Origin of the sequence: Cellulomonas hominis, assembly GCF_901521055.1 — a bacterium.
Taxonomy (GTDB): domain Bacteria; phylum Actinomycetota; class Actinomycetes; order Actinomycetales; family Cellulomonadaceae; genus Cellulomonas; species Cellulomonas endometrii.
Genome location: NZ_CABEGA010000002.1, coordinates 1 through 57,671, shown reverse-complemented (window position 1 = coordinate 57,671; position 57,671 = coordinate 1). Strand labels below are relative to the sequence as shown.

Here is a 57,671-nt window from a genome sequence, read left to right as displayed (position 1 = left end):
GCGCTCGGCCCCCTGGTGGTGTCCCGCACCGACCCCTTCGGCGTCGCGCGGGTGCAGGCGACGCTGGGCGACCGCGAGACCGTCACCGTCTGGCCGACCGTGGTGGACCTGTCGGTGCCCCGCGAGCTGCTGGTCGCCGAGCCCGAGCGGTCGGTGGTCGGCGCCCGGTCCCCCGCGTCCGACGACGCCGCGCTGCGCGACTACCGGATGGGCGACGACCTGCGCCGGGTGCACTGGCCCAGCAGCGCGCGGCGCGGCGAGCTCGTCGTGCGCTCCGACGAGCGCGCCGGCATGCGGCCCGTCACCGTGCTGCTGGACCAGCCGGTGCCCGGCGACGCGCTGGAGTGGAGCATCTCGCTCGCCGCCTCGGTCGCGGTCGCGCTGCACGCCGCGGGCCACCCGACGCACCTGCTCACCGGCGCCGCCATGGACGACCCGCGCGCGGTGCGCATGGAGGCCCCCGGCCGCGCGCAGCTCCTGGAGGCGACCGTGGACCTGGGCGGCCGGCCCGACGCCGCCACCGCCGAACGGGCGCTGCTCGCGGAGATCCGGGGGCTCGACGACGCCGACGGGGGTTCCGGCCTCGTCGTCGCGGTCCTCGGCGCGCAGGGTCCCGCCGGGCGCGCCGCCCTGGCCGGCGTCAGCCAGACCCGCCCGGCCTGGGCCGTCGTCCGCGGGGGCGAGCAGGACGAGCACGCCGTCGCGACGGCCCGCTCCCTGCGCCGGGCCGGCTGGCGCGTGGTCCAGGCCGTCCCGGGCGAGGACCTCGCCGAGACCTGGTGGCGGCTGACCGGGAGCACGCGATGACCGGGGGCCGCCGATGACCGCCGGGACGGCGCTGCGCAGCGGCTGGCGGTCCCCGGCCGCCACCGCCCTGGTCGCCCTCGCCACCTGCACGGCGCTGGGCGCGCTCTCCGGCCTGCTCGCCGGCGGCTCCTGGTCGTGGCACGCGGCCCTCGCCGTCGCCGGGACGGCTGCCGTCGTCGGCGGCGTCCGCAGCCTCACCCGGTCGACGTGGCTGCCGTCCCTCGCGGGGCTCGTGGCCGGCGCGTACGGGCTGCTCGCCTGGTACGCGACGCCACCCGGGTCGAACCCGCTGCTCCCCGGCCCCGGCACCGTCGAGCGCGCCGGCCAGCTCTTCGGCCAGGCCACGCAGCTCATCGAGACGTCCGTGGTGCCCATGCCGGTGTGGCCGCCGGTCGAGCTCGTCCTCGTCGGCGCGGCGCTGCTCGTGTTCCTCGCGGCCGACCTGCTCGCCGTGGGCTGCGGCATGCCGGCGCTCGCCGGGCTCGCGTACCTCGCGGTGTGGACCCCCGCGGTCGTGCTCGGGTTCCCCGGCAGCACGTGGGCGCTGGCGGCGACCGGCTTCCTGTACCTGCTGCTGCTCGCGCTCGCGCAGGTGCCCGTGAGCCGGGAGCGCGGCACACGCCGGGCGGCGGTCGTGGTCACCGCGGCCGCCGGGCTGGTCGTGGTCACCCTGGCGGCCGGCCCGGTCGTCGCGGCGGTGCCCGCGTGGTCGTGGCTGGAGCTCCCGGACGTCGGCACGGGCGCCGTCGGCCCCGTCCGGCTGGCCGACGACCTGGACCTGCGGGACAGCCTGCGGGAGCAGTCGTCGCAGGTGGTCCTCCGGTACACCGTCGACGGCGTGGGCTCCGACGACGACGACGAGACCGACGCGCCCACCGCGACGGCGTCGCTCGTCGGCCCCCTGCGGTCGTTCACGCTCCGCGACTTCGACGGACGCACCTGGCAGCGCGACCCCGAGGCGCAGCTCGCCGAGTGGGACCCGGAGGGGCTGCTGTCCTCCGACCCGGAGCTGGTCGGCGCCGCACCCGACGCCGGGCGCGGCACCCTCGCCGACGTGCGGGTCGAGGTCGGGGCCCTGCGGGAGCAGCGGCTGCCCGTCAGCACCTTCCCGCGCACGGTCGACATCGACGGGGCCTGGAGCTACGACCTTGCCCGCGACGAGGTCGTCGGCCGGGGCCGCACCGAGGTCGGCACCACGTACGAGATGCTCGTCGAGGTGCCGGACCTGAGCCCCGAGCTGCTCCGCGGTTCGACCGGCGACCTGCCCGACGACGTCGACGGGTACCTCGACGTGCCCGGGACCGAGCACGAGGAGGACCTGCGCGCCCTGGCCGCCGAGGTCACCGCCGGCGCCGACACCGCCTACGACCAGGCGCTCGCGCTGCAGACGTACTTCCGGGACGGCACGCGGTTCCGCTACGACACCTCCGTCGACGCCGCGACCACCGACGACGCCGTCTGGGACTTCCTGGAGAGCCGGCGCGGGTACTGCGTGCAGTACGCCACCGCGATGACCGTCCTGGCCCGCACGCTCGGCATCCCCGCACGGCTCGGGGTCGGGTTCCTCCCCGGCGACATCGGCTCCGACCAGGTGTACCGGGTGACAGGCGCCGACGCGCACGCCTGGCCCGAGCTGTACTTCCCCGGCACCGGCTGGGTGCGCTTCGAGCCGACCCCCGCCGTGCAGACCGGACCGCCGCCCGCGTGGAGCAACCCGTACAGCGCCACGGCCCCGTCGTCCTCGCCGAGCGCCGCCGTCCCGCTGCCGAACGCCGTGCCCTCGGCCGGCACCAGCACCGCGCCCGGCAGCTCCGGGAGCGGCCTGCCCGGCGGCACCACCGACGACGCCTCCCGGGCGCCGTTCGTCGTCGCCGCGCTCCTGGTCGCCGGCGTCGCCGCGGCCCTCGGGGCGGTCGCGCTGCGGCGGCGTCGCGGCCCCGCGCACCGGCTGACCCCCGAGCTCGCGTGGCGGCGCCTGCGCGACCGGTTGCAGCGCGCCGGGATCACCTGGTCCGACGCGCACACCCCGCGGCAGGCCGCTGCGACCGTCCGGGACCAGGTGCTGGCGCGCCGCGGACGCCCGCTCACCCCCGACGGCGACCGGGCGCTCTCCGCGCTGGCCCGCGCCGTGGAGCGCGACCGGTACGCCCCCGACCCGGACGCCCACGAGCCGGCGGAGCTGCAGGAGTGGATCGCGACGGTGCTGACCGACGTGAGCACGTCCACCCGGGGCGAGTCGCCGGAGGCGCTGCCCGCGCAGGCATGACGCGCGCCGCGCCGACGTCGTTCGCCGAGATCGGCACTCCGCGGCCCACGTCGGCACCGGGAGCTGCCGACGTCGGCCACCACCTGCCGACCTCGGCCCCACCTGCGGACCTCCGCCGCTGTGCGCGGGCGCGCGGGATCGTCCGAGCCGGTGCCGCCTGGCGGCCGCTCAGCCCAGCGGGGAAGGGGTCAGCGCCCCTGCTCCCGACGCCGGTCCCAGCGGTCCTCCATGCGGTTCATGAAGCTCTTCTTCTTCGGGGGCGCCGGCCGCGTCGCGGTGCCGTCGGGACGGACGACGCCGACAGGTCCACCGGCCCGACGCGGACGCGTGAACGCGATCGCGACGGAGGCGAACATGACGACGAAGCCCAGGACCCCGAGCCACACCTCGGACGACGCGGCGCCGCCCACGAGCAGCAGCAGGCCGACGACGGCACCGATGCCGCCGAGGACATACCGCAGGACCGGCCGTCGACCACGCGAGGTGAGCGTGTTCGCGAGCCGGGGATCGTCAGACGTGAGCTGACGCTCCATCTGCTCCAGTACACGTTGTTCGTACTCGGAGAGAGGCATTCCGACCCCCGTGCTCCGCCGTCGGGACTTCTTCGCCTCAGGATAGATGGCGTTCGCGGAAGTCGGTAGTCGGCGCCTCACCCGTCCCGAGTGACATCGGGCGCTCGGGCTGCAACGGCGCCTCGCCGGTGTCTCCGGGCTGCCGCGGGTCGCCCCGCCGCACGGTCCGCCCGACCGCGGGGGTGCCCGCACCGATGGCCGACCGGCCGAACCGCTCGCGCACGAGGTCCATCGCCCGCTCCGCGTCGCGGCGGGCGTCGACGTTCTCCGCCACCGCCTCCTCGAGCGTCGGCTGCCGCACGGCGTCCGCGGCCGGGACCAGCCCCTCCGCGCGCACGCCGACGAGCCGCACCGGGAGGCCGCCGAGGTCCGCCGCGGCGAGCAGGTCCCGCGCCGCGAGGTAGATCTCCCGGCCCACGTCCGACGGCTGCGGCAGCGTCCGCGACCGCGTGAGCGTCCGGAAGTCGGAGGTCCGCACCTTGACCGACACCGTCCGGGTCGCGAGCCCCTGCGCGCGCAGCCGGCCGGCGCACCGGTCGGCGAGCTCGAGCGCCTTGCTCTCCACGACGCGCATGTCGCGCACGTCGACCGCGAAGGTCTCCTCCGCGCCGACGCTCTTCTCCTCACGGCCGGGCGTGACGGGCCGTGGGTCCCGGCCCCACGCCAGGTCGTACAGGTGCGCACCCGCCACGCGGCCGACCGCCCGCTGGACGGTGCCGACGTCGCTGTCCGCCAGCTCGGCGACGGTCCGGATGCCCCAGCGCTCGAGCGAGGCCGCCGTGCGCTCCCCCACGCCCCACAGGGCACCGACGGGCAGCACCCGCAGGAACGGCACGGTGGCGTCCTTGGGGATGAGCAGCACGCCGTCCGGCTTCGCGTGCCCGGACGCGAGCTTGGCGACGAACTTCGTGGCCGCGACCCCCACCGAGCAGGTGATGTCGTGCTCCGCCCGCACGCGCTCCCGGATGAGCGCGGCGATCCGGGTCGGGCTGCCGAGACGCCGGCGCGCACCGCTCACGTCGAGGAACGCCTCGTCCACGCTCACCTGCTCGACCAGGGAGGTGACGTCGCGCAGGATGCTCATCACGCTGCGCGACACCTCGTCGTACGCGTGGTGGTCCGGCGGGACGACGACGGCCTGCGGGCACATGCGGCGGGCGGCGGACATGGGCATCGCCGAGTGCACGCCGAAGGCCCGCGCCTCGTAGGTCGCCGCGAGCACGACCGACCGCTCCGAGCCGCCCACGATCACCGGCTTGCCCCGCAGGTGGGGGCGCCGCGCGAGCTCCACGGACGCGAAGAAGGCGTCCATGTCCACGTGCAGGATCGAGCACCCGTCCTCCTCGGTGCCCCAGTCCCGCCGCGCCTCCTGCGAGCGGGGGCCTCTGCTCATCCGGCGCGCGCCTCGCCGATGCCGCCGGCCGTGCCTGCGGTCTCGAGCTCCTGGCGCACGATGTCCAGGAAGTCCTCGGCGTGGCACAGCACCTGCTCGGCCCGCGCCGCGCTCACCGCGTCGAACCGGCCGGCGTCGATCGCTGCGCGCAGCCCGGCACCGCCGGCGAAGTAGCTGGACCAGCGCCCGAGCTCCGGCGCGACCTGGTCCAGCAGCTCCCAGACCGTCCGCGGGGCGCGCCGGCCGGACAGCGGCTGCCGCTCGGCCAGCACCGCGGCACCGGCACGCAGCGCGGCGAGGTGGGCGTGCGTGAACTGCTCCCAGGGCTCCGGGGAGAACTGCGCCGCGACCAGCTCGGCATCCGCACGCTGCAGCAGCTCCGCCGCGCGGCCGGACAGCCCGGGTGCGGCGCTCCGCGGGGCACGAAGGGTGTTGACCGGCATCGCGCACCTCCCTCTCTCGACTTCCCCAGTATCGAACACCTGTTCGAACGCGTCAACCCGTACGGTGGGGCGATGGCGTCCCGTGACCGATCCGGCAGGCCAGCCTCCCACCGACCACCGACACGGGCTGCTGCGCGCCGGACGACCGCGTGGCCGCAGGGCCCGGTCCCCATCGCGACGGGCACGGCCGAGGTCCAGACCTCCCCGGACGACCCGGACGCCGTCACGCTGCTGGTCAACGGCGTGCCGAGCTCGCACCTGGACCTCGCGGACCCCGAGCGGCTCGACTTCGAGTACATGCAGCAGATGGCGGCCGTGCTCGACCACCTGCCGCCGGCCGACGGCCCGTTCCGTGCGGTGCACCTGGGCGCGGCCGGCTGCGCGATGGCCCGCTGGGCGCACTCCCGGTTCCCCGGCGCCCGCCAGGTCGCCGTCGACCTGGACCCGGTGCTGGTCTCGCTGGTGCGGGAGTGGTTCGACCTGCCACGCTCACCCGCGCTGCGGCTGCGCGCGGGCGAGGCGCGGGCGGAGCTCGCCACGCTGCCGGGCTCCAGCGCCGACGCCGTGCTGCGGGACGTGTTCGCCGGCGACCGCACTCCCCCGCACGTCACCACCGAGGAGTTCGTGCGGGACGTCGCGCGGGTGCTGCGGCCCGGCGGCGTCTACCTGGCGAACTGCGCCGACCGTCCCCCGCTCACCCTGGCGCGCGCGGAGGCGGCGACCGTCGGGGCGGTGTTCGCCCACGTGGGCGTGGTGTCGGAGCCGGCGCTGCTGCGCGGCCGCCGGTACGGCAACCTGCTCGTGGTCGGCACCGACGACCCGGACGTGCTCGCGAGCGCCCCGCTGGCCCGGGCGCTGCGGTCGCTGCCCGTGCCCGCCCGGCTGCTGGCCGGTGACGAGCTGCGCGCGTTCGTCGGCCGGACCCCGCCCCTGCGCGACGCGGCGCCCGAGGTGGAGCCCGACGGCGACGTCGACGCGGGCTAGCGACGGCAGAGGGCCGGGACGCGGACGAGGCCGCACCCCCGAGGGGATGCGGCCTCGTCACGGAGAGCCCGTCGGTGACGGACGCGTCCGTCGGATCAGAGCGGGCGGACCTGCTCGGCCTGCGGGCCCTTGGGGCCCTGCGTGATCTCGAACTCGACGCGCTGACCCTCCTCGAGGCTGCGGTAGCCCGAGGAGTCGATGGCCGAGTAGTGGACGAAGACGTCGGCGCCGCCGCCGTCCTGGGCGATGAACCCGTAGCCCTTCTCAGCGTTGAACCACTTGACAGCACCCTGTGCCATGTTCTTGTCCTTCTGTCCATCCGGTGACGATGCGGGGCCCCGTGCCCCGGACCGTGCCGCAATGCCTATCCCGCGTCCTGCACCGGGTGCACCAGCCGGATGGCTGGAAGGTGCCGCCGGGCTCTCCCCGAGGGGTTCCCGCCGGCGCCGGTCAAGCGTCAGTACGTCACTGCAACACGGCGATCTTCTCACGCAGGTCATCGGCGCGCCATGGTTCTTCCCGCCCGGGATCCGGCTCCCCGACAACGATCCGGTCACGGAACGGTCACAGGACGACCACGGGCCGCACGCGCGTCAGACCACGAGCCCCGGGTGGGCCCGGCGGGCCCGGCGGCGGCCGACCAGCATGCCGACCACGCCGACGGCCCACGGCACGGCCACCCACGCGAACGCGGCCCGGAACGCGTCGAGGTCGCGCGCGCCGCCCCCGACGCGGTCGAGCACCACGCCCACGACGAGCATGGTCACGAGCGCACCCACGAAGCCGCCGGTGTTGACGAACCCGGTCGCCGTCCCGAGCCGCTGCGGCGGGGTGCACGACCGCGCCACGTCGAACGCCACGAGCGACGTCGGCCCGCCGACGCCGACCACGACGACGAACAGCGCCAGCACGCCCGCCGGCACCGGGGCGTCGGGCACCGTGACGGCGAGCCACGCGAGCCCGATCGCGACGGAGGTCCCGAGCGCGAGCGGCGTCCGCGCCGACGGGTGACGGCCGACGACCACCCCGATGACCGGCCCGGCGACGACCGCCGCGACCACGTTGAGCGTCAGGAGCGCGCTGGCCTCCCCCGGCGTGCGCCCCTGCCCCTCGACGAAGAACGCGAACCCCCACAGCAGCACGACGACGTGGTTGCTGAACTGCCCGGACAGGTGCATCCAGAACCCGAGCCAGGCGCCGGGGTCCCGCAGGACCGCGCGCAGCGCCCCGCGCTCCCGGGGCGCGCGCACCCGCGCCGGGCCCACGCGCCGCCGCAGCAGGCCCACCCGTCGCCCGCGGGACGACCGGCCGGGGTCCGCGGCGTCCGCGACCTGCGGCGGCTCCGGCGCGTCCCGCACGACGGCGAGCACCGCGACCGCCGCGACGACCCCGACCGCCGCCACCGACAGGAACGTCGTCCGCCAGCCCTCGGCGTGCAGCAGCGCCACGATCGGGACCGCCGACAGCACCTGCCCGACCTGGCCGACCGACCCGGTGAGCTGCGTCATCAGCGGGACCCGCCGGACCGCGAACCACGCCGGCACCAGCCGGACGACCGACACGAACGTCAGCGCGTCACCGGCGCCGACCAGCACCCGGCCGGCGAGCACCCAGGTCGCGGACGGTGCGAGCGCCAGGACCGTCTGGCCGAGCGCCATGCCGAGGGCGCCGGTCGCGACGAGCGCGCGCGGGCCGTACCGGTCCAGCAGCACGCCGACGGGCACCTGGAGCAGCGCGTACACCACCAGCTGCGCGACGGCGACGGTGGCGAGCAGCGCGGACGAGATGCCGAACCGCTCGGTGACCTCCAGCGTCGCGACGCCGAACGACGACCGGTTCATGATGGCGACGACGTAGGCGCCGACGCCGACGGACCAGACGAGCAGGGCGCGGCGGTCGGAGGTCACGTGCAGCCATTCTGCCGTGCCGGACCGCCGCGCCCGTGCGCGGTCGTCGTGCGGGGGTCAGCGCCCCGGGTTCTCGCCGCCCTGCTCCGCGAGGAACCGCTCGAACTCCTCGCCGAGCTGGTCCGCGGTGGGGATCTCGGAGGTCTCGGCCAGCAGGCTGGGCCGGCCGATGTTCCGGCTGAAGGCGTCGTACTGCTGCTCGAGCGCGTGCACGACGGCCGCGACCTCGGGCGAGTCCTCGACCTGCCGCTCCACCTCCAGCAGCGTCTCCTCGGCGGCGGACGCCAGCTCGCCCAGGTCGAGCTCCAGCCCCGCGGCGCGCTGCACGTGCTCGAGGCCGGTGATGCTGGCCTGCGGGTACGGCGACTGCGCGAGGTAGTGCGGGACGTGCACCGCGAAGCCCATGGCGTCGTGCCCGGACTGGCCGAGCCGGATCTCCAGGAGCGAGCCCGCGTCGGCCGGCACCTGCACGGTTCCGAACCAGGACGTGTAGTCGGCGACCAGCTCCGGGCGGTTCGCGTGCGCGGTGACCGAGAGCGGCCGGGTGTGCGGGATGCCCATGGGGATCCCGTGCATGCCGACCGTCAGCGGGACGTCGAACCGCTCGACGATCTGGCGCACCGCGGCGGCGAACCGCTCCCACTGGACGTCGGGCTCGACGCCGTGCAGGAGCAGGAACGGGACCCCGGACGTGTCGCGCACGAGGTCGATCGCGAGCTCGGGCTCGTCGTACTCGCCCCAGTGGTCGGAGTCGAACGTCACGGTGGGGCGCCGCGAGCGGTAGTCGAGCAGCTGGTCGACGTCGAAGGTCGCGAGCCGCTCGCTCGACAGCTGCTCGGTCAGGTGCTCGGCGGCCAGCCGCCCGGCGCCGCCGGCGTCGACGAAGCCCCGCACCGCGTGCACGAGCACCGGCCCGCTGCCTCCCGCGGCCCGCGCCTCGACCTCGGCGGCCACGACCGGGTCGACGGCGTAGATCTCGCTCGGGTCCAGCATGGGTCCTCCTGGTGTCGCGAAGAGCTGTGCCGTCGCTGCGACGGCGTTCCGAGGATCACAACACCGCGGACCACCCACCTCTTCCCGCGTCCGGCCACGCGTCCTCGCAGGTGCGGCCGGACGGGTGGCGCGTGGGGCGCGGGCGGCGGACGTGCGTGACACGGCACGCCGGCGATGGCGGATAATGGACGGCCGCTCGCGCCGGGTGCACCCCGGCGGACACGCGCGGCAGGACGACCGACGGGAGCAGGCGTGAGCGGGATCGAGGCGCAGCTGGCCGCCGAGCAGCAGGTCGTGGACCGGCTGTACGCGCGGCTCGACGAGCTGCGGGAGCAGACCCGCGAGCGCCTGGCGGAGGTGCGCCGGGTCGGCCCGTCCGGCTCCCCGCAGAACCGCTCCGAGCGGGACGCGTTCGCGACGCTCTACGAGGACCGGCTGGCCCGGCTCGAGGCCGTCGAGGACCGCCTCGCGTTCGGGCGGCTCGACCTGTCCGAGGGCGGGCGCCGGTACATCGGCCGCATCGGGCTGAACGACGCGGAGCACGCGTCGCTGCTGACGGACTGGCGCGCGCCCGCGGCCCAGTCGTTCTACCGGGCCACGTCCGCGCAGCCGGACGGCGTGCTGCAGCGCCGGCACCTGGTGACGCGCGGACGCCGGGTGACGGGCCTCGAGGACGAGGTCCTCGACCTGGACGCGCTGGCGGACGGCGACGCGGCCGACCAGCTCGGCGAGCTGTCGGGCGAGGGCGCGCTGCTGGCGGCCCTTGCGGCGCGGCGCACCGGCCGGATGGGCGACATCGTCGCGACGATCCAGGCCGAGCAGGACGCGATCATCCGCGCGGAGCTCGCGGGCGCGCTGATCGTCCAGGGCGGCCCGGGCACCGGGAAGACCGCCGTGGCGCTGCACCGCGCGGCCTACCTGCTCTACGCGCACCGCCGGACGCTGGAGCGCTCCGGCGTGCTGCTGCTGGGGCCGAGCCGGACGTTCCTGCGGTACATCGACCAGGTGCTGCCCTCGCTCGGCGAGACCGGCGTGGTGTCGACGACGGTCGGCGAGCTGTTCCCCGGCCTCGTGGCCTCCGGCGAGGAGGACGACGTCGTCGCCGAGATCAAGGGCCGCCTGGTGTGGCGCCGGATCATCGAGCGCGCCGTGCGCCAGCGCCAGCGGGTGCCGGAGCAGCCGACGACCGTGAAGATCGACGGCCGCACGATCGTGGTGCGTCCGAACGACGTCCGGTCGGCGATCGCCCACGCCCGCCGCGGGCACCGGCCGCACAACCAGGCGCGCGTGACGTTCGTGCGGGACATGCTGGGGCGGCTCGCCGAGCAGTACGTCAGCCAGCTGGGCTGGTCAGTGGCGCCGGACGAGCGCGGCGAGATCGTCGAGGAGCTGCGCACCACCCGGGAGATCCGCGTCGCGCTGAACCTCGCGTGGATGCCGCTGACGGCGCAGGGCCTGGTGTCGGCGCTGCTGTCCCGGCCGGCCCGGCTGGACGCGGCGGCGCCCGAGCTCTCCGCCCACGAGCGGGCGGCCCTGCTGCGCGACGCCGACGCCCCGTGGACCCCGGCGGACGTGCCCCTGCTGGACGAGGCGGCCGAGCTCCTCGGGGAGGACGACCAGGCCGCCCGGGCGCAGGCGAAGCACGACGCGACGCAGCGCGCGCAGGAGCTCGACTACGCGCGCCAGGTGCTCCAGCAGTCCGGGGGCGGCCTGGTGTCGGCGGAGCTGCTGGCCGACCGGTTCGCGTCCAGCGGCCCCTCCCTGACCACCGCCGAGCGCGCCGCCGCGGACCGCACGTGGACCTACGGCCACGTGGTCGTCGACGAGGCCCAGGAGCTGTCGCCCATGGCGTGGCGGATGGTGCTGCGCCGCGTGCCGACCCGGTCGCTGACGGTCGTCGGCGATGTCGCGCAGACCTCGACCGCGGCCGGGACGCGCGACTGGGCGGCCACGTTCGACCGCGTGCTCGCGGGCGGGTGGCGGCTCGCGGAGCTGACCGTCAACTACCGCACGCCCGCGTCGGTGGCCCGGACGGCCGAGCGCGTCGGGCGGGCGGCGGGGCTGCCCCTGAGCCCGACGACCTCCGCGCGGGACGTCGAGCACGCCCTGCGCACCGAGAACGTCGACGCCGCGCAGGTCGCGGAGACGGTGGCACGGGTCGCGGAGGATGCCCTGGCGGAGGTGCGGGACGCGAACGGCGCCGGGCGCGTGGCGGTCATCGCCGCCCCCGAGTCGGTCCGCGCGCTCGCCGCGGTGCTGCCCGGGGCCGGCGCCACCCGCGCCGGCGCGCCGGACCTCGACGCGCCGCTGACGCTGATGACCCCGACGCAGAGCAAGGGCCTGGAGTTCGACGTGGTGGTGCTGGTCGAGCCGGCGGACGTGCTCAAGGGCGGTGCCGGTGACCTGTACGTGGCGATGACCCGCCCGACGCAGGGGCTGCGCGTGGTGCACTCCCGTCCGCTGCCCGCGGGGTGGGACGGGCCCGACGAGGACTGAGTGTCCGAGGACCGGGACCGGCTTGGAGCCGGGGGCGGCGAGGCGCACCATAGGGGCGTGCTACGCGCCCTGCTCCTCGAGAACCTGCACCCCCAGGCCCGCGCCATCATGGAGGCGGCCGGCTACGAGGTCGTCACGCGCTCCGGCGCGCTGGACGAGTCCGAGCTGATCGAGGCCCTGCAGGGGGTGCACCTGCTGGGCATCCGCTCCAAGACGCAGGTCACCGAGGCCGTGCTGGACGCCGCGACGGACCTCGTCGCGATCGGCGCGTACTGCATCGGGACCAACCAGGTCGACCTGCACGCGGCGGCGTCCCGCGGCGTCGCGGTGTTCAACGCCCCGTTCTCCAACACCCGCTCGGTGGTGGAGATCGCGCTGGCCGACATCATCGCGCTGACCCGGCGCCTCACCGTGCTCGACCGCTCGATGCACGACGGCGTCTGGAACAAGTCGGCCGAGGGCTCCCACGAGGTGCGCGGCCGCACGCTGGGCATCATCGGCTACGGCAACATCGGCACCCAGCTGTCGGTGCTGGCCGAGAACCTGGGCATGTCGGTCGTGTTCTACGACACCGCGGAGAAGCTGGCGCTGGGCAACGCGCGGCGCGCCGACTCGCTCGACGAGCTGCTCGACGTGGCGGACATCGTCACCCTGCACGTCGACGGCCGCAGCGGGAACGCCGGGCTGTTCGGCGCGAAGCAGTTCGCCCGCATGCGCGAGGGCGCGATCTTCCTCAACCTGTCCCGTGGCTTCGTGGTGGACTACGCCGCCCTGCGCGACGCGGTCCTGTCCGGCCACGTCGCCGGTGCGGCGGTCGACGTGTTCCCCGTCGAGCCGAAGCGCAAGGGCGACCCGTTCGAGTCCGAGCTGCGCGGGCTGCCCAACGTCATCCTGACCCCGCACACCGGCGGCTCCACGGAGGAGGCGCAGGAGGCGATCGGCCAGTTCGTGTCCAACAAGCTGCGGGACTACCTGGCCACCGGCACGACGATGCTCAGCGTCAACCTGCCGAACCTCACGCTCGAGCCGCGCGAGGGCGTGCACCGCCTGGCGTACCTGCACCGCAACGTGCCCGGCGTGCTCGCGGCCGTCAACCAGACGCTCGCGGAGCACGGCGCGAACATCGAGGGCCAGCTGCTCGCGACCCGCGGCGAGGTGGGCTACGTGGTCACGGACGCCGGCTCGGTGGAGCGCGAGGTCGTCGAGGCGCTGCGCGCCCGCCCGGAGACCATCCGGCTGCGCGTCGTCTCCTGACACCCCGGCCCGATACGGTCGGGGACGTGCACCTCGCCGACCCCGACCGCCACGACCGCCTCCCCCTGCGCCGCGCCGGCCGCACCGGGCTGGACCTGCCGGCGGTGACGCTGGGGCTGTGGCAGAACTTCGGGGACGCCACCCCGTTCGCCGACCAGCGCGCGCTCGTGCTGGGCGCGTTCGACCGCGGCGTCGTGCACCTGGACCTCGCGAACAACTACGGCCCGCCGCCCGGTGCGGCGGAGGAGAGCGTCGGCCGCCTGCTGGCCACCGACCTCGCCCCGTACCGCGACGAGCTGCTCATCGCCACGAAGGCGGGGTACCGGCAGTGGCCCGGACCCTACGGCGAGCACGGGTCGCGCAAGTACCTGCTCGCGTCGCTGGACCAGTCGCTGCGCCGGCTCGGCACCGACCACGTCGACGTGTTCTACAGCCACCGGTTCGACCCCGGCACCCCGTTGGAGGAGACGATCGGGGCGCTGCGGACGGCCGTCGACTCCGGCCGCGCGCGGTACGCGGGCATCTCCTCCTACTCCGCGCGCAGGACGCAGGAGGCCGTGCGGGTCGCGGAGGCGATGGGGCTGCGGCTCGCGCTGCACCAGCCGTCCTACTCGATGCTGAACCGGTGGGTCGAGCAGCCCGACGGCGCGGCCGGCGGCCGGGCCCTGCTCGACGTGGCGTCGGACGCCGGGCTGGGCGTCGTCGCGTTCTCGCCGCTCGCGCAGGGCATGCTCACGAGCAAGTACCTCGGCGGCGTGCCGGAGGACTCCCGCGCCGCGCGTGGGGGGCCGCTGCGCGCCGAGTACCTGAGCGAGGAGAACCTCGCGCGGGTCCGGGCGCTGGCGGCGGTCGCGGAGGCACGGGGGCAGTCGCTCGCCCAGCTCGCGATCGCCTGGGTGCTGCGGGACCCGCGGGTGACGTCGGTGGCGCTCGGCGCCCGGACGCCGGAGCAGCTGGACGAGAACCTCGCCGCGGTGCACGGCCCGGCGCTCACGGACGCGGAGCTGGCGGAGATCGACCGGCACGCCGTCGACTCGGGGATCAACCTGTGGGGCTCGCGGTCCTCGGACCTGTGAGCGGCGCGGTGACCTGCACACGACCCACGCGGAAGTCCCGGGTTACGCCCGCGTAGGTTACGGCCGCGTAGGTTACGGTGGGCTCGTGACCGCATTCACGCGACCCTGGCACTCCTCCTACGCCCCCGGCGTCCCGCCGGAGGTCGACGTGCCGGACGAGCCCCTGCTGGAGGCGCTCGACCGGTCGGCCGCCGCCTGGCCCGACCGGGTGGCCGTCGACTTCCTGGGCGCGACGACCACCTACGCCGAGCTCGCCGACGCCGTCGCCCGCGGGGCCACCGTGCTGCGCGACCTCGGCGTGCGCGCGGGCGACCGGGTGGCCATCGCGCTGCCGAACTGCACCTCGCACATGGTCGCGTTCTACGCCGCGCTCCGGCTCGGCGCCGTCGTGGTCGAGCACAACCCGACGTACACCGCCGGCGAGCTCGGCCACCAGCTGGCGGACTCCGGCGCGACCGTCGCCCTCGTGTGGGAGAAGGCCGTCGCCGCGGCGCTGGAGTCGCAGCCCGGCACGGACGTCCGCACCGTCGTGGCCGTCGACGTGTCCGCCGACCTGCCCGCGGTGAAGCGGCTCGCCCTGCGCCTGCCGGTGCCGTCCGCCCGCGCCACCCGCGCCGCGCTGCGCGCCGCCCTGCCCGCCGGCACCCCGGTCTGGCACCGGCTGGTCGCCGCGGCCGCACCGCTGCCGGCGGACCACCCGCGCCCCACCTCCCGGGACGTCGCGCTGCTGCAGTACACCGGCGGCACGACCGGCACCCCGAAGGCCGCCGTGCTGACCCACCGGAACCTGGTCGCGAACGCCGTGCAGGGGCAGGCGTGGACCCAGGCGGAGCCGGGCACCGAGACGATCTACGGCATCCTCCCGTTCTTCCACGCCTTCGGGCTCACGCTCTGCCTGACCTACGCCACGCGCGTCGGCGCCACGCTCGTCGCGTTCCCGAAGTTCGACCCGGCCGCCGTGCTGTCCGCCCAGAAGCGGCGCCCCGGCACGTTCCTGCCCGCCGTGCCGCCCATGCTCGACCGGCTGGCGGCCGCGGCGGAGAAGAAGGGCGCGGACCTGACGTCGTTCCGGTACGCGATCTCGGGCGCCATGTCGCTGTCCCCCGCGACCGCGCACCGGTGGGAGGCCCTCACCGGCGGGCTCGTGATCGAGGGCTACGGGATGACGGAGACCTCCCCCGTCGCCCTCGGCAGCCCGCTGTCCCCCGACCGCCGCCCGGGCGCACTCGGCCTGCCGTTCCCCAGCACCGACATCCGCGTCGTCGACCAGGAGGACCCGACGCGCGACGTCGAGCAGGGGCAGCAGGGCGAGCTGCTGATCCGCGGGCCGCAGGTGTTCCAGGGATACTGGGGCCGGCCCGAGGAGACGGCGGAGCAGCTGCTCGAGGGCGGCTGGCTCCGCACGGGCGACGTGGTGCGGCTCGACGACGACGGCTTCATGGTCCTGGTCGACCGGATCAAGGAGATGATCGTCACCGGCGGCTTCAAGGTGTACCCCTCGCAGGTCGAGGAGCGGCTGCGCACGATGCCCGGGGTCCGTGACGTCGCCGTCGTGGGGCTGCCCGGCGGCGACCTGGGCGAGAAGGTGGTCGCGGCGATCGTGACGGAGATCGGCGCGCACGTGGACCTGAACGCCGTCCGCGAGTGGTGCACCGACCGGCTCGCCCGGTACGCCGTCCCCCGCGAGCTCGTCATCCTCACCGAGCTGCCGCGCTCCCAGATCGGCAAGGTCCTGCGCCGGGTGGTCCGCGACGACCTGATGGCCGGCACCGCCTGACGCGTGACGCACGACGGCCCCGCACCTCGCAGGTGCGGGGCCGTCGTCGTCCCGGGGCGCGGTCTGCGCGGCTGGGCGTCAGCCGGCGGTGACGGGCAGGTTCCGCGCCCACCAGTCGAGCACGTGCTCAAACCGGACCAGGCGGTGCTGCGGGCGGCCCGACCGGGTCAGCTCGTGGCCCTCCCCCGGGAACAGCAGCAGCTCGGACGGCACCCCGCGCCGCTTGAGCTCGGCGAACCACCGCTGACCCTGCTCAACGGGGCAGCGCCAGTCCTGCTCGGAGTGGATCACGAGCGTCGGCGTGGTCACGCGGGACACGTGGGCCATCGGCGACTGCGCGGCCACCGCGGCGTGGGCCTCGTCGTCGTCGCCGTCGCCCAGGTACTCGAGCCCGAAGAACCAGCCGATGTCGCTGGACCCGACGAAGCTCACCGGGTCGAGGAACCCGCGCTCCACGACCGCCGCGGCGAACCGGTCCGTGCGGGTGGTCAGCCACGCCGTGAGGTAGCCGCCGTACGAGCCGCCCATGACGCCCACCCGGTCGAAGTCCAGCGCGGGGTCGGCCAGCGCCGCGTCGAGCAGGGCGAGGACGTCGTCGGTGTCGACCGTGCCGAATGCGCGACGGATCGCCGACCCGTGCGACGCCCCGTAGCCGGCCGAGCCGCGCGGGTTGCCGTACACGACGGCGTAGCCCGCCTCCGCGAGGGTCTGCACCTCGTCGAACAGCGCCACGGTGTACTGCGCGTACGGCCCGCCGTGGATCATGAGGATCATCGGGTGCGGGCCCGCGAACCGCTCCGGGTCCGGCGTGACCACCCAGCCGTGCACGGGGTACCCGTCGGGCGCGGTCGCGGTGACCTCCCGGGGTTCACGGACCCGGCCGGTGCCGCGCAGGGGCGCGGACCAGTCGGTGAGCACCCGCGACTCCCCCGCGCCGAGGTGCACGGCGTGCACGTCGCCCGACGTGAGCGGTCCGGCGACGGTCGCGACCGCCACCGGTGCGGTGGGCGACGCGGCGACACCGTGCACGGCGACCGTGCCGTCGATGAGGTCCCGCGTGGACCCGTCCGCCCGGTGCTCGCGCAGCAGCACGGTGCCCCGGTGCAGCACGCCGGCGAGCACCCCGTCCGCCGTCACGGCGAACGTGCCCGGGTCCAGGTCGACCGCCTCGGGGTCGGTCAGCCGCACCGGAGCCCCGGCGGCGGTGGGTCCCGCGGCGGCTGCGGCGAGCTCCAGGCGGAACAGCATGGTCTGCCGGGCGACGAAGTCCCGGCCCGTCGGGCCCATGTCCTGCGCGAGCAGCCACACCGCGGCGCCGTCCGCGTCCGGCAGGGCCGCGGCGACCGCCAGGGTGCTCCCGGCGTCCGCGTCGGTCAGGGGACGCAGCGTGCCGTCGCCGCCGGGTGCGGTGTCGACGACGACCGCGTCGCTGCGCAGGTCCTCGTCGCGGGCGGCGTGCCGGGCGGCCACCGCGACGACGTGCCGGCCGTCCGGCAGCCAGGCGAGGGTGTCGACGTCGACGTCCCCCGACGTGACCTGCCGCGCCGCGGGCTCGTTGCCGTCGCCGTCGCCGTCGCCGTCCGGGAGGGTCGAGCGCGCGGCGGGGTCGGCAGGCACGTCCACGACGAACAGCTGCCGCCGCTTGTCGCGGGTGTAGCCGACCCCGTCGTGCCGGTACGGGAGCGTGGTGATGTGCCGGGGCCGCTCGGCCGCGGGGTCGCCGCCGGCGACGTACCGGCCCTCGTCCGGCACGCGCGCCAGGAACGCCAGCACGGTCCCGTCGGGCGAGAACCGGGCGGTCTGGACGCCCAGCGGCGCGTCCGTCAGCCGGACGGGCTCGCCACCCGCCGCCTCGACGACGTGCAGCTGCGGCCGGCCCTTCGGCTCGGCGCGCAGGAACGCGACCCAGCGGCCGTCGGGCGAGACCTGCGGGTCCGTGTCGCGGTGCCCGCGGGTGAGCCGGACCGGGGGCGCGGAACCGTCGGTCGCGAGCCGCCACAGCTGGCCGGTGTACTCGTCGGCGTCGAGGTCGGGCGCGGTGCGCGACACGACGGCGAACGAGCCGTCGGGCGCCAGCGCGGGGGTTCCGGGGGCGTGCAGGAGCGCGAGGTCGGCAGGGATCACCCGACGACCGTAGTACGACGGCCGCCGCGGGGGCTCGCGGGCGACACGACGGGACCGAGGGCGGACGCGCACCAGGCCCCGCACCTACGATCCGAGCATGGACCCCGCCACCCAGCACCACGTGACCAGCACGGGCCGCGCCGACGGGCCGGTGCTGGTGCTGGCCCACGGCTTCGGGTGCGACCAGACCATGTGGCGGTTCGTCGCACCGGCGTTCGAGCGGACGCACCGGGTCGTCCTGTTCGACCACCTCGGCGCGGGCGGCTCGGACCTGTCCGCCTACGACCCCCGGCGGCACTCCTCCCTCACCGGGTACGCGGAGGACGTCGTCCGGCTGCTCGAGCACCTCGGGTGCGGTCCCGTGACGTTCGTCGGGCACTCCGTCAGCGCGATGATCGGTGCCCTCGCCGCGGCTGCCCGGCCGGACCTCTTCGACCGGCTGGTGATGGTCGGACCCAGCCCGCGGTACATCGACGACGACGGCTACCGCGGGGGCTTCACGCGCGACGAGATCGACGAGCTGCTCGCGACGATGGACGACAACTACCTGGGCTGGTCGGCCTTCATCGCGCCGGTCATCATGGGCCGGCCCGACCGCCCCGAGCTGGGCGCCGAGCTCACGGGCTCCTTCTGCCGGACCGACCCGGCGATCGCCCGCCGCTTCGCCCGCACCACGTTCCTGTCCGACAACCGCGCCGACCTCCCGCACGTCCGCACGCCGACGCTGGTGGTGCAGTGCCGCGAGGACGCCATCGCGCCCGTCGAGGTCGGCGAGTACGTCGCCGCGCACCTCCCCGACGCCGAGCTGGTCCTGCTCGACGCCGTCGGCCACTGCCCCAACCTGAGCGCGCCCGACGCGCTGGTCGCGGCGATGCGGGGGTACCTCGACCGGTGAACGCGGAGCAGCGAGCCGGCGCGTGGGACGCGGCCCCCGTGGCCCTGCTGCGCCTGGACGCCGACGGGACGGTGCTCGACGCCAACGCCACCTTCGCCCGGTGGGTCGGGCGCCCGGCCGCCGAGCTGGTGGGGACGGTCCGCCTCGCGGCGCTGCTGTCGGTCGGCGGGCGGATCTACTGGGAGACGCACGTCGCGCCGCTGCTGCACATGCAGGGCCGCGTGGAGGAGGTCGCGGTCGAGCTGCGCGCACCGGACCGCAGGATGCCCGTGCTGCTCACGGCCGTGGTCCGGGAGGACGACGGCACCGTGGACGTCGCGCTGTCGGGTGCCGCCGAACGCTCCCGGTACGAGCACGAGCTGCTCGCCGCCCGCACCGCCGCGGACCGCGCCGTCGGGGACGTGCACGTCCTGCAGCGGCTCGCGTCCGAGCTGTCGGAGGCGGCGGACGTGGACTCGGTGGCGCACGCCGTCGTCGACACCCTCGCGCTCACGCTCGGCGGCGTCGGCGTGACGCTCTGGACCGTCGCCGACGGCGTGTGGACCCTGCGCGCCGGTACACCCGGCGAGCGCCCCGAGCGGGTCCCCGTCGCGGGGGACGCCGTGCGACGCGAGGCCGACGGCTGCCTGGTCGTGCCCCTGCGGGGCCGGACACGCCTGCTCGGCGTGCTGCGCGTGCGCCCGTCCGGCCGGCCCGGCGCCGACCCGCTGGACCCGGACCTGCTCGCCGCGACCGGCCACCAGGCCGCGTCCGCGCTCGAACGGGCGCGGCTCTTCGACCAGCACGCGTCCGTGGCGCTCGAGCTCCAGCGCGCGATGCTCGCCACGAACATCCCCGCCGACCCGCGGTTCACGATCGCCTCCGAGTACCGCCCCGGGGTGCGGGACCTGGAGGTCGGGGGCGACTGGTTCGACGCCTTCGCGGTGCGCGACGGGATGCTGGCCGTCACCGTCGGCGACGTGGTCGGTCGCGGCCTGCACGCGGCCACGACGATGAGCCAGCTGCGCAGCGCGGGGCGTGCCGTCACCGGGCCGGACGTGCGACCGCACCTCGTGCTCGAGCACCTCGACCACTTCGTGGAGCACGCCGGGTCCGGGTTCATGTCGACCACCGTGCACACGCAGCTCGACCTGCGGACCGGCGACCTCGAGTTCGCCGTCGCCGGTCACCTCCCGCCGCTGGTGCTCCGGGCCGACGGGAGCACGTCGTACCTGTGGGGTGCCCGCTCGACGCCGCTGGGGCTGACGGGCCTCGGCGCCCGGACGTCCGCGCACGCCCGCCTCCGCGCCGGCGACACCCTGGTGCTCTACACGGACGGGCTCGTCGAGCGCCGCACCCGCACCCTCCCGGCCGGCCTGGCCGCGCTCGCGCTCCTGGTCGGGCAGCACGTCGGCACCGGAGGCGGCCCAGCTGGGCACACGGGGCTGGACGTGGCGCGGGTCGTCGACGCGGCCCTGCCCCACCACGGCGCGGAGGACGACGTGTGCGTCGTGGCGCTCACCTGGCACGGGCCGGACGGAGGCGGGACGCCGGCCTGACCGGGGGGCGTGCGCGGTCCGCGACGGGTCGCGACGGCCGGGTCGGTCAGGACGCGGGGGTCTGCTCCGCGTCTCCCGCGCCGGCGTCGCCCGCACCCGCGGCGGCCTTGCGCGCGGCGTCCGCCACCTCGTTCTCCGCGCGCAGCACGGTGATCGCGGCCTCGAAGTCGTCCAGCGAGCTGAACGCCTGGTAGACGCTCGCGAACCGCAGGTAGGCGACCTCGTCCAGGTCGCGGAGCGGGCCCAGGATGGCGAGGCCGATCTCGTACGCGTCCAGCTCGGCGCTGCCGCTCGCCCGCAGCGTCTCCTCGACGCGCTGGGCGAGCAGGGCGAGGTCGTCCTCGCTCACCGGTCGTCCCTGGCAGGCCTTGCGGACGCCGTTGACGATCTTCTCGCGGCTGAACGGCTCGGTGGCGCCGGACCGCTTCACCACCGAGAGGCTGGCCGTCTCGATCGTGGTGAAGCGGCGGTTGCACTGCGGGCACTGGCGGCGGCGGCGGATCGACAGGCCGTCGTCGGACGTGCGGGAGTCGACGACACGGGAGTCGGCGTGACGGCAGAACGGGCAGTGCATGGACGCCTCCTCCGGGGTAGGTCGCGGGCCGGGTCGGCGGCCGGCGTCGGTGCGGCGCCCGCCCGGACGACCGGGACACCGTAGGACCCGCCCGCGCGCCGGTGCAACACGCGTCCGGCCGCCCGGTGTTCCCCGGACAGACGACGAGGGTGGCCGCTGTGCGCGGCCACCCTCGTGGGGACGCCCCCGTCCCGTCTCGTCCGGACGACTCGCCTCGTCAGGACGGTTGCTGCACGCCTCTGCGACGGGTCCGAGGACCACGACGACGATGCGTCCCCCGCGGCGAGCCCCCCAGCCAGCCGTTCGAGGTGGCACCACCCTAGAGGCGGCCGAATCAATTACGCAAGCCTCGGGTTTCGTTATCTCACCGAGACATGTGCGGCGCCCTGACCAGGACCGTTCCCGTCACGCCCCGGCGGGCAGGAGGAGCACCTGACCGGCCTGGAGCGAGCCGTCCGCCAGGGCGTTCAGCTCCTGCAGGCGCAGGACCACGTCGCGGACGTCCTCGCCCGGCGCCGCGACGTCGGCGGCGATCTCCCACAGCGTCTCGCCGGACTGGACGGCGTGCGTGGTCACCTCGGTCGCCTGCTGGGGCGCGTCGGCCACCGCGCGGCCGCCCATGACCCCCGCGACCACGACCAGCAGCGCCAGCAGGACGAGCACGGCGCGGCCGCGGCGGGTGAGGTGCAGCCGCCCTTCCCCGACGGCGGCACCCCCCGCCGCGGCGTCGCGCCGCGCCGTTCCGGGGCGGGCGTCGGCGGGACGCGCACCACCGGACCGGGCACCGAGCGGACGGAGGGGCTGCGGCTGCGCTGCGGCCGATGCCTGCGCAGCACCGGAGACCTGCGCGGTGCCGGCCGCTCGCGCGGACACGGACGCCCGCCGCTGCGAGGCAGCCCCGGGCACCCGGCGGACGCCGGCTCCCGGCACGAACCGCGGCTGCACTGCGATGGCGCTCATCCCCACCACTCCCCTCCTGGACCCTCCGGCCCGTCGAACACCTGTTCGTTCGAACGTTTGTACGATGTAACCACGTCCCGCCCACGATGTCGAGACACGATCGAACAGGTGTTTGATCCACCCGCCGCCGCGCCCTACGCTCGGGGCAACGGGTACAGCGCACCACGAGGCACTGACACGACCGCCGGACGGCCCCTCACCGGGCGCACCGGGACGGTCGTGACCAGCGGCTCCGGTGCGGACGCCGCACCGGCGCAGCACGCGCGGTGCGGGACGAGCAGGCCGGCACGGCGCCGCGGGCGCCGCGAGGACGGGAGTGGACATGGCGAGCCAGGGAACGGACGCCGCGGCGGGTCCCGACGACGGGGCCGTGACGGTGGTGGAGCTCGGCGAGGGTGACGGCCTGACCCCGCGCCAGCGGCTCGTCCTGGAGACGGTGCGTGCCTCCGTGGAGTCCCGCGGCTACCCGCCGAGCATGCGCGAGATCGGCGACGCCGTCGGCCTCACCAGCCCGTCGAGCGTCAAGCACCAGCTGACGGCGCTGGAGCGCAAGGGCTACCTGCGCCGCGACCCGAACCGCCCCCGCGCGATCGAGGTCGTGCAGCCCGACGACTCCCGCGGCGTCGCCACGCTGCCCGGCGTGCCCGGCATCGGCGACACCGACAGCGCGCTGCGCGAGGGCGCCCCCGAGGCCGCGTACGTGCCGGTCGTCGGCCGCATCGCCGCCGGCGGGCCGATCCTCGCCGAGCAGCTGGTGGAGGACGTGTTCCCGCTGCCGCGCCAGCTGGTCGGCGCGGGCGAGCTGTTCCTGCTGAAGGTCGTCGGCGACTCGATGATCGACGCCGCGATCTGCGACGGCGACTGGGTCGTCGTCCGGCGCCAGCCGGTGGCCGAGAACGGCGAGATCGTCGCGGCCATGCTCGACGGCGAGGCCACGGTCAAGACCCTCAAGCGCACCGACGGCCACGTGTGGCTGCTGCCCCAGAACCCGGCGTACTCCCCGATCGACGGCGACCAGGCGCAGGTGCTCGGCCGCGTGGTCTCGGTGCTGCGCAGCCTCTGACCCGACTCCCGGCGGGCCGGGACGGTGCGGTCAGGCGGTGGGCACCGCCGCCACGTCGGCGAGCGCGTCGAGGGCCCGGTCCACGTCGGCCCGGTCGTTCCAGACGTGGAACGCCAGGCGCACCCGGCCCGCGCGCCCGGCCACCCGGCAGCCGGCCTCCTCCAGGGCGCAGCGGAGCGCCCCCTCGGGATCGGGCAGGGTCACGATGGCGCTGTCCCCCGGCGCGAGCCCCGCTCCGGCGCGGAACGCGTCCGCCAGCCCGACGGCGTGCGCCCGCACGGCGTCGGGATCCGTCCCGGCGAACGCGTCCAGGGACTCCGCCGCGCCGAGCCACGCCTGCCACGCCGGGGACACGTCGAACCGCCGCGCGTCGGCGGCCAGGCGCATGGTCGGGCCGTAGCACGACGACCACGGGTCCTCCCCCGCGTACCAGCCCGCCTGGACCGGGCGCAGGGCGTCCTGCGCCTGCTCGGTGACGGTGAGGAACCCGACGCCCCGCGGCCCGCACAGCCACTTGTACGCCGCGGTGACGCTGACGTCGTACCGGCCGGCGTCCACGCGTCGCCACCCCGCTGCCTGCGTCAGGTCGCACAGCGTCAGGGCTCCCGCGGCCCGGGCGGCACCGACGACGGCGTCGTCGTCCAGCACCGCGCCCGTGGCGGACTGCACCAGCGAGTACGCGACGAGCGCGGTGCCGGGCGTCACGGCGTCGGCGAGCCGGTCCGCCGGGGCGTGCCGCACCCGGAGCCGCGGCCCCTGCGCGAGGAACGGGAACACCATCGAGGAGAAGTCGCCCTCGACGCACAGCACCTCGGCACCGTCGGGGAGCGAGGCCGCCACCACGCCGGCCATGACGGACACCTGGGCACCGATCGCCACGCGGGCGGGCGCCACGCCGACGAGCGTGGCGAACCGGGCGCGCGCGGTGGCCACCGCGGCCTCGTACCGCGGGACGTCGATGCCGCCCGCGCCCCAGCGCGCGAGGTCCTCGCCCAGCGCCCGGACGGTCCGCCGGGGGGCGACCCCGGCCGTCGCGGCGTTGAGGTACCCGGGGGCGGGGTCGAACTCGGAGCGGAGGTCGTCGAGCGAGCGCATGCCCTCGACTGTCCCCGGTTCCGGCCCATGCACGCAACCACGTTTTCCGACCGGACCCATAGGCAGGGCTTATGCTCCGGGCCATGCCCACCCGCACGCTCGACATCGCCGCCCTGCGCCTCGTGCGCGCCGTGCACGAGACCGGCAGCGTGACCGCCGCCGCGCACGCGCTCGGCCTCACCCAGCCCGCCGCGAGCCAGCAGCTCAGGATGATCGAACGCGCCGTCGGCACGCCGGTGGTCGTCCGCGCGGGCCGGGGGGTCCGCCTCACGGAGGCCGGGCACGTGCTGGCGCGCAACGCCCCGGCGGTGCAGTCGGCGCTCGACGCCACGCTGGAGGAGGTCGCCGCCGTGGCCAGCCTGCGGGCCGGGCGGGTGCGGGTCGCGGCGTTCCCGTCCGCGGCGGCCGCGCTGCTCCCCGGAGCGCTGGCGACGCTGCGGACGCGGCACCCCGGCCTGGCGTCGACGTTCACGGAGGCCGAGCCCCCGGAGGCCCTGGCCGAGCTGGACGCGGGCCGGGTGGACGTCGCCGTGACGTTCCGGGACGCCACCGCCCCCGCCCCCGACGAGCCCCGCCGGGTCCGCGTCCCGCTGCTGCGCGACGAGGTCGTGGTGCTGCTGCCCGCCACGGACGGCCGGCCGGCGGGCTCCGAGGTCGACCTGGCGGAGCTCGCCGGGCGCCCGTGGATCGCCGGGTGCCCGCAGTGCCGCGCCCAGCTGGTGGGCACGTGCGAGCGGGCGGGCTTCAGCCCCCGTGTCGACTACGCCACCGACGACTACCTCGCGGTGGTCGGTCTGGTCCGGGCGGGGCTGGGCGTGGCGACCCTGCCGGGCCTGGCGCTGGCCGTGCTGCCGCACCCGGGCGTGACCGTGCACCGCGCGCCCGCGCTCCCGGCGCGCGCCGTCGAGGCCGTGACCGACGAGGGCACCGCGCGGGTCCCGGCGGTCGCCGCCGCCCTGAGCGCCCTGCGGGACGCCGCCGGGGCGGTCGAGCACCCGCTCGTCCGGCCCGCGCGCGCCCGCACGGAGCCCGCGCTGAGCCCCGTCGGCTGAGGGCCGGAGTCCCGCGCCCCCCTCAGAGACCGAAGCGTCGCGCGACCGCCCGCAGGGACTCGGCGGACCGGCGCAGACCGGCCAGCTCGTCGGTCGACATCGGCACCTGGAGCCGCTCGCCGACGCCGGACCGCCCGACCACCGTCGGGACCGACAGGCACACGTCGCTGATCCCGTGGTAGCCGTCCAGCAGCGACGACACCGGCAGGATGCGCCGCTCGTCCTTCATGACCGCCTCGATGATCCGCGAGCCGGCCAGTGCCACCGCGTAGTTGGTCGCGCCCTTGCCCGCGATGATCCGGTAGGCCGAGTCGACGACCTCGCGCGCGATCGACTCGCGGACCTCGTGCGTCAGCGGCACGTGGCCCTCGATGGCGTTCCAGTCGAGGATCGGGACGCCGCCGATGGTCGCCGACGACCACAGCGGGAGCTCGGTGTCGCCGTGCTCCCCCGCGATGTAGGCGTGCACGTTCTGCACGGCCACGCCGGTGTACTGCGCGATGAGGTAGCGCAGCCGGGAGGAGTCCAGGACGGTGCCCGAGCCGAACAGCTGCGTCGGCGGCAGGCCGGAGAACTGCAGCGCGGCGTAGGTGACGATGTCCACCGGGTTCGTGACCATGACGTACACGGCGTTCGGGGCGACCTCGACGAGCGACGGCAGGATCTTCTTGACCAGCGAGATGGTCGCCTCGGCCAGGTCGATCCGCGTCTGCCCGGGCTTCTGCTTGGCGCCCGCGGTGACCATGACGACGTCGGCGTCCGCGCACGCCGCGATGTCGTCCGAGCCGATCACCTCGGCCATCGGCATGAACTGGATGCCGTGCCCGAGGTCCAGCGCCTCGGCCTCGACCTTGGCCTTGTTGATGTCGTAGAGCACGACGCTGCGGGCGGCACCCCGCATCAGCGCCGCGTACGCCATCGTCGAGCCCACGGCGCCCGCGCCGACCACCGCCAGCTTCGTGGTGCGGCGGGGGGCGACGGCGCTGCCCGCCAGGCCGAGCTCGTCGCCCTCGACGTCGTTCGTCTGCTCGCTCATCGGCGGTCCTCCTCGGTGCCCCGGCGCCGGTCGGCGCCCTGCTCACGAGGCTAGCGGCCCGGGGCGGCGCCCGGCTCCTCGACGGCGGGCGCCGGGTCCTCCACGGCGAGCCGGCGCAGGGCGCCGAGGGCCACCTCGCGGTCCGTGGTGCGCCAGAACGCCGGCAGCGACCGGGCCAGGAACTCGCCGTAGCGCGCCGTCGACAGCCGGGGGTCCAGCACCGCCACGACCCCCCGGTCGTGCACGGAGCGGATCAGCCGGCCGGCGCCCTGGGCCAGCAGCAGCGCCGCGTGGGTGGCCGCCACCGACATGAAGCCGTTGCCGCCCGACGCCGCGACGGCCTCCGACCGGGCGGACTTCACCGGGTCGTCGGGCCGCGGGAACGGGATGCGGTCGATGATCACCAGCTGGTTCGACCGCCCCGGGACGTCGACGCCCTGCCACAGCGACAGCGTGCCGAACAGGCAGGTGGGCTCGTCCTCGGCGAACTGCCGCACGAGCGTCGGCAGCTGGTCCTCGCCCTGCACGAGCACCGGCACGTCGAGGCGCTCGCGCATGGCCTCGGCGACCGTGACCGCTGCGCGCCGGGACGAGAACAGGCCGAGCGTCCGCCCGCCGGCGGCGGTGACCAGCGCCTCGATCTCGTCGAGCTGCGCGTCGGTCGCCGGCTCGCGGCCGGGCGGCGGCAGGCGGCGCGCGATGTAGAGGATGCCCTGCCGCGGGTAGTCGAACGGGCTGCCGACGTCGACGCCGTGCCACGGGAGGGTGGCCGTGGCCGAGGGCGTGCTCGTCGCCGTGGCGGGCACGTCCAGGGCGTCCGGCGGCGTCGTACCCTCGCTCCCGCCCGGCGCCGCCACCGCGACGGTCGCCGCCGACGCCGTGGCCGCCGCGGCCTCGCCCGCGCCCTCGAGCCCGATGCTGCGGGCCATGGCGCGGAACTCCCCGCCCAGGCTGAGCGTGGCGGAGGTGAGCACGGACGCCCGCCCGGCCAGCAGGTGCGTGCGGATCAGGCCGTTGACGGCGAGCGGCGCCGCGTACAGCCGCGTGGCGCCGTCCCGCTCGCCCCGCGAGCACCAGAGCACGGTGTACCGCTGGTCGGAGGGGTCGGCGGCCATCCGCTCGGCCACCTCGAACAGGGCGAGCACGGCCGACGTCGCGATCTTCAGGCCGGAGTCGGCCGGCGCCGCCTCGCCCGCCGCGGGCTTCTCGGGGCGCAGGGCCGACAGCAGCCCGCGCGCCGCGTCCCGGACCTGCGCGACGGCCTGCCGCGTCCCCTCCGGGAGCCCCTGGGTGAACCGGCCCTCGGGCAGGTGGATCAGCGCCGCGCCCAGCGCCGCGGCGGCGCCGTCCAGGTCGGTCGTGGCGATCCCGCCGTGCCGGCGCGCCATCCGGCCCGCGTGCTCGACGGTGCCGACGGACAGCTCCGCGGTCGACTGCGCGGTGACGCGGTCCGCCAGCTCGTGCGCCTCGTCGACGACGAGCACCTGGTGCTCGGGCAGCACGTGCGGCGAGCCCGACGCGGCGATGCCGAGCATGGCGTGGTTCGTCACCACCACGTCGGCCGCGCGCGCCGCCGCCCGGGCGCGCTCGGGGAAGCACTCCTCGAGCAGCGGGCACCTCTGCCCCAGGCACTCCAGCGAGGTCACGGACACCTGGCGCCACGCGCGGTCGCTGACGCCCGGCACCAGGTCGTCCCGGTCGCCGGTCTCCGTCTCCTCCGCCCACTCCCGCAGCCGCACGACCTGCGCGCCGAGGGACTCCTTCTCGGGCGCCTCGCCGTCGGCGGCGTCGGTCGTGGAGGGGTGGTCGGCCGCGCCCCGGTCGCCGAGGTCGAACAGCATCCCCTGGTCGTCCGGCGGGTAGCCGCCGCCGGTCTTGTGCACGCAGACGTAGTTGTGCCAGCCCTTGAGCAGGGCGACGCGCGGCGGCCGGGGCAGCTGCGGCGCGAGCGCGTCCGCGACGAGCGGGAGGTCCCGCGTCATCACCTGCCGCTGGAGCGCGAGCGTCGCCGTGGAGACGACCACGCGCTCGTCGGCGAGCACGGCGTGCCGCACGGACGGCACCAGGTAGCCCAGGGACTTCCCGGTGCCGGTGCCGGCCTGCACCATGAGGTGCTCGCCCTTCTCGACCGCCTCCGCGACCTCCCGGGCCATGCGCCGCTGGCCCTCGCGCGGGCTGCCGCCGAGCGCCGCCACCGCCACGTCGAGCAGGGCGTCGACGTCGGGGGTGGGCTCAGGCACCCGGCAAGGGTAGTCGCGTCGGGCGAGCGGTCAGTGCACCTCGACGGCCGCCTGCGTGAGCTCCGTCGCGAGGCCCTGGTCCACCCGGCCGCGCAGCGCGGTGCCGAGCGGCGTGTGCTCCTCGACGTCGATCTCGCCGCTCTCGTGCACCCGGTGCACCAGGTCGCCGCGGTCGTACGGGATGACCACGTCGACGGTCACGCCGGGCCGCGGCAGCTGGTCCGCGATGACGGCCTGCAGCTGGTCGATCCCCTCGCCCGTGTGCGCCGAGACGACGACCGCGCCGTGCTCGCGGGAACGCAGGCGGGCCACGGCCTCGGGCTCGGCGAGGTCGACCTTGTTCAGCACGATGATCTCGGGGACGTCCATCGCGCCCGGGATGTCGGCGAACACGTGCCGCACCGCGGCGATCTGCCCCTCCGGGTCCGGGTGCGAGGCGTCCACGACGTGCAGGACGAGGTCCGCGTCCGCGACCTCCTCGAGCGTCGACCGGAACGCCTCGACCAGCTGGTGCGGCAGGTTCCGCACGAACCCGACGGTGTCGGCGAGCGTGTACACGCGGCCGTCCGCGGCCTGCGCGCGCCGGACCGTCGGGTCCAGCGTGGCGAACAGGGCGTTCTCGACCAGCACGCCGGCGTCGGTGAGCCGGTTCAGCAGGGACGACTTGCCGGCGTTGGTGTACCCGGCGATCGCCACGGACGGGATCGCGTTCTTGCGGCGCGAGGCGCGCTTGGTCTGCCGGGCCGGCTCCATCGCGGCGATCTCGCGCCGCAGCTTCGCCATCCGGTCACGGATCCGGCGCCGGTCGAGCTCGATCTTCGTCTCACCGGGACCGCGCGAGCCCATGCCCGCCCCGGCGCCGCCGACCTGGCCACCGGCCTGCCGGGACATCGAGTCGCCCCAGCCGCGCAGGCGCGGGAGCAGGTACTCCAGCTGCGCGAGCTCGACCTGGGCCTTGCCCTCCCGGGACTTGGCGTGCTGGGCGAAGATGTCGAGGATCAGCGCCGTGCGGTCGACGACCTTGACGCGCACCACGTCCTCCAGCGCGCGGCGCTGGGACGGGGCGAGCTCGCCGTCGACGACCACGGTGTCCGCGCCGACCGACGCCACCAGGCCGGCGAGCTCCTGCGCCTTGCCGGAGCCGAGGTACGTGCTCGGGTCCGGGGTGTGCCGGCGCTGCAGCAGCCCGTCGAGCACCTCCGAGCCGGCCGTCTCGGCGAGCGCGGCGAGCTCGCGCAGGGAGATCTCCGCGGCCTCCTGGGACCCGGAGCCCCACAGGCCGACCAGCACCACGCGCTCGAGGCGCAGCTGCCGGTACTCGACCTCGGTGACGTCCTGGAGCTCCGTCGACAGGCCCGCGACCCGGCGCAGCGACGTGCGCTCCTCCAGGTCCAGCTGGTCGCCGTCGTAGGTGGTGTGGACCGTGTCCCCCTCGTGGACCGCGGTGCCCGCCCGGGCGAGCACGCGGGCCACGACGTCGTCGGCGACCCGCTGGGCGTCGCGCGCGGCCTGCTGCGCGTCGACCGGGGCGTCGGGGACGTCCTGCTCGCGAGTCGTGGGGTTCTGGGCGTCGTTCACGCGGTTCCTTACGGGTCGTGGATCAGGCGGGGCCGCCGCAGCGGCCCGGGTTCCAGCGTGGCACGCGGCCGGGGCGTCCGCGAGGCAATTCGCCACGGGCTGACGCGGCGATAAGGTCGCGGGCGTGACCGGCACCGAGCACTACTTCACCGCCGAGCCCGCCTCCCCCGACGAGCGCCGCGCGCGCACCGTGCACCTGGCCGGGCGGGACGTGCCGGTCGAGACGGCCGGCGGCGTGTTCTCCCCGGACCACCTGGACGGCGGGACCGAGGTGCTGCTGCGGCACGTGCCCGACCCGCCGCGCGAGGGCGACCTGCTCGACCTCGGCTGCGGCTGGGGGCCGGTCGCGCTCAGCCTCGGGCTCCTGGCGCCGCACGCCCGGGTGTGGGCGGTCGACGTGAACGAGCGGGCGCTCGACCTCACCCGGCGGAACGCGGAGCGCCTCGAGCTGCCGCACGTCACCGCCGTGCGGCCCGAGGACGTGCCCGACGACGTGCGGTTCGCCGCCATCTGGTCGAACCCGCCGATCCGCGTGGGCAAGGAGACGCTGCACGCGATGCTGCGGCAGTGGCTGCACCGCCTGGTCCCGGGCGGCGAGGCGTACCTGGTCGTGGCGAAGAACCTGGGCTCGGACTCGCTGCTGCGCTGGCTGGCGACCGAGCTGGACGGCGTCGCGACGGTCGACCGGGTCGCGACCGACCGCGGGTTCCGGGTGCTGCGGGTCGTGCGGGGCTGACGCCCCCGCCGCCGCGCAGGACCGGCTCAGGCGAGCGCCGCCACCGCGGCACGCGCCTGCGCGAGGCTCGGGACGCCGGTCGCCCGGGCGACGACGGCGCCGTCGCGGTCGAGCACCACGACCGTGGGCGTCTCGGTGACCGCGAACCGCTCCGCGAGGTCCGCGCGGTCGGCGACGTCGACCTCGACGTGCGCCACCCCGTCCGTGGTCGCGACCACCCGCTCCAGCACACGGCGGGTCGCGCGGCAGGGCGCGCAGAAGCCCGAGGAGAGCTGGAGGAACGTCGCCGTCGCGCCGAGCGGGCGGCGCAGCGCGGCCGCGTCGAGGGCGGGCGCCGGGTGCGGCGCGGCGTCGGTGGTCACGTCGATCGGCAACGGCGCGGGAGGCCGCGGTGTTCCCGGGGGCCGTGCTGCGGCGGTCAGACGGTCAGCGACGGTCAGACGGCCAGCGCGTCCAGGTCGACGTCGAGGTCCGCGACCAGCACCGCCGGCCCGGCGAGCTCCACGTGCCCGTCCGGCAGCACCGCGACCCGCACGGTGCCGCCCGGGACGTCCACCAGCCACACGTCCGGCGACTGCGGCCCCGCCCACGCGCGGACCGCGAGCGCCGCGGCGCAGGCACCGGTCCCGCACGAGCGGGTCTCGCCCACCCCGCGCTCGTGCACGCGCATCCGCACCCGCCCGACCACCGTCCCGTCGGCCGCGCGGTCCTCGCCGAGCGGCACGACGAGCTCGACGTTCGTCCCGTGCGGCGGCAGCGGCTCGACGGCCGGGGCGCGGGTGAGGTCGGCCGCGGCGAGCTCGGCGTCGTCGGCCAGCGCGAGCACCGTGTGCGGGTTGCCGACGTCGACGCTCAGCGCGGCGCGGGGCACGTCGAGGCCGGCGACCGTCACCTGCGCGTCCGCGCCGGCGGTCGCGGCGTCCGCACCGCCCGGCAGGTGCCACGGGCCCATGTCGACGGCGTACCAGGCCTCACCCGCCGGCCCGGCCGCCTCGCGCACCCGCCGCACCCCGGCCCGGGTCCCGAGCACGAGCTCGCCGCCCGCGGGGTCCCACAGCCCGAGCGCCCGGGCGTACTCCGCGACGACCCGCACGCCGTTGCCGCACATCTCGGCGATGGAGCCGTCGGCGTTCCGGTAGTCCATGAACCACGTCGCTGCCGGGTCCTCCGCGAGCACCGCGGCGCCCTCGGGCAGGTCCGCGCTCGCCACGAGCCGGATCACGCCGTCGCCGCCGACGCCGGCCCGCCGGTCCGCGAGCGCCTGCACCAGCTGGGCGTCCAGCGCCGTGCCCGTGCGGCCGTCGACCAGCACGAAGTCGTTCTGCGTCCCGTGCCCCTTGGACACGTGCAGCACCCGGGGGGTGCCCGCGGTCGCGGGCGTGGACGTGCTGGCGGTGGCGGTCATGACCCCAGACTACGGCGCGGGGCCGGGTCGTCCGTGGCCGGTCCGAGGTCGCCCGCGTCCGCCGCGGCGACCAGGTCCAGCGCGCGGGCCACCAGGTCCGGGTCGCGCGAGTCCAGCCAGTGCACGCGCGGGTCGCGGCCGAACCAGCCCATCTGCTTGCGCGCGAGCCGGCGCGTCCCCGCGACGACCTGCGCGCGGGCCTCGTCCTCGGTGATCTCGCCCCGCAGCGCCGCCAGCACCTCGGCGTACCCGACGGCGCGCGACGCCGTGCGGCCGATGCCGCGCCCGAGCAGGCCGCGCACCTCGTCGACCAGCCCCGCCGACCACATGCGGTCCACGCGGGCCTGCACGCGCTCGTCGAGGACGGCCCGGTCGCAGTCGAGACCGATCTGAACCGTCGGCCGCACGTAGTCGTGCCCGGGCAGGTTCGCCGAGTACGGCCGGCCCGTCAGCGCGATGACCTCCAGGGCCCGGACCACCCGCCGCGCGTTGCGCGGGCCGATGCCCTCGGCGGCGACCGGGTCGAGCCGGGCCAGCTCCGCGTGCAGCGCGCGCGAGCCCTCCGCCTCGACGCGGGCCTCCAGCTCCGCCCGCACCGCGGGGTCCGTGCCCGGGAAGTCGATCCGGTCGAGCAACGCCCGCACGTACAGCCCCGAGCCCCCGACGACCACGGGCCGGCGTCCCCGGGCCGCGATCCCCGCGACCGCCGCGCGGGCCTCCTGCTGGTAACCGGCGACGGTCGCGTCCTCGTGGGGGTCGAGCACGTCGAGCAGGTGGTGCGGGATCCCGCGACGCTCGGCCGGGGTCAGCTTGGCGGTGCCGACGTCCATGCCGCGGTACAGCTGCAAGGCGTCGGCGTTGACCACCTCGCCGCCGAGCTGCTCCGCGAGCGCCACGCCCAGGTCGGACTTGCCGGTCGCGGTCGGGCCGACCACGGCGACGACGACGGTCAACGGGGCTCCTCGGGTGCGGGGGGTGCGGGGGGTGCGGGGGTGGTCGGGGCCGTGGCGTGCCCCGCGGCGACGGCGTGCCAGGCGGCGACGACGTGCGGTGCGCCGGCCACGACCGCGGCGGTGTGCGCGGCGACCAGCACGGGCGCGGACCCGACGAGGCCGAGCGCCACCTGCCACGGCGCCCAGCCGCTCACCGCGAGCCCGGCGGCGCCGGCGGGCCCCAGGGCGGTCAGCACGGCGTCGAGCGCGGACGGGCCCGCCTCGAGGCCCGCGGCGAGCGCGGCGTCGACGTCGGCCGCGTGCGGGTCCTCGGCGAGCGGGGCCTCCGCCCCGTGCCGGGCGCTCGGGGAGCCGACCACCACGACCAGGTCCGCCGCGATGCCGGCGCCGAGCGCGCGCAGCGTCCCGGCCGCCGGAGGATCGGCCCGCGGGATCTCGTGCACGGCCACCGGGGCGTCGATCCCGGCCTCGTCCAGCAGCACGAGGGCGACCGACGCCGGCACGTCCGCACGGCGGGACGGCTCGGCGGCCGGGCGTCCGTCCTCCGGCAGCCGCAGCCCGGCGGCGCCGAGCCCGGGCCCGACGGGGTGGGTCAGCACCCGAGCACGCCCCCCGGGCGCGACCACCACGACCCGCCCTCCGGGCTGGGGTGCCGACGCCCGCAGCGCCGCGACAGCCGCGTCGCGCAGCCCGGCGCCGGGGTCGGCGCGGCCGGCGGCCCCGCGCACGAGCAGGGCCGTGTCGGGCAGGAACACCACGGCCGCACGCACCCCCCGACGGTATCCCGCCCGGACCGCGTCACCCGTGCCCGCACGCCTCGCACCCCTCGCCGAGATGACAGCGACCGCCTGCGGGCCGCCCCACGCCGACAGGCGAGAACTGTCATCTCGGCGACCGGCGGGCGCGTCGGGGGCACTCCGGCGGCTCTCCCGGGAGCGACGACGGCGCCCGGGCGCACCGCGGTGCCTCCCGTCAGGACGTGAGGGTGCGGGCCAGGTCGTCGGCGCGGGCGGTCTGGCCCGTGCGGCGCAGGACGTCGACCAGAGCGTTCGCGACCTCCCCGTGCGGGCCGCGCCGCCGTGCGGCCTGGAACCCCTCCATCGCGGACTCCAGGTGCCAGACCGCCTCCTCGACGTGGCCGAGGTCGTCGTGCAGCCGCCCCGCGAGCCAGAACGCGTGCGCCGCGTCCGCGAGCGCCCCGAGCCCGGCGTACGCCTCGGCCGCCTGCTGCGCGCGCACCGCGGCGGCCGCGGACCGGTCGGGCCCGCCGAGCGTCGCCAGCAGCCGGGCGGCGGCGTCGTCCAGGTCCGCGACGGCGCGGCGCCGGGCGGCCTCGTCCCGGGCCACGAGCTCCGGTGCCCGCTCCGCCGGGTCGACGGCGTCGGCCGGGTCGGCGAGCGACGCCGCCAGCCGGTCGGCCTCGGCGAGGACGCGCTCGGACTCCCCCGTCACGGCAGCCGCGCGGGCCCAGGCGACCACGACCGGGACGACGAGGTCCGGTGCCAGGCCGCCGGCGTGCAGGTACGCGACCGCGGCGGCGTACCCCGACGCCGCGCCGTCGTCGTCGCCGAGCACCTGCGCGCAGTGCGCGGCCTCGGCGTAGGCGAACCCGGCCTCGACCAGCAGGCCGGCCGACTCGGCGGCGGCCGCCGCCTCCAGGTACGCGCCCGCCGCCGACTCCGTGTCGCCCGAGGCCGACAGCCGCTCGGCGGCCGCGAGCAGCTCCGCGGCGCCCGCCGGCCCCGCGGGCTCGGACGGCCCCGTCGGCCCCGTCGGCACGGCGCCCGCGGGCCGGCCCACTGCACCGGGTCCGGACGTCAGCCCGCGGGGCAGCACGTCAAGGTCCAGCACGTGCGCGGCTGGCTCGGTCCGCCACGCCCGCGCGACGGCCTCGCTCTCGACCGCGGTGCCGTTGCGGGCGTCGAACTGCGGCGCGAGGGCGTCGGCCTGGGCGTGCAGCCAGTCGTCGAGCTCCGCGACCGTGGCCGCCGGGACCGACGTCAGCCGGACCGGCCGGCCGCCGTGCTCGGGACGCAGCACGTGGGTCGCCGCGCCGACCAGCCGCGCGTAGGCCAGCCGCGAGTACGGCGTGTCCCCGCCGGTGAGGTACTGCTGGTCGGCCTCGACGGCCCGCAGCGCCCGGTCGACCTGGCCGCCGCGCGCCAGCAGCCGGACCCGCCGGCCGCGCGCGCCCACCATGTCGGACTGGGCCTCGGCGAGCGCGGCCACGGCGCGGCGGTGCGTGCGGGTGGCGTCCTGCGGGCGGCCGGCGTCGAGGTAGGCCTCCGCGAGGTACGACAGCATGTCGGCGGGCTCGGACGCGCAGGACGGGTTCTGCTCGAGGGTCCGCTCGATCAGCCGGATGCCCTCCTCGGTGCGGTCGGTGGCCAGGAGCCACGCTGCGCGGTCCCCCGGGTCGCACGCCTCGCACTGCGAGAAGTCGTCGCGCGGGGTGGCGATCCACACCTGGTAGGCAGCCTCGGCGTCGGCCACGCCGCGCCGGCGGGCCCACGCGAACCGCTCGTACGCCACCGCGTCCATGCCGTTGCCCGCCAGGGCGTACCGGCGCTCCATGTCGGCGAGCGTCCGGTCGATCTGCTCGGCGGGCACGGTCGGGAAGTCCGCCAGGCCGCTGATCATCCACTTGAACGACCAGAACAGCCCGTGCCGGTCGTGCGCGTCGAAGTGCTCGGGGTGCTCGTCCCACCAGCGCAGCAGCCGGGCGAACGCGACGAACGACCGGTCGACCTCGCCGCCCCACTGGTAGGCCTCGACCAGGGTGCCCAGCGCGTAGGCCCGCGCGGCGTCCGGGCCCTCGGCGTCGACCAGCCGCACCTGCCGCTCGGCGGCCTGCGTGCGGGCCAGGCCGTAGGGCATCTCCCGCACCCGGCTGATCTCGCGGTTCGCCTCGTCCAGCGTGCGGGTCACGCGCGCTCCTCCCCGGCCGGTCCCCCGGCCGTCTCGTCGTCGGGCCGGTGGCCCTCTCCGGGCTCCGTGGCTGCCTGCAGCCCCGCCCGGAGCAGCACGGCCATCGACCCGGTCATCAGCGTGGACTCCCGCGCGCGCAGCGGCTCGCCGGCCAGCAGGAGCGCCGACACGTACAGCGAGCGCAGCCCCGCGGCGAAGACCTCGCCGGGCGGGGCGGCCAGCAGCTCGCGCACGAGCGGGCTGGCGTCGTTCAGGACCAGCCGGCGGGCGGCGGCGGGCTCGGCGAACCCGGCCAGCACGTCGCTCCACACGTCGTCGGCCTGCGCCATCGCGGCGCGCAGGTCCCGCTGGTGGTCGCCGTCCCGGTCGTGCAGCAGCACCGCGGGCAGCTCCGCCGGCTCGAACGTGCGCAGCACCAGGTCGGTGTCGAGCGGGCGCAGCACGTCGCCGCCCGCGCGCACGGCGTCGAGCGTCGCGAGCTCCCGCTCCGGCGCGAGGGGGCCGAGCACCTGCGCGATGTCCCCGGCGCCGAGCGGCCGCACCTCGCCGGGCGACCGCTGGGCGAGGCGCGCGAGCAGGTCGGCGTCGTAGACGTACCCGGCGTTGACGACCGCGACGCCCTGCGCCCGCGCGACGGGGGCGATCCGCTTGTAGTCCTCGAGCGTGGGGGCGTAGACGACGCGCCCGTGCTCCTGCGCGACCTCCGCGAGGGTGAGCGTCCCGTCCGTCGTCTCGAACGGGAGGATCCGCGCGGCGAGGTCGAGCATCGTGTCGTCGGTCAGCGCCAGGGAGCGGACCGCCAGGTGGTGGGTCGCGACGAACTGCTGGGCCAGCGCCGTCGACTGCTCCAGGGTGCGCAGCGTCCAGGACCGGACGGCCCCCGCGAGCGCCTCCTGCGTCGCCAGCAGCACCTCGTCGGTGTAGAGCTGCTCACGTGACGCGGTGGGGCGCAGCCCCGAGGCGTCGATCACGCATCGCACGAAGAACGCCCACTCGGGCAGCAGCCCCTCGACGCGGTCCCCGAGCAGCATCCGCTTGAGGTAGACCCGGTGCGACCCCCCGCCGCCCGGGGGGACCGCCGCCGGCAGCACGTACGCGACGCCGGTGACGCCCGCGAGCGGGACCTCCAGGTCGACGTGCGCCAGCGGGGTGAACCCGAACGTCTGCTCGCAGTGCTGCGCGAGCGCGCGGGCCCGGGCCGCCGCGTCGGGGTACGTGCGCGCCCAGGGCGGTTCCGGGGCGGACACGCGCCGCCAGACGTGCCCGGCCCGCGGCGCGCCGTCGCCGGGCAGGTCCTCGGGGTCGTCGTCGGCCGGGACCGCCGGCACGGTGCCCAGCGGCACCTCGACGGCCACGTCCACCGGCAGCAGCGACCCGAACTCGGCCGCGAGCGCCGCGACCGTCTCCCCCGCGAGCCAGTGCTCCATGTCCCGGCGCGGGCGCAGCCGCACGGTGCTGCCCGCGGGCAGGCCGGCGTCCGGCAGCTCGGTCAGGTCGTACGAGCCGTCGGCGTGCCCGCGCCACCGGACGGCGGGCGCGTGCGGGTCGCGGGCCGACCGGGACACCAGCTCGATCTCGTCCGCGACCATGAAGGCCGACAGCAGCCCGATGCCGAACTGCCCCAGGTACTCCTCGCGACCGAGCCCGAGGTCCAGGTCGCGCTTGGACGAGCGCCCGACGGTGGCCAGGAGCTCCTCCGCCTCGGCGCGCGTGAGGCCGACGCCGGAGTCCGCGACCAGCAGCGACCCGTCGGCGAGCGGCCGGAGCCGGACCGTGGCGGGGCACGCCGGGTCGAGCGCCCGCCGCGCGGTGATCGCGTCGACGCCGTTCTGCAGCAGCTCGCGCACGTAGACGCGCGGGCCGGAGTACAGGTGCCGGGCGAGCAGGTCGACGACGCCGTGCAGGTCGACCTGGAACGCCCGCGGGGCGCTGCCCGTCATCGCGTCCGGGTCACGCGGACCCGTCCTCGGCGGCGGCGGCCTCGGCGGCCTTCGCCGCGGCCGCCTCGGCGGGGAACTGCTCGTCGAGGTGCTCGAACAGGCTCAGCGCGGTGGTGATGCCGCACGCCAGGTGCAGGTCGATCTGCTCGTCCGTCACGCCGTGCTCGTAGTCCACCGTGTGCTCGGCGTACACCCCGACGACGTCGTCCTCGGCCCGCACGTAGCCCTTGGGCCAGAGCTTCTCGGAGTTCCAGGTGTTCACCAGGTCCACGACGCGGGCGTACTGGTCGGTGCCGACCCGGCGGTTCCACCGGCCGCGCACCTGGAGGTACTCCTGGTTGCCGCCCATGCGGAAGAAGTAGAAGAGGTGGCCGTCCCAGAAGCCGCCGATGTCGCCGTCGTCGTCCACGCCGTAGCGCATGTCGCGGCTGTCCAGCACGTCGATGATCCGCTGGTGGGACAGCGCCTGCGGCCCCGGACCTGCCGCGTCGCCGTCCGGCTTGGTGAAGAAGCCCATCTCGTCCTCGTCCTGTCGTGCGGCCCTCAGCCGGACCGCGGCGCTCGCGTCGGTGCAGGTGGCGGCTCTGCGCACCCGTCGTGGTTCGAGCCTAGCCCGCCCGCGGCACGTCATCGCCGCCCCGGGTCCGTCGCCGGTGTGAACTTCCGGCGGGCCGCTGGCGCCCCCGGGCGCCGCGCGTAGGGTGTGCGCATGGGTCTGTTCCGGAACCGCCGGCCGCGCCGCGGGCCCGACCGTCCCGCGACCGCGAACCAGGCGGGCCCCGTGCCGCCGAACCCCGGCCGCGGCGGGCTGCGCCCGGTCCCCGAGCCCGCCGGCGTCGCGGTCGACGACGGCCGCCCCACCCCGCTGTCGCCCGAGCGGATCGTGCAGTGGTTCGAGCGCAACGACTTCCACTACTTCGTGGACAACGACGGGGACCTCGGCGGGCTGTGGCGCGGCCGGTTGTTCTACTTCTTCCTGTTCGGCGACCGGCAGGAGATCCTCCAGGTCCGCGGGCAGTGGAACCGGGAGATCACGATCGAGCGGCTGGAGGAGGTGCTCGACGCCTGCACCGAGTGGAACGCCGAGCGCATCTGGCCCAAGGCGTACGTGCGGGTCCGGGACAACGGCATGGTGCACGTCGTCGCCGAGGTGTCGACCGACCTCGAGCACGGCGCCACGGACGCGCAGCTCAGCCAGATCCTGTTCTGCGGGCTCAGCACGTCCAGCACGTTCTTCGACGCGATCGACGAGCTGTACCCCGACCCGGCGGCGGTGGCCCCGTGACCGAACCCCGCACCCCCGGCTGGCTGTCCCGCGTGCTCGCGACCCGGCCGGCCGCGGCGCAGCCCGAGCGGAAGGTGCCGCCGCAGGCGAAGCCCACCCCGCTCACCCGCGACCGGGTCGCGGCTCTGCTGTCCGCCCGCGGCTACCACTACCGGGTGGACGACGACGGCGACCTCACCGGGGTCTGGAACGACTCCCGGTTCTGGTTCCTGCTGCTCGGCGAGCAGCACGAGATCCTGCAGGTCCGGGGGCGCTGGCACCGTCAGCTCCCCGTCGACAGCCGCCGCGCGGTCGCGCTGGCCCTGAACGACTGGAACCGCGAGCGCATCTGGCCGAAGCTCTACCTCCGCGAGGAGGAGGGCGAGCTCGCCGTCTACAGCGAGGTGTCGACCGACCTGGAGCACGGCGTCACCGTGGAGCAGCTGGACCAGCTGATCTCCTGCGGGCTCGGCACCGGGGTGCAGAGCTTCGCGTCGTTCGACCAGCTGCTGCCGCCGCAGATCTGAGCGACGGGCTCCGGCTCGGCGGGGCCGCCTCAGCGCGGGCCGACGCCGATGGTCGGCAGGCCGAGCAGGACCGGCGCCGCGGGCCCGCCCGTCGCACCGCCCGTGCCGCACGCGTCCCCGGCACCGCCGTGCGCGTGGTCGTCGCCGCCAGCCTGCGCCCGCTCCCACGCGTCGCCCGCCCGGGTGCGACGCACGGCGAACGTGCCGCCCTGCACCGCGGAGTCCGCGACCAGGTGGTGCGGGGCGGCGTGCGTGATGTCCACGGTGACCAGGTCGCCGGGCCGGGGCGCCTCCGGCAGCCCGTCCGGCAGCGCCAGGTGCACCAGGCGGTTGTCGGCCGCGCGGCCGGAGAGCCGGCGGGTCGCGCCGTCCTTGCGGCCCTCGCCCTCGGCCAGCAGCACCTCGACGGTGCGGCCCACCTGGCGCTGGGCCTCGGCCAGCCCGATGCGGTCCTGGAGTGCGATCAGCCGCTCGTACCGCTCCTGGACGACGGCCTTGGGCAGCTGGTCCGGCAGGTCGGCGGCGGGCGTCCCCGGGCGCGGCGAGTACTGGAACGTGAACGCCGACGAGAACCGGGAGGCCTCGACGACCCGGAGCGTCTCGGCGAAGTCCTCCTCGGTCTCCCCCGGGAAGCCCACGATGATGTCGGTCGTGATGGCGGCGTCCGGCATCGCCGCGCGGACGCGGTCCAGGATCCCGAGGAACTTCTCCGACCGGTAGGACCGGCGCATCGCGCGCAGCACCCGGTCGGACCCCGACTGCAGCGGCATGTGCAGGCTCGGCATCACGGCGGGCGTCTCGGCCATCGCGGCGATGACGTCGTCCGTGAACGCCGCGGGGTGCGGCGACGTGAACCGCAGCCGCTCCAGGCCCGGGATCGTGCCCGCCGCGCGCAGCAGCTTCGCGAACGCCCCCCGGTCGCCGAACTCGACGCCGTAGGAGTTCACGTTCTGGCCGAGCAGGGTCACCTCGATGGCGCCCTGGTCGACCAGCGCGGCGACCTCCGCCAGCACGTCGCCGGGCCGCCGGTCGCGCTCCTTGCCGCGCAGGTGCGGGACGATGCAGAACGTGCAGGTGTTGTTGCAGCCGACGCTGATCGACACCCAGCCGGCGTAGGCGGACTCGCGGCGCGTCGGCAGGGTGGACGGGAAGACCTTGAGGGACTCCTCGATCTCGACCTCGGCCGCGCGGTTGTGCCGCGCCCGCTCCAGCAGCACCGGCAGGACGTCGAGGTTGTGCGTCCCGAACACGACGTCGACCCAGGGCGCGCGCTCGACGATGCCCGAGCGGTCCTTCTGCGCGAGGCAGCCGCCGACGGCGATCTGCATGCCCGGGCGGGCGCGCTTCGTGCCGGCCAGGCGCCCGAGGTTCCCGTAGAGCTTGTCGGCCGCGTTCTCGCGCACCGCGCACGTGTTGATGACGATGACGTCGGCCTCCTCGGCCGCCGCCGCCTCGGGCGACGCGGCGACGTAGCCGGCCTGCTCGAGCATGCCCGCCATGTGCTCCGAGTCGTGCACGTTCATCTGGCAGCCGAGCGTCTTGACCAGGTAGGTGCGCGCGGGTGCCGCCGCGGTCGACGTGGGGGCGTCGAGCGCGGTGCGGACGGGGGGCGTGGTCGTCGTGCTCATCGCCGACAAGGGTACGTCCGCGCGTCCGTGCGTCCGTCCGCGCGCGCGACCGCCTGTCCGGCCGCAGTGACATCGGGACGACCCGGACATGACCGAGACGTTTCTCATCTGTGACCTGAAGGGGTGGCGCAGTTAACAAGCGCCCCATAGGTTCCAGGAATGGCACAGCCCGACCCGGCCCCGGCCCGCCCCTCCCACAGCGGCGAGCCCCTCGTCGTCCTCGACCACGTCAACAAGCACTTCGGCGCCCTGCACGTGCTGCAGGACGTGAACCTGACCGTGCACCGCGGCGAGGTGGTCGTGGTGATCGGCCCGTCCGGGAGCGGCAAGTCCACGCTGTGCCGGACCATCAACCGCCTCGAGACCATCGAGTCCGGCACCATCACGCTCGACGGCGTGCCGCTGCCCGCGGAGGGCCGCGCGCTCGCGAAGCTGCGCGCCGACGTCGGCATGGTGTTCCAGTCGTTCAACCTGTTCGCGCACCGCACCGTGCTGCAGAACGTCACGCTCGGCCTGCGCAAGGTCCGGCGTCTCGGCGCCGCCCCGGCGAAGGAGCGCGCGATGGCCCTCCTGGAGCGCGTCGGTGTCGCCAGCCAGGCCGACAAGCTGCCCGCGCAGCTCTCCGGCGGCCAGCAGCAGCGCGTCGCCATCGCCCGGGCGCTCGCCATGGAGCCCAAGGTCATGCTGTTCGACGAGCCGACCTCGGCGCTCGACCCCGAGATGATCAACGAGGTGCTCGACGTCATGGTCGCGCTGGCGGCCGAGGGGATGACGATGGTCGTCGTCACGCACGAGATGGGCTTCGCCCGCCGCGCCGCGGACCGCGTGGTGTTCATGGACGGCGGGGCCATCGTCGAGGAGGCCGACCCCGAGACCTTCTTCACCGCACCGCGCAGCGAGCGCGCCCGGGACTTCCTGTCGAAGATCCTCACCCACTGAGCCGCACCGCACCGCAGCCAGCCGCACGACACGACACGACACGCATCCGACACGCGACGCAAGGAGCTCCCGATGAGAACCCGCACCGCTGGACCGATCGCCCTCGCCGCAGCCGCCCTCCTCACCCTGACCGCCTGCGGCGGCTCGGACGACGCCGACGAGGGCGCCAGCCCGGAGGTCTCCGAGGTGGAGGCGGCCGACTTCCCCGAGGGCTCGACCATGGCGGAGCTCGCCGAGGCCGGCTCCATCACGATCGGCACGAAGTTCGACCAGCCGCTGTTCGGCCTCGTGGGGCCGGACGGGACGCCGGAGGGCTTCGACGTCGAGATCGGCAAGATCATCGCCGGCGCGCTCGGCATCCCGGAGGACGGCATCACGTGGACGGAGACCATCTCCGCGAACCGCGAGTCCTTCATCGAGTCCGGTCAGGTCGACCTCGTCATCGCGACCTACACGATCAACGACGCCCGCAAGGAGGTCGTGTCATTCGCGGGCCCGTACTACGAGGCCGGGCAGTCGATCCTCACGCTCGCCGACAACGAGGACATCCAGGGGCCCGACGACCTGGCGGGCAAGAAGGTCTGCACCGTCAGCGGCTCGACGCCCGAGGCGAACCTGCTGGAGAACTTCCCCGACACCGAGGTCGTGCCCTTCGGCGCGTACTCCGACTGCCTGGAGCCGCTCCGCGGGGGGCAGGTCGACGCGATGAGCACGGACAACGTGATCCTCGCGGGCTTCGCGGCCGACGACCCGACCTTCGAGGTGCGCGGCGAGCCGTTCACCGAGGAGCCCTACGGCATCGGCCTCGCCCTGGACGACACGGACTTCCGGATGTGGATCAACGACGTCCTGGAGGCCAGCTTCGAGGACGGCAGCTGGACCGAGGCGTGGGAGGCGACCGCGGGCACCGTCCTGCCGACGCCCGAGCCGCCCGCCGTCGACCGGTACTGACCTCACCGGCGCCCGGCCCGCACCCGCGGGCCGGGCGCCGCACCCTCTCGTGGAGGACCCTGCGTGGACCTGATCGCCGACAACCTGCCGGCCTACTGGAGCGGCTTCCTCGTCACCCTGCGCCTCGCTGCCCTGTCCGGGGCGGTCGCCCTGGTCGTGGGCACCGTGCTCGCGGCGATGCGGGTCTCCCCCGTCGCCCCGCTGCGCGCGCTCGCGGTGCTGTGGGTCGAGGTGCTGCGCAACACCCCGCTCACGCTCGTGTTCTTCTTCCTGGTCTTCGTCGCCCCCCAGTTCGGCGTCCTGCCGCCCCTCGGGTTCTGGACCGCCGTGATCGCGCTGTCCGCCTACACGTCGGCGTTCGTCTGCGAGGCCGTGCGGTCGGGCGTGAACGGCGTGCCCGTCGGGCAGGCCGAGGCGGCGCGCGCCATCGGCCTGACCTTCGGGCAGACGCTCAGCCTCGTGGTGCTGCCGCAGGCCGTGCGGTCGGTGATCCCCCCGCTGATCAACGTGCTCATCGCCCTGACCAAGAACACCTCGGTCGCCGCCGGCTTCGCGGTCGTCGAGCTGCTCGCCTCCGGCCGCCGGATCGCGCTCGCCAACCCCGGCGAGGCCACGCTGGCGCTCGCCGGCGTCGGGCTGTTCTACCTGGTCATCACCGTCCCCGCCGGCTACCTGGCCGGGGTCCTCGAGCGGAAGGTGGCGTTCGCGAGATGAGCTCCGTCCTGTACGACCAGCCCGGCCCCGTCGCCCGGCGCCGCGAGCGGATCGGCTCGATCGTCGGCGGCCTGCTGATCATCGTGCTGCTCGCCCTCGCGTTCCGGTACGCCGACCAGCGAGGCCTGTTCGGCGCCGACCGGTGGGACGTGCTGTACGACCCGCCGAAGAACCAGTCCGCCGAGGACGTCTGGCGCTCCATGGTGGTCCGCGGGCTCGGCGCCACGCTGCGCGCCGCGGCCGTCGCCGCACCGCTCGCGCTGCTGCTCGGCGTCGTCCTGGCCGTCTGGCGGACCACGCGGTACCGGTGGCTGCGGCTCCCCGCGACCGTCGTCATCGAGCTGTTCCGCGGCCTGCCCGTGCTGCTCATGATGCTGTTCGCGCTGCTCGGGTTCGGCTGGGACGCGTTCGGCTCCGTGGTGTTCGGCCTGACCGTCTACAACATGGCGATCATCGCGGAGATCCTGCGCGCCGGTCTGGCGTCGCTCCCCCGCGGGCAGGCCGAGGCCGCCTACGCCATCGGGCTGTCCCGCGTGCAGACGCTGCGGCTGGTGCTGCTGCCCCAGGCCGTGCGGACCATGCTCCCGAGCCTCATCGCGCAGATGGTCGTGCTGCTCAAGGACTCGTCGCTCGGCTTCATCGTCGGGTACCCGGAGCTGCTCAAGGCGATGCAGAACAACGCCCAGTACTTCGGCAACAAGTACTACGTGGCGCTGTTCGTGCTCGGCGCGGGCATCTACCTCGTGGTGAACCTGTCGCTCACCCGGCTGGCCGTCTGGCTGCAGGGCCGCAGCACGCGCACCGCGGGGAAGCTCGCGGTCGACCCGACCATCGCGCCCGGGGGCGCCGGGGGCTTCGCGGCCGGTGCCGGCGGCACCGTCTGACGGCCCCGGCCCACGGCGGTCAGCCCGCGGTGGCGCTCGCGCGCACCTCGCGGACGACCGTCACCTTGATCTCGCCCGGGTAGGACAGGTCCTGCTCGATGTGCCGGGCGATCTCGACCGCCAGCCGGCCGAGGTCGGTGTCGGGGACCTGCGAGGGCTCGACGACCACCCGCATCTCCCGGCCCGCCGCCATCGCGAGCGCCCGCCGCACGCCGGCGTGGCCCGCGACGAGCTCCTCGAGCTGCTCCAGCCGCTCGACGTGCTGGTCGACGTCCTCCCGGCGCGCGCCGGGCCGGGCGGCGGACATGGCGTCGGCGACCTGGACGAGCACCGCCTCGACGGTCTCCGCGGGGACCTCGTCATGGTGCGCGGCGATGCCGTTCACCACCACGGCGGACTCCCCGTGCCGGGCGGCCAGCGCGGCGCCCACCTGCGCGTGGGTGCCCGGGACCTCGCCGGTGAGCGCCTTGCCGATGTCGTGCAGCAGCGCGGAGCGCCGGGCGACCTCGACGTCCGCCCCGAGCTCGGCGGCCACCTGCGCGGCGAGCAGCGCCGACTCCACCAGGTGCTCCAGCACGTTCTGCCCGAACGACGTCCGCAGCCGCAGCCGCCCGAGCACCCGCACGAGCTGCTCGTCGAGCCCCCGCACACCGGCCCGCTCCGCGGCGTCGTGCCCGGCCTCGTCGGCGCGGTCGTCCGCCCCGGCGAGCGCCTCCGCGTAGGCCGCCTCGATCCGCTGCGGGTTGATCCGCCCGTCGGCCATCAACGCCTCGAGCGCCACCCGCGCGACCTCCCGGCGGTCGGCGTCGAAGCAGGACAGCACCACGGAGTCGGGCGCCTCGTCGACCAGCACGTTGACGCCGGTCAGCGCCTCGAAGAGCCGGATGTTGCGGCCCTCCTTACCGATGATGCGGCCCTTCATCTCGTCCGAGGGCAGCGGCAGGATCGTCACGGTGCTCTGGCTGCTGGTCGCGACCGCCGTCCGGTGCACCGCGGTGGCGAGCACCCGGCGCGCCCGCGCCTCGGCGGTGCGGCGGGCCTGCGCCTCGATGCGGCGGACGGACGCCGTCGCCGCGGTGGTGGCCTCCGCGGTGAGCTGGCGCAGGAGCTCCGCGCGGGCCTCCCCGGCGGTGAGCCCCGAGGTCGCCTCCAGCCGCTCGACGGCCTCCCGGTCCGCGGCGGCGACGCGCTCGGCGGCGGTGCGCTCCGCGGTGGCGACGGCCTCGGCGGCACGACGCTCGGCGGCGGCGACCGTCTCGGACGCGGCGCGCTCCGCGGCCGTGGTCCGTTCCGCGGCCGCGCCCGCCGCGGCGGTGGCCTCCTCGGCGGCCCGGCGGCGGAGCTCGGCCGCGGCGTCCTCGGCCGCACGGGCGGCGCGCTCGCGCTCGGTCGCGGTGCGCTCGGCGACCGCGGCGTTCTCCTCCCGCTCGACGGCGCGGGCCTCGCGGCGCTGCGCGTCGACGAGCGCGGCGCGGGCCTCGTCACGGATGGACTGCACGTCCTCGAGCGCCTGCTGCCGGACGGCGGCTGCCTCCCGCCGGGCGAGCAGCACGAGGACGAGCGCGACCAGGCACGCGGCGAGCAGTCCGACGACGATCGCGACGTCCTGCATGGGTCACACTCCTGATCGGTGGTGCTGCGCCCGGCAGCCGGGCGGGTCCGCGGCGGCGGGCTCGCGCGGCGCCCGGCGGGACAGGACCGGCCGCGGCCGGCACCCGTGACCAGCGGCGCGAGACGTCCATTGTTCACCACGGGCGACGTCGTCCCGGGGAGCGTGACCTCCCGGCGGGTCCGGCCGGTCACCAGGTGACGCCACCGGGTGACGCCACTGCGCGCGCCGCCGCGCGAGAGGTCGCAGGTCAGTCCTCGACGCCCGGGCCCCGCCAGCCGCCTCCGTCGTCGGCGTCGTCGTCCGCGGCCCCCTCCGCCGCGAGCTCCTCCCGGACCACGCGGGACACCAGCGAGCCGCCGTAGCCCTTGCGGCCGAGCGCGCCGTACGCGCGCCGCAGCCGGACCTCGCGGTCGAGGCCCCGGGTGGCGCGGAGCTTCTTGCGCGCGAGCGCGCGGGCGGCCTGCTCCTCGTCGGCGTCGTCCACCTGGCTCAGGGCCTCGTGGGCGATGCCGTCGTCCACGCCCTTGCGGCGCAGCTCCATCCCGAGCGCGCGGCGGGACAGGCCGCGCTCGGCGTGCCTGCTGCGGACGAGCATCTCGGCGTACGCGACGTCGTCCACGAGCCCCACCTCGGTGAACCGGTCGAGCACCCGGTCCGCGACGTCCTCGGGGACGTCGCGCCTCGCCATCGCCTCGGCGAGCTGGGCGCGACTGCGGGGCGCCGCGGTGAGCTGACGGAGCGCGATGGACCGGGCCACCGACTCGGGGTCCGGCTCGGCGTCCGTGCTCGCGGCGCCCGACTCCGGGGGCTCGCTCGCCGGGGAACGCCGGCGGCCGCCGCCGGTCCGCCGCGCCGCACCGCCACCGTACCCGCGTCCCGCCGACCGTCCGCGCTGCCGCGACGTCGCCACGGGGCCGTCCTCGGCGTCGTCCGTCCCGCGCAGGGCGCTGCTCGAGGATCCGGTGATCGCGGCCAGCCGCTCGGCGACCGCCGCGACCTGGTCGGACACCGTCGAGCCGGACACCGTCGAGTCGGACACCGTCGAGGTGCCCTCGGACATCTCCCGGGCTGGGGCGACGTCCGCAGGCGCCGGCACCGGCGCGGGCGCCGTCGGTCCCGAGTCCCTGCGCTCGCGTCCCGTGCGCCTGCGCTCCGGCGGGGAGGCCGGCAGCTCGTCCCAGACGGGCGCGGGAGCAGGAGCGTCGTCGTCCCACACGGAGCCGCCCGCCCCGGCCGGCTCGTCCCACACGGAGCCGCCCATCCCGGCCGAGTCGTCCCACGCGGAGAGCCCGCCGTCCGGCGCGACCTCCCACGCCGAGTCCGCCGCGTCCGGCACCGCCCAGGCTGATCCGTCCGGCTGCGCCGCCGGGGACGGCACGAGGTCCCCGGAGCGCCGCGCGCCCCGGGACCCCCGCCCGTCCCCGGTCGGGTCGTGCTCGGTCGACATCAGAAGTCGACCTTCACCTCCGCGCCGGCGGGCGCGTCGACCTTGGCACCGATGCCGAGCTTCTCGAGGATCTTCTTCTCGATCTCCACGGCCAGGTCCGGGTTGTCCCGCAGGAAGCCGCGGGCGTTCTCCTTGCCCTGGCCGAGCTGGTCGCCCTCGTAGGTGAACCACGAGCCGGACTTGCGGATGAACCCGTGCTCGACGCCCATGTCGATGAGGCCGCCCTCACGGGAGATCCCCACGCCGTACAGGATGTCGAACTCGGCCTGCTTGAAGGGCGGGGCCATCTTGTTCTTGACGATCTTGACGCGGGTCCGGTTGCCGACGGCGTCCGTGCCCTCCTTGAGCGTCTCGATGCGTCGGATGTCCATGCGGACCGACGCGTAGAACTTGAGCGCCTTGCCACCGGTGGTGGTCTCGGGCGAGCCGAAGAACACACCGATCTTCTCGCGCAGCTGGTTGATGAAGATCGCGGTGGTGCCCGACGCGTTGAGCGCGCCGGTGATCTTGCGGAGCGCCTGGGACATGAGGCGGGCCTGGAGACCGACGTGGCTGTCGCCCATCTCGCCCTCGATCTCCGCCTTCGGCACCAGGGCCGCGACGGAGTCGATGACGACGATGTCGATCGCGCCGGAGCGGATCAGCATGTCCATGATCTCGAGGGCCTGCTCACCGGTGTCCGGCTGGGACACGAGCAGCGCGTCGGTGTCCACGCCGAGCTTCTTGGCGTAGTCGGGGTCGAGTGCGTGCTCCGCGTCGATGAACGCGGCGATGCCACCGGCGCGCTGGGCGTTCGCCACGGCGTGCAGGGCGACGGTCGTCTTGCCGGAGGACTCCGGGCCGTAGATCTCGACGACGCGGCCCCGGGGCAACCCGCCGATGCCGAGCGCGACGTCGAGGGCGACGGACCCGGTCGGGATGACCTCGACGGGGGCGCGGCCGTCGTCGCCGAGGCGCATGATCGAGCCCTTGCCGAACTGACGGTCGATCTGGCTGAGGGCGGCCTCGAGGGCCTTCTCGCGGTCCTGGGGAGCGGGCATGATGTTCCACCTCGTGCGTCTCGTGCAGCGTCGCGCTGCGCCTGCGGGGGCTGGTCTCCGTGTCGTGCGGTGACGCTATGCCCGACCACCGACATGCACCCCGGAGCCGTCCACAACCCGCACCCGACGCCCCACCTGTGGACGTCTCGCGGGCCGCGCTTGACCTCGCGGCGCGTCACCGAGAACCACTCTAGCCGAACACATGTTCGACCGGGCAGCAGCGACACGCCGGCGCGTCGCCCGCGTGGGACGCCTCTACGACGCCGGGACCGCGCCGCCCAGGCGCTCGACGGCGTCCCCCAGGTGGACGGCCTCCCCCGGGGCGAGCAGCAGCGGCTCGACCTTCCCGCGGCGCGCGAGCGCGCGGGCGAACGCGGGTCCGGCGCGGTCCATCCACCCCGGGGGCAGGCGCCGGGACGCCGGCGGGTGCAGCGTCCCCCAGTGCACGGGGACCGCCCGCCGCACCCCGAGCTGCTCGCACACCGCCGCCGCCTGGTGCGCGTCCATGTGCCCGCCGGACAGCCGCGGCCCCCAGCCTCCGACCGGGACCAGCGCCAGGTCGATCGGCCCGCCCGCCAGGTCCGGGAGCCGGCGCATCTGGGGGTACGGCGCGGTGTCCCCGGCGAACCACACCCGCATGCCCGGCGCGACGACCAGGAACCCGTGCGTGCCGTTCGGCCGGTGCGGCATGGGCCGGTGCCCGTGGTCGGCGCGCACGGGACGCACCCGGACGGCCGTGCCGGGCACCGTCCACCACTCGTCGGCGGCCAGGCCCACCGTGCCCGGGACGCCGTGGCGCGCCAGCCAGTGGGCGTTCGACCGGCCCGCGAGCACGGGCGCGCCCTCCAGCAGCCGCAGGGAGCCGAGCTCCGCGTGGTCGTGGTGCAGGTGCGAGACGAGCACCGCGTCCGCACCGGACCAGTCCTCCCGGCGGGGCGGCTCGGTGCGGCGGCGCAGCAGGCCCGCGTGCGGGCGCAGCAGCGGGTCGGTGACCACCCGCGCGCCCCCGACGTCGAGCACGACCGTCGCGTGGCCCAGCCAGCGGACCGTCGCGCCCGCGCCCGTCGGGTCGCCGGCCGTCACGGTGCGCCGTCCCCGACGGCGTCCTGCGCCGCGCGCCGCGCGGCCCCGGGCCGCAGCCCCAGCGTGGCCGACCAGCGCAGCAGCTGCTCGTGCACCCGGTCGGCACCGACGTGCATCCGCTCCCCGCCCACCACGTCGAGCAGGTCGTCGTCGAGCGGCAGGTCCGCCGGGTGCAGCAGCACCGCGAGGTTCTGCGGGCCGCCGAGCCCGCCGTGGGACCCGACCTGGCCCTCGAAGGCGTGCACGTGCCCGCCGGGCGTCACGTCCGACAGCAGCACGAGGTCGCCGACGTGCTCCAGACGGCCGAGCCGCCGCAGGTCGCCGGCGGCCATCGACCCGTACCGGGCGACGGGGTCGGCGCCGTCCACCGGCTGCGCCCCGTCCGACCCGTCGCCCTCGAGCCACGCGACCCCGCCCGGGCCGATCGCCATGAGCCCGCGGGCCGCGGTGTCGACGAGCACGAGCCCCACGCCGGGCGTCGCCGCCAGCCCGCGCACCAGCCCGGGCCAACGCTGCTCCACCTCCTCGAGCACCAGCCGCCGCCCCGCCCGCGGGAACCACACCATCCCGAGGTTGCCCGAGCCGGCCACCGCGACGTCCGGCGGCTCGTCGCCCATGGACGGCGTGGAGCCCTCCGGGTCCTCGCGCCGGTCCCGGCCGTGCGGCCCGAGCACCATCGACGGGCGACCGGGCGCGCGGTCCTCGCCCCGGCGCGCGGCCGCGCTGCTGAGGAACGCGTTGAGCGGGCCCCACTCCTCGTCCGTCGCCGCCTGCACCGCGTCGACACCGGGCTCGGCCATGAGGTGCCGCACGACGTCGACCAGCTCGTGGCCGGTGCGCTGCGCGAAGGTCTCCCCTAGCGACTGCCCGTGGTCGGACAGCACGACGACGCGGTAGTCGCGGGGCGCGGCCTCGGCGACCCGCACGAGGGTGTCGAGCACGCGGTCCAGGCCCTCCAGCGCCCGCAGCGACTCCGGCCGGGTCGGCCCGGCGTGGTGCGCGATCTCGTCGTAGTCGACCAGGTCCACGAACACGACCGGGGCGCCGCGGACCAGCTGCTCCGCCACCAGCGACGTCGCCAGGTCCCGCAGCAGCACGTTGGTCACGCCGCGCAGCACCACGTACCAGCCACGCCGTGGCACGCGCGGACGCACGTCGCGCACCCGCTGCCGGCGGCCCTGGTACAGCTCCTTGACCATCTCCCCGCACGTGAGGGTGGCGGCCCGCGCCAGCACGAACGGGCTGGCGAAGAACCGCAGGTACGACGTCCCGGGCCCGATGCCGCGCCGCGCCTGGCTCATCACGAGGAGCTGCCGCTCGGCGTCCCCGGAGAACATCGTGGCGACGGCCGCTCCCCCGTCGGCGAGCAGCCCGCGGCCGTCGGACATCCGGCGCTCGACCAGGGCCGCGTCGTCCGGGTGGTTGGTGACGACCAGCCGCCCGGCCTCGCGGTCCCACCACCGGAAGGACGGGATGGAGTCCGCCGCGCCGTGCAGCAGACCGGCCTGGCTGGCGGGCGTCGTGGACGGGGTCTGCGCCCACCACGTCCGCGAGCGGTGCGACCCGGACTCGACCCACCGCGTGATGGTCGGCACCAGCCCGGCGTCGACCGCCTGCGCCAGCACCGCGGCGCCGACCCCGTCGAGCTGCACGACCAGCAGGCCCGGCGGCCGCTCGTCGGGGACCGCGCCGCCCCCCTCGCCCGCACGGCGCGCGTGCGAGCGCGCCCGCCGCAGCACGTCCCCGACGACGTAGTCGGAGTCCGACGCGCCCCACACCCAGCGGCCGACCGCCATCACGCACGCGGTGATGACCAGCACCTGCACGACCGCCCACGGGTTGACGGCCTCCAGGCCGGGCACCCGGGTCAGCGCGAGCCACGCGACGAGCACCTGCGCGCCGAGCCCGGCGACCAGGGCGCCCATGGCACCGCCCACGCGCGCCAGCACGCGCAGCGACGGCCGCAGCACGAGGTCGCCGACCGCGACGCAGGCCGCGGCGACGAGCACCGAGCCCGGGTTGGTCGCGTGGGCCCCGTCGACCACGGCGATCGCGAACCCCATCCCGAGCGCGGTCGTGACCAGCCCGAGGAGCGCGTCGCCGACGTCGCTGAGCGTGACCGACCAGCGGCCGGGGCTGCGCGGGACGTCGGGCACGACCTCAGCCTCCCACGCGACCGCGCGCGGGCGGCAGGGCCCTCAGCGGTGCGGGGGCGCCTGCCGGTGGCGGTCCGACCCCCACCGCTGCGGGTCGGGGATGTCGAGCTCGTCGCACAGGGCGTGCCACACGTCCCGGGGCTCGACCCCGGCGTCCAGCGCCTGCTCCGGGGTCCGGTCGCCGAGCGCGGGCAGCACCAGCTCGCGGACCAGGGCGCGGCCGTGGGCGCTGCCCAGCACCTCGTCGACGAGCTGCCAGAACTCGCGGTAGCGCACCGCTGCCTCCCTCCTGTCGGCGCGGCCGGGGGCCCGGCCAGGGGCCGAGCGTACGCGCGGCCGCCGACGCCCGCGGCCGCTCGCGCGCCCGCCCGCCGTCAGTCCGGCGCCGGCAGCGACATGAGCCAGCCGCTGAGCGGGACCGCGAGCAGCACGGGTCCGGTGTACTCGCGCGGCGCGGTGCCGTCGTCCCCGCCGACGCGCACGACGAGGTCCGACGGCGCCGGGTTGCTCAGCAGGACGCCGAGCAGGTGGCCCCACAGCCCGCGCACCGTGGGACGGCGGCGCGCCCGGCCCGCCAGCAGCGCGTCGACCACCGCGACCACGTCGCGGCGCGGCACCTCCAGGTCGACCACGTCCTCCACCCGCACGGTGTCGCGGCCGTCGCCGTGCAGGTGCACCGCGAGCGCGGGCGTGCCGTCGAACAGCACCGAGACCCGGCCGCGCGCGGAGTCGAGGGCGTCCGCGGACCCGTCGACGTCGCCGGCGTCCCACGGGTCCGCCTCCGGCACGGGCGCCGGCGGCCGGCCGTGCCGCGCCCCGGTCTCCCACAGCGCGTGGACGGCGGCCTGGGTCACCTCGTCGATCGGCATGGTCGATCATGGCAGGGCCGGCGCCCCTGCCGCAGGCGCTCCTGACAGCGGGTGCCGCGCTGACCAGGCGCCCGGCACGCGGGTGTCGGTGGCGGGGGACAGAATGGCGCGGTGACACCACCCCCCGAGCCCGACCGGAGCGCCGCCGACGTGCTCGGCCGGTTCTCCGAGCCGACCCAGGACTGGTTCCGCGGTGCGTTCGCGGAGCCGACGGCCGCGCAGGCCGGGGCGTGGGACGCGGTCTCGACCGGGCGGCACGCGCTCGTGGTGGCCCCGACCGGCTCCGGCAAGACCCTCGCGGCGTTCCTGTGGGCGCTGGACCGGATCGCCGCCGAGCCGGTGGACGAGGCCGCCGACCCGGTGGAGCGCTGCCGGGTGCTGTACGTCTCGCCCCTGAAGGCGCTGGCCACCGACGTGGAGCGCAACCTGCGCTCCCCGCTCGTGGGCGTGCGGCAGGCGGCGACCCGGCGCGGGCTGACGCTCCCGGACGTGCGGGTGGGCGTGCGCACCGGAGACACCCCGCCGAACGAGCGGCGGGCGTTCGCCACGAAGCCGCCGGACATCCTCATCACGACGCCCGAGTCCCTGTTCCTCGTGCTGACCTCGGGCGCCCGCGCCGGGCTCGCGGGCGTGCAGACCGTGATCCTGGACGAGATCCACGCCGTCGCGGGGACCAAGCGCGGGGCGCACCTGGCGGTCTCGCTGGAGCGGCTCGACGCGCTGCTCGACCGACCGGGCGGCCCGGGTCCGGCCCAGCGGGTGGGGCTGTCGGCCACCGTGACCCCGGTCGACCGGGTGGCCGCGTTCCTCGCGGGCGGGCGCGCGCCGGCGGACGGCGGCCGCGAGGTCGTCGTCGTGCAGCCGCCGTCGACCAAGGTCATCCAGGTGGACGTGGTCGTGCCCGTGCCGAACCTCACCGACCTGGGGGCGCCGCTGCCCGACGACGGGTCGGGCACCCGTGCCCCCCGGGCGAAGGACGCGGACCTGCCCCCGCTCGCCCCCGGCGAGGCCGACCTCACCGGCCAGGCCGCCGGCTCGGGCGGCACGCGGCCGTCCATCTGGCCGCACGTCGAGGAGCGCGTCGTCGACCTCGTGGCGGAGCACCGCTCGACCCTCGTGTTCACCAACTCCCGGCGCGGTGCCGAGCGGCTGACCGCCCGGATGAACGAGGTGTGGGCCGAGCGGCAGGGCGAGGACGTCCCCGACCCCGGCACGCTCTGGGCGGCGCAGGTCACCGCGCAGTCCGGCACCGCCGTGGGCGTCGACGCCCGGGACGCGGACACGATCATCGCCCGCGCCCACCACGGGTCCATGAGCCGCGCGGAGCGCACCCGCACCGAGTCCGAGCTCAAGGCCGGCCGGCTGCCGGCGGTCGTCGCGACCAGCTCGCTCGAGCTCGGCATCGACATGGGCGCGGTGGACCTGGTGGTGCAGGTCGGCGCGCCGCCCTCGGCCGCGAGCGGCCTGCAGCGCATCGGGCGCGCCGGGCACCAGGTCGGCGCGGTCTCGCACGGCGTCGTGTTCCCGACGTTCCGCGGCGACCTCGTGCCCGCGGCCGTGACGGCGCTGCGGATGCGCGCCGGGCAGATCGAGCCCGTGTCCGTGCCCGCGAACCCGCTCGACGTGCTCGCGCAGCAGGTCGTCGCCATGGTCGCGACCGAGGACTGGACCGTCGCCGAGCTGGCCACGGTGGTCCGGCGGTCCGCCCCCTTCGCGACCCTCGGGGACGCCACGCTGCGGGCGGTGCTCGACATGCTGGCGGGCCGCTACCCGAGCGAGGAGTTCGCCGAGCTGCGGCCGCGGATCGTGTGGGACCGCGCGACCGACGTGCTCAGCGCCCGCCCCGGTGCCCTGCGGCTAGCGGTGACGAGCGGCGGCACGATCCCGGACCGCGGCCTGTACGGCGTGTTCCTCGCCACGGGCGCCGAGACCGCGGACGTGCCGGTCGACGCGGAGCGCTCGGGGGGCCGGACCCGCGGCGGCAAGCGCGTGGGCGAGCTCGACGAGGAGATGGTCTACGAGTCCCGCGTCGGCGACACGTTCACGCTCGGGTCCAGCACCTGGCGGATCGAGGACATCACCCCGGACCGCGTGCTCGTCACCCCGGCCCCGGGCGTCCCGGGGCGGCTGCCCTTCTGGAAGGGCGACTCCCAGGGGCGGCCCGCGTCGCTCGGCCGTGCGATGGGTGCCTGGGCCCGCGAGGTCACGGACCTGCCCGACGGCGACGCGCGGGCCCGGGTGCGCGAGGCGGGCCTCGACGACTGGGCGGCGGACAACCTGCTCGGCTACCTCCGCGAGCAGCGCGAGGCCACCGGCGTGCTGCCGAGCGACGTCACGGTCGTGGTCGAGCGGTTCCGCGACGAGCTCGGCGACTGGCGCGTCGTCGTGCACTCCCCGCTCGGCGCCCGCGTGCACGCGCCGTGGGCGCTGGTGCTCGGCGCCCGGCTGCGCGAGCGGTTCGGCGTCGACGCCGCGGCCCTGCACGCCGACGACGGCATCGTCCTGCGGCTGCCGGACATGCTGGCTGCGGCCTCCGACCCGATCGGGGACCTGCTCGGCTGGTCCGCGCCGGACGCGTGGTCCGCGGACGGCTCACCTGCCGGCGGCGGCGCGCCCGAGACCGCCCCGGTGGACGCCGCCGACCTGCTCATCGAGCCGGAGGAGGTCGCCGAGGCGGTCCGCGCCGAGCTCGGGGGCTCCGCGATGTTCAGCGCGCGGTTCCGCGAGGCCGCCGCCCGCGCGCTGCTGCTTCCCCGCCGCCGTCCCGACCGGCGGCAGCCGCTGTGGCAGCAGCGCCAGCGGTCCGCGCAGCTGCTGAGCGTCGCATCCCGGTACCCGGACTTCCCGATCCTGCTCGAGGCCGTGCGGGAGTGCCTGCAGGACGACTTCGACATCGACGCCCTGATCGAGCTGATGCGGGACGTGTCGGCGGGCCGGGTCCGCGTGGTCGAGGTCACGACGACCCGGCCCTCGCCGTTCGCGCAGTCCCTGCTGTTCGGCTACACCGCGCAGTTCCTGTACGACGGGGACGCGCCGCTGGCCGAGCGCCGAGCCGCCGCGCTGACCCTGGACCCCACGCTGCTCGACGAGCTGCTGGGCGGGGGCGGCGGGTCGCAGATCGCGGACCTGCTGGACCCGGATGCCGTGCTCCGCACGGAGGCGGAGCTCACGGCGACCGACCCGGACCGGCAGGCCCGGACGGCGGAGCAGGTCGCGGACGTCGTGCGCCGGCACGGCCCCCTGCCGCTCGCCGGCGTCGAGGCCCGCACCCGCGAGGACGTGCGGGGCGGGGTGGCGGGCTGGCTCGCCGACCTGGAGCACGCGCGGCGGCTGATCCGCGTCCGGATCTCCGGCGTGCAGCCGGCCGAGGCCGAGCAGTGGGCGGCCGTCGAGGACGCCGGCCGGCTGCGCGACGCTCTCGGGGTGGCCCTGCCGGTGGGCGTGCCGGAGGTGTTCACCGAGGTGCTGCCCGACCCCCTGGGCGACCTGCTGCGCCGGCACGCCCGCACGCACGGGCCGTTCACCGCCGCGCAGGCCGCCGCCCGGTTCGGCCTGGGCACCGCGGTGGTGCAGTCCGCGCTGCGGCCCCTGGAGCGCGCCGGCGTGGTCGTGCAGGGCCGGCTGCGGCCCGACGCGCTCGGCGGGGTCGGTGACGAGTACTGCGACGCGGACGTGCTGCGGACGCTGCGCCGCCGGTCGCTCGCCGCGCTCCGCTCGGAGGTCGAGCCGGTGCCGCAGGTCGCGCTCGGCCGCTTCCTGCCCGCGTGGCAGCACGCCACCGGCCGGCCCGGGCCGGGCGCGCTGCGGGGCCTCGACGGGCTGGCGCGCGCGGTCGAGCAGCTCGCCGGGGCCGTGGTGCCGGCGTCCGCCCTGGAGTCGCTCGTGCTGCCCGCGCGCGTGCCGGACTACACGCCGGCCCTGCTCGACGAGCTGACCTCGGCCGGCGAGGTGCTGTGGGCCGGGCATGGGACCCTGCCCGGCAAGGACGGGCTCGTCAGCCTGCACCTGGCGGCGACGGCGGACCTCACCCTCCCGCTGCTCGCCCCGCCCGGCGAGGAGGTCACCCCGGCCGAGCACCTCGACACCCCGCTGCACCGCGCCCTGGTGGACGCCCTGCGCGGCGGCGGGGCCTACTTCCTCGGCGCCCTCGGCTCGCGGGTCGCGGAGCAGCTGGAGACCCCGCCGTCCCAGGCGGCGCTCGTCGAGGCGCTCTGGGACCTCGTGTGGGCGGGCCTCGTCACCAACGACGGCCTGGCACCGCTGCGCGCCCGGCTGGCGGGCGGGAGGACGACGCACCGGACGTCCTCGTCCGCACCGCCGCGCGCCCGGGCGCTGACGATGGGCCGCTACGGGACCCGCGGGCTGCGGGGCGCGGGCCTCGGGCTCCGCGGCACGGGGGTGGGCGGCGCGGGGCCGGGCGGCGCAGGGCTGGGGCTGTCGCTTGTACACAGCTGACGCCGGCGCCGAACGGG

47 protein-coding genes (1 of these 47 running past the window's edge) are annotated in these 57,671 nt (G+C 76.2%); 19 read left to right on the top strand and 28 right to left on the bottom strand.

Going from position 1 to position 57,671, the window contains the following annotated elements; translation table 11 throughout:
* Positions 1 to 807 carry the 3' portion of a DUF58 domain-containing protein gene (locus KJP73_RS01200; RefSeq protein WP_249668989.1) on the top strand. 387 nt of this gene lie to the left of the window's left edge, so only the last 807 of its 1,194 coding nucleotides appear in the window; its start codon lies off the left edge, out of view; it ends in the stop codon at positions 805 to 807.
* 13 nt (positions 808 to 820) lie between these two features.
* Positions 821 to 3,073, top strand: a complete 2,253-nt coding sequence (locus KJP73_RS01195; protein WP_213280923.1) for a DUF3488 and transglutaminase-like domain-containing protein — start codon at positions 821 to 823, stop codon at positions 3,071 to 3,073.
* 188 nt (positions 3,074 to 3,261) lie between these two features.
* Here KJP73_RS01195 and KJP73_RS01190 read toward each other — a convergent pair whose 3' ends face one another.
* Genes KJP73_RS01190 through KJP73_RS01180 form a run of 3 tightly spaced genes read right to left on the bottom strand, consistent with a single transcriptional unit; the run spans position 3,262 to position 5,481 of the window.
* Complete coding sequence (locus tag KJP73_RS01190) at positions 3,262 to 3,645, bottom strand: DUF3040 domain-containing protein (RefSeq protein ID WP_213280922.1); 384 nt, start codon at positions 3,643 to 3,645, stop codon at positions 3,262 to 3,264.
* A 37-nt stretch (positions 3,646 to 3,682) separates the two neighbouring features.
* Complete coding sequence (gene dinB / locus KJP73_RS01185; RefSeq protein WP_213280921.1) at positions 3,683 to 5,038, bottom strand: DNA polymerase IV; 1,356 nt, start codon at positions 5,036 to 5,038, stop codon at positions 3,683 to 3,685.
* Positions 5,035 to 5,481 (bottom strand): SAV_6107 family HEPN domain-containing protein, encoded by a 447-nt coding sequence (locus tag KJP73_RS01180; RefSeq protein ID WP_213280919.1) that lies wholly within the window; start codon positions 5,479 to 5,481, stop codon positions 5,035 to 5,037. Before KJP73_RS01180 ends, dinB begins: the two co-directional genes overlap by 4 nt.
* A 72-nt stretch (positions 5,482 to 5,553) precedes the next feature.
* Here KJP73_RS01180 and KJP73_RS01175 point away from each other — a divergent pair, with 72 nt between their 5' ends.
* Positions 5,554 to 6,465, top strand: coding sequence for a spermidine synthase (locus KJP73_RS01175; protein WP_213280918.1), 912 nt, complete (start codon positions 5,554 to 5,556; stop codon positions 6,463 to 6,465).
* Positions 6,466 to 6,560: 95 nt separating this feature from the next.
* On the opposite strand, the gene KJP73_RS01170 is transcribed toward KJP73_RS01175, so the two are convergent.
* From KJP73_RS01170 to KJP73_RS01160, 3 genes are all read right to left on the bottom strand, one after another.
* A complete protein-coding gene (locus KJP73_RS01170) occupies positions 6,561 to 6,764 on the bottom strand; it encodes a cold-shock protein (RefSeq protein ID WP_154731012.1) in 204 nt (67 codons plus the stop codon).
* A gap of 294 nt (positions 6,765 to 7,058) precedes the next feature.
* Positions 7,059 to 8,372, bottom strand: a complete 1,314-nt coding sequence (locus KJP73_RS01165; protein ID WP_213280917.1) for an MFS transporter — start codon at positions 8,370 to 8,372, stop codon at positions 7,059 to 7,061.
* A gap of 57 nt (positions 8,373 to 8,429) precedes the next feature.
* Entirely contained in the window at positions 8,430 to 9,365 is a 936-nt protein-coding gene (locus KJP73_RS01160) for a proteasome assembly chaperone family protein (protein ID WP_213280915.1), read from the bottom strand.
* A gap of 252 nt (positions 9,366 to 9,617) precedes the next feature.
* Here KJP73_RS01160 and KJP73_RS01155 point away from each other — a divergent pair, with 252 nt between their 5' ends.
* From KJP73_RS01155 to KJP73_RS01140, 4 genes are all read left to right on the top strand, one after another.
* Positions 9,618 to 11,861, top strand: coding sequence for a HelD family protein (locus tag KJP73_RS01155; protein WP_213280914.1), 2,244 nt, complete (start codon positions 9,618 to 9,620; stop codon positions 11,859 to 11,861).
* Positions 11,862 to 11,918: 57 nt separating this feature from the next.
* The gene (serA, locus tag KJP73_RS01150) at positions 11,919 to 13,115 is read left to right on the top strand and encodes a phosphoglycerate dehydrogenase (protein ID WP_213280913.1); all 1,197 of its coding nucleotides are present in this window, start codon (positions 11,919 to 11,921) and stop codon (positions 13,113 to 13,115) included.
* A 26-nt stretch (positions 13,116 to 13,141) separates the two neighbouring features.
* Positions 13,142 to 14,191 carry an aldo/keto reductase gene (locus tag KJP73_RS01145; protein ID WP_213280912.1) on the top strand — a complete coding sequence of 350 codons (1,050 nt, stop codon included), beginning with the start codon at positions 13,142 to 13,144 and terminating at the stop codon, positions 14,189 to 14,191.
* A gap of 85 nt (positions 14,192 to 14,276) precedes the next feature.
* A complete protein-coding gene (locus tag KJP73_RS01140; protein WP_213280911.1) occupies positions 14,277 to 15,968 on the top strand; it encodes an AMP-binding protein in 1,692 nt (563 codons plus the stop codon).
* A 78-nt stretch (positions 15,969 to 16,046) separates the two neighbouring features.
* On the opposite strand, the gene KJP73_RS01135 is transcribed toward KJP73_RS01140, so the two are convergent.
* Positions 16,047 to 18,092: a S9 family peptidase gene (locus KJP73_RS01135; protein ID WP_213280910.1), complete on the bottom strand. Its 2,046-nt coding sequence runs from the start codon at positions 18,090 to 18,092 to the stop codon at positions 16,047 to 16,049.
* A gap of 97 nt (positions 18,093 to 18,189) precedes the next feature.
* Between KJP73_RS01135 and KJP73_RS01130 the strand changes: the two genes are divergently transcribed.
* A complete protein-coding gene (locus tag KJP73_RS01130; RefSeq protein WP_213280908.1) occupies positions 18,190 to 18,987 on the top strand; it encodes an alpha/beta fold hydrolase in 798 nt (265 codons plus the stop codon).
* Positions 18,984 to 20,525: a SpoIIE family protein phosphatase gene (locus tag KJP73_RS01125; protein WP_213280907.1), complete on the top strand. Its 1,542-nt coding sequence runs from the start codon at positions 18,984 to 18,986 to the stop codon at positions 20,523 to 20,525. The genes KJP73_RS01130 and KJP73_RS01125 overlap by 4 nt, the downstream gene beginning before the upstream one ends.
* 46 nt (positions 20,526 to 20,571) lie before the next feature.
* Here the strand turns inward: KJP73_RS01125 and nrdR are convergent, their stop codons facing one another.
* Both nrdR and KJP73_RS19135 read right to left on the bottom strand, forming a co-directional pair.
* Positions 20,572 to 21,099: a transcriptional regulator NrdR gene (gene nrdR, locus KJP73_RS01120; RefSeq protein WP_213280905.1), complete on the bottom strand. Its 528-nt coding sequence runs from the start codon at positions 21,097 to 21,099 to the stop codon at positions 20,572 to 20,574.
* 405 nt (positions 21,100 to 21,504) lie between these two features.
* Positions 21,505 to 22,059: a LysM peptidoglycan-binding domain-containing protein gene (locus KJP73_RS19135; RefSeq protein WP_249668987.1), complete on the bottom strand. Its 555-nt coding sequence runs from the start codon at positions 22,057 to 22,059 to the stop codon at positions 21,505 to 21,507.
* Positions 22,060 to 22,381: 322 nt separating this feature from the next.
* On the opposite strand from KJP73_RS19135, the gene lexA reads away from it, so the two are divergent.
* Entirely contained in the window at positions 22,382 to 23,122 is a 741-nt protein-coding gene (gene lexA / locus KJP73_RS01110) for a transcriptional repressor LexA (protein WP_213280903.1), read from the top strand.
* 30 nt (positions 23,123 to 23,152) lie between these two features.
* Here lexA and KJP73_RS01105 read toward each other — a convergent pair whose 3' ends face one another.
* Complete coding sequence (locus KJP73_RS01105) at positions 23,153 to 24,217, bottom strand: aminotransferase class V-fold PLP-dependent enzyme (protein WP_213280902.1); 1,065 nt, start codon at positions 24,215 to 24,217, stop codon at positions 23,153 to 23,155.
* 83 nt (positions 24,218 to 24,300) lie between these two features.
* Here KJP73_RS01105 and KJP73_RS01100 point away from each other — a divergent pair, with 83 nt between their 5' ends.
* Complete coding sequence (locus tag KJP73_RS01100) at positions 24,301 to 25,269, top strand: LysR family transcriptional regulator (protein WP_213280901.1); 969 nt, start codon at positions 24,301 to 24,303, stop codon at positions 25,267 to 25,269.
* Between the two features lie 22 nt (positions 25,270 to 25,291).
* On the opposite strand, the gene KJP73_RS01095 is transcribed toward KJP73_RS01100, so the two are convergent.
* From KJP73_RS01095 to hflX, 3 genes are read right to left on the bottom strand one after another with little or no spacing between them, the layout of a single operon-like run.
* On the bottom strand, positions 25,292 to 26,305 hold the full coding sequence (locus KJP73_RS01095) for an L-lactate dehydrogenase (protein ID WP_213280899.1): 1,014 nt from the start codon (positions 26,303 to 26,305) through the stop codon (positions 25,292 to 25,294).
* A gap of 50 nt (positions 26,306 to 26,355) precedes the next feature.
* Entirely contained in the window at positions 26,356 to 28,545 is a 2,190-nt protein-coding gene (locus KJP73_RS01090) for an ATP-dependent DNA helicase (protein ID WP_249668986.1), read from the bottom strand.
* Between the two features lie 30 nt (positions 28,546 to 28,575).
* Positions 28,576 to 30,018, bottom strand: coding sequence for a GTPase HflX (gene hflX / locus KJP73_RS01085; RefSeq protein ID WP_249668995.1), 1,443 nt, complete (start codon positions 30,016 to 30,018; stop codon positions 28,576 to 28,578).
* Between the two features lie 229 nt (positions 30,019 to 30,247).
* On the opposite strand from hflX, the gene KJP73_RS01080 reads away from it, so the two are divergent.
* On the top strand, positions 30,248 to 30,859 hold the full coding sequence (locus KJP73_RS01080) for a class I SAM-dependent methyltransferase (RefSeq protein ID WP_213280897.1): 612 nt from the start codon (positions 30,248 to 30,250) through the stop codon (positions 30,857 to 30,859).
* 26 nt (positions 30,860 to 30,885) lie between these two features.
* On the opposite strand, the gene KJP73_RS01075 is transcribed toward KJP73_RS01080, so the two are convergent.
* The 7 genes from KJP73_RS01075 to KJP73_RS01045 all read right to left on the bottom strand — a co-directional run bounded on the left by KJP73_RS01075 (position 30,886) and on the right by KJP73_RS01045 (position 38,677).
* Entirely contained in the window at positions 30,886 to 31,221 is a 336-nt protein-coding gene (locus KJP73_RS01075; protein WP_249668984.1) for a thioredoxin family protein, read from the bottom strand.
* Between the two features lie 74 nt (positions 31,222 to 31,295).
* Positions 31,296 to 32,264, bottom strand: a complete 969-nt coding sequence (gene dapF / locus KJP73_RS01070; RefSeq protein WP_213280895.1) for a diaminopimelate epimerase — start codon at positions 32,262 to 32,264, stop codon at positions 31,296 to 31,298.
* Positions 32,261 to 33,217 carry a tRNA (adenosine(37)-N6)-dimethylallyltransferase MiaA gene (gene miaA, locus KJP73_RS01065; protein ID WP_213280893.1) on the bottom strand — a complete coding sequence of 319 codons (957 nt, stop codon included), beginning with the start codon at positions 33,215 to 33,217 and terminating at the stop codon, positions 32,261 to 32,263. The genes dapF and miaA overlap by 4 nt, the downstream gene beginning before the upstream one ends.
* Positions 33,214 to 33,987, bottom strand: a complete 774-nt coding sequence (locus KJP73_RS01060) for a hypothetical protein (RefSeq protein WP_213280891.1) — start codon at positions 33,985 to 33,987, stop codon at positions 33,214 to 33,216. Before KJP73_RS01060 ends, miaA begins: the two co-directional genes overlap by 4 nt.
* A gap of 202 nt (positions 33,988 to 34,189) precedes the next feature.
* Positions 34,190 to 36,145: a hypothetical protein gene (locus KJP73_RS01055; RefSeq protein ID WP_213280889.1), complete on the bottom strand. Its 1,956-nt coding sequence runs from the start codon at positions 36,143 to 36,145 to the stop codon at positions 34,190 to 34,192.
* Positions 36,142 to 38,085, bottom strand: coding sequence for an HSP90 family protein (locus KJP73_RS01050; protein WP_213280888.1), 1,944 nt, complete (start codon positions 38,083 to 38,085; stop codon positions 36,142 to 36,144). The genes KJP73_RS01055 and KJP73_RS01050 overlap by 4 nt, the downstream gene beginning before the upstream one ends.
* Positions 38,086 to 38,095: 10 nt before the next feature.
* Positions 38,096 to 38,677: a YbjN domain-containing protein gene (locus tag KJP73_RS01045; RefSeq protein WP_249668982.1), complete on the bottom strand. Its 582-nt coding sequence runs from the start codon at positions 38,675 to 38,677 to the stop codon at positions 38,096 to 38,098.
* Positions 38,678 to 38,794: 117 nt separating this feature from the next.
* Here KJP73_RS01045 and KJP73_RS01040 point away from each other — a divergent pair, with 117 nt between their 5' ends.
* Complete coding sequence (locus KJP73_RS01040; RefSeq protein ID WP_213280887.1) at positions 38,795 to 39,370, top strand: YbjN domain-containing protein; 576 nt, start codon at positions 38,795 to 38,797, stop codon at positions 39,368 to 39,370.
* On the top strand, positions 39,367 to 39,876 hold the full coding sequence (locus tag KJP73_RS01035) for a YbjN domain-containing protein (RefSeq protein WP_249668981.1): 510 nt from the start codon (positions 39,367 to 39,369) through the stop codon (positions 39,874 to 39,876). Before KJP73_RS01040 ends, KJP73_RS01035 begins: the two co-directional genes overlap by 4 nt.
* Positions 39,877 to 39,905: 29 nt before the next feature.
* Here the strand turns inward: KJP73_RS01035 and miaB are convergent, their stop codons facing one another.
* The gene (miaB, locus tag KJP73_RS01030; RefSeq protein ID WP_213280885.1) at positions 39,906 to 41,504 is read right to left on the bottom strand and encodes a tRNA (N6-isopentenyl adenosine(37)-C2)-methylthiotransferase MiaB; all 1,599 of its coding nucleotides are present in this window, start codon (positions 41,502 to 41,504) and stop codon (positions 39,906 to 39,908) included.
* Positions 41,505 to 41,663: 159 nt separating this feature from the next.
* Between miaB and KJP73_RS01025 the strand changes: the two genes are divergently transcribed.
* The 4 genes from KJP73_RS01025 (at position 41,664) to KJP73_RS01010 (ending at position 44,992) form a co-directional block, all read left to right on the top strand.
* A complete protein-coding gene (locus tag KJP73_RS01025) occupies positions 41,664 to 42,443 on the top strand; it encodes an amino acid ABC transporter ATP-binding protein (protein WP_213280883.1) in 780 nt (259 codons plus the stop codon).
* Positions 42,444 to 42,515: 72 nt separating this feature from the next.
* The gene (locus tag KJP73_RS01020) at positions 42,516 to 43,394 is read left to right on the top strand and encodes a glutamate ABC transporter substrate-binding protein (protein ID WP_213280881.1); all 879 of its coding nucleotides are present in this window, start codon (positions 42,516 to 42,518) and stop codon (positions 43,392 to 43,394) included.
* A gap of 63 nt (positions 43,395 to 43,457) precedes the next feature.
* The gene (locus tag KJP73_RS01015) at positions 43,458 to 44,108 is read left to right on the top strand and encodes an amino acid ABC transporter permease (RefSeq protein ID WP_213280880.1); all 651 of its coding nucleotides are present in this window, start codon (positions 43,458 to 43,460) and stop codon (positions 44,106 to 44,108) included.
* Complete coding sequence (locus KJP73_RS01010) at positions 44,105 to 44,992, top strand: amino acid ABC transporter permease (protein ID WP_213280879.1); 888 nt, start codon at positions 44,105 to 44,107, stop codon at positions 44,990 to 44,992. Before KJP73_RS01015 ends, KJP73_RS01010 begins: the two co-directional genes overlap by 4 nt.
* 19 nt (positions 44,993 to 45,011) lie before the next feature.
* On the opposite strand, the gene rny is transcribed toward KJP73_RS01010, so the two are convergent.
* From rny to KJP73_RS00975, 7 genes are all read right to left on the bottom strand, one after another.
* Positions 45,012 to 46,604: a ribonuclease Y gene (gene rny / locus KJP73_RS01005; RefSeq protein ID WP_213280877.1), complete on the bottom strand. Its 1,593-nt coding sequence runs from the start codon at positions 46,602 to 46,604 to the stop codon at positions 45,012 to 45,014.
* A gap of 247 nt (positions 46,605 to 46,851) precedes the next feature.
* Entirely contained in the window at positions 46,852 to 48,051 is a 1,200-nt protein-coding gene (locus tag KJP73_RS19590) for a regulatory protein RecX (RefSeq protein ID WP_349628260.1), read from the bottom strand.
* Complete coding sequence (gene recA / locus KJP73_RS00995) at positions 48,051 to 49,091, bottom strand: recombinase RecA (protein WP_213280875.1); 1,041 nt, start codon at positions 49,089 to 49,091, stop codon at positions 48,051 to 48,053. Before recA ends, KJP73_RS19590 begins: the two co-directional genes overlap by 1 nt.
* Before the next feature lie 255 nt (positions 49,092 to 49,346).
* Positions 49,347 to 50,174 (bottom strand): MBL fold metallo-hydrolase, encoded by an 828-nt coding sequence (locus KJP73_RS00990; RefSeq protein WP_213280874.1) that lies wholly within the window; start codon positions 50,172 to 50,174, stop codon positions 49,347 to 49,349.
* Positions 50,171 to 52,330 (bottom strand): alkaline phosphatase family protein, encoded by a 2,160-nt coding sequence (locus KJP73_RS00985; RefSeq protein WP_249668980.1) that lies wholly within the window; start codon positions 52,328 to 52,330, stop codon positions 50,171 to 50,173. Before KJP73_RS00985 ends, KJP73_RS00990 begins: the two co-directional genes overlap by 4 nt.
* 42 nt (positions 52,331 to 52,372) lie before the next feature.
* A complete protein-coding gene (locus KJP73_RS00980) occupies positions 52,373 to 52,606 on the bottom strand; it encodes a DUF3046 domain-containing protein (protein ID WP_213280872.1) in 234 nt (77 codons plus the stop codon).
* A gap of 98 nt (positions 52,607 to 52,704) precedes the next feature.
* Positions 52,705 to 53,199, bottom strand: a complete 495-nt coding sequence (locus tag KJP73_RS00975) for a hypothetical protein (protein WP_213280870.1) — start codon at positions 53,197 to 53,199, stop codon at positions 52,705 to 52,707.
* Positions 53,200 to 53,310: 111 nt separating this feature from the next.
* Between KJP73_RS00975 and KJP73_RS00970 the strand changes: the two genes are divergently transcribed.
* Positions 53,311 to 57,654: an Lhr family ATP-dependent helicase gene (locus tag KJP73_RS00970; protein WP_249668979.1), complete on the top strand. Its 4,344-nt coding sequence runs from the start codon at positions 53,311 to 53,313 to the stop codon at positions 57,652 to 57,654.
* Positions 57,655 to 57,671: the final 17 nt, after the last annotated feature.

Bases quoted from the DNA above. Each gene is read 5' to 3' on its own strand.
- KJP73_RS01195 (WP_213280923.1), top strand. From the start codon at position 821: ATGACCGCCGGGACGGCGCTGCGCAGCGGCTGGCGGTCCCCGGCCGCC.
- KJP73_RS01190 (WP_213280922.1), bottom strand. From the start codon at position 3,645: ATGCCTCTCTCCGAGTACGAACAACGTGTACTGGAGCAGATGGAGCGT.
- dinB (WP_213280921.1), bottom strand. From the start codon at position 5,038: ATGAGCAGAGGCCCCCGCTCGCAGGAGGCGCGGCGGGACTGGGGCACC.
- KJP73_RS01180 (WP_213280919.1), bottom strand. From the start codon at position 5,481: ATGCCGGTCAACACCCTTCGTGCCCCGCGGAGCGCCGCACCCGGGCTG.
- KJP73_RS01175 (WP_213280918.1), top strand. From the start codon at position 5,554: ATGGCGTCCCGTGACCGATCCGGCAGGCCAGCCTCCCACCGACCACCG.
- KJP73_RS01170 (WP_154731012.1), bottom strand. From the start codon at position 6,764: ATGGCACAGGGTGCTGTCAAGTGGTTCAACGCTGAGAAGGGCTACGGG.
- KJP73_RS01160 (WP_213280915.1), bottom strand. From the start codon at position 9,365: ATGCTGGACCCGAGCGAGATCTACGCCGTCGACCCGGTCGTGGCCGCC.
- KJP73_RS01130 (WP_213280908.1), top strand. From the start codon at position 18,190: ATGGACCCCGCCACCCAGCACCACGTGACCAGCACGGGCCGCGCCGAC.
- nrdR (WP_213280905.1), bottom strand. From the start codon at position 21,099: ATGCACTGCCCGTTCTGCCGTCACGCCGACTCCCGTGTCGTCGACTCC.
- KJP73_RS19135 (WP_249668987.1), bottom strand. From the start codon at position 22,059: ATGAGCGCCATCGCAGTGCAGCCGCGGTTCGTGCCGGGAGCCGGCGTC.
- lexA (WP_213280903.1), top strand. From the start codon at position 22,382: ATGGCGAGCCAGGGAACGGACGCCGCGGCGGGTCCCGACGACGGGGCC.
- KJP73_RS01105 (WP_213280902.1), bottom strand. From the start codon at position 24,217: ATGCGCTCGCTCGACGACCTCCGCTCCGAGTTCGACCCCGCCCCCGGG.
- KJP73_RS01100 (WP_213280901.1), top strand. From the start codon at position 24,301: ATGCCCACCCGCACGCTCGACATCGCCGCCCTGCGCCTCGTGCGCGCC.
- KJP73_RS01095 (WP_213280899.1), bottom strand. From the start codon at position 26,305: ATGAGCGAGCAGACGAACGACGTCGAGGGCGACGAGCTCGGCCTGGCG.
- dapF (WP_213280895.1), bottom strand. From the start codon at position 32,264: ATGACCGCCACCGCCAGCACGTCCACGCCCGCGACCGCGGGCACCCCC.
- KJP73_RS01050 (WP_213280888.1), bottom strand. From the start codon at position 38,085: ATGACGGGCAGCGCCCCGCGGGCGTTCCAGGTCGACCTGCACGGCGTC.
- KJP73_RS01040 (WP_213280887.1), top strand. From the start codon at position 38,795: ATGGGTCTGTTCCGGAACCGCCGGCCGCGCCGCGGGCCCGACCGTCCC.
- miaB (WP_213280885.1), bottom strand. From the start codon at position 41,504: ATGAGCACGACGACCACGCCCCCCGTCCGCACCGCGCTCGACGCCCCC.
- KJP73_RS01025 (WP_213280883.1), top strand. From the start codon at position 41,664: ATGGCACAGCCCGACCCGGCCCCGGCCCGCCCCTCCCACAGCGGCGAG.
- KJP73_RS01020 (WP_213280881.1), top strand. From the start codon at position 42,516: ATGAGAACCCGCACCGCTGGACCGATCGCCCTCGCCGCAGCCGCCCTC.
- KJP73_RS01010 (WP_213280879.1), top strand. From the start codon at position 44,105: ATGAGCTCCGTCCTGTACGACCAGCCCGGCCCCGTCGCCCGGCGCCGC.
- rny (WP_213280877.1), bottom strand. From the start codon at position 46,604: ATGCAGGACGTCGCGATCGTCGTCGGACTGCTCGCCGCGTGCCTGGTC.
- KJP73_RS19590 (WP_349628260.1), bottom strand. From the start codon at position 48,051: ATGTCGACCGAGCACGACCCGACCGGGGACGGGCGGGGGTCCCGGGGC.
- recA (WP_213280875.1), bottom strand. From the start codon at position 49,091: ATGCCCGCTCCCCAGGACCGCGAGAAGGCCCTCGAGGCCGCCCTCAGC.
- KJP73_RS00975 (WP_213280870.1), bottom strand. From the start codon at position 53,199: ATGCCGATCGACGAGGTGACCCAGGCCGCCGTCCACGCGCTGTGGGAG.